The organism is Azospirillum sp. UENF 112521 (genome assembly GCF_058780665.1).
Genome location: NZ_JBSNCI010000007.1, coordinates 225244 through 282251 on the forward strand (window position 1 = coordinate 225244; position 57008 = coordinate 282251).

Annotated in this window: 51 protein-coding genes (2 of these 51 only partly in view); 41 read left to right on the forward strand and 10 right to left on the reverse strand. The window is 69.0% G+C overall.

Going from position 1 to position 57008, the window contains the following annotated elements; all coding sequences use genetic code 11:
- The 3 genes from ACWPN8_RS29790 to ACWPN8_RS29800 all read right to left on the reverse strand — a co-directional run.
- Positions 1–260, reverse strand: the 5' portion of a protein-coding gene (locus ACWPN8_RS29790; protein ID WP_158285335.1) for an IclR family transcriptional regulator. It extends 577 nt beyond the left edge of the window; only the first 260 of its 837 coding nucleotides appear in the window; the start codon lies at positions 258–260; its stop codon lies off the left edge, out of view.
- An 85-nt stretch (positions 261–345) separates the two neighbouring features.
- On the reverse strand, positions 346–1575 hold the full coding sequence (locus tag ACWPN8_RS29795; RefSeq protein ID WP_492243387.1) for a CaiB/BaiF CoA transferase family protein: 1230 nt from the start codon (positions 1573–1575) through the stop codon (positions 346–348).
- Between the two features lie 111 nt (positions 1576–1686).
- Complete coding sequence (locus ACWPN8_RS29800) at positions 1687–2778, reverse strand: mandelate racemase/muconate lactonizing enzyme family protein (protein WP_492243388.1); 1092 nt, start codon at positions 2776–2778, stop codon at positions 1687–1689.
- A 442-nt stretch (positions 2779–3220) separates the two neighbouring features.
- Here ACWPN8_RS29800 and ACWPN8_RS29805 point away from each other — a divergent pair, with 442 nt between their 5' ends.
- The 9 genes from ACWPN8_RS29805 (at position 3221) to ACWPN8_RS29845 (ending at position 12309) form a co-directional block, all read left to right on the forward strand.
- Positions 3221–4429, forward strand: a complete 1209-nt coding sequence (locus ACWPN8_RS29805) for an ABC transporter substrate-binding protein (RefSeq protein WP_492243389.1) — start codon at positions 3221–3223, stop codon at positions 4427–4429.
- Positions 4430–4572: 143 nt separating this feature from the next.
- Entirely contained in the window at positions 4573–5433 is an 861-nt protein-coding gene (locus ACWPN8_RS29810) for a branched-chain amino acid ABC transporter permease (RefSeq protein WP_098735126.1), read from the forward strand.
- Positions 5430–6464, forward strand: coding sequence for a branched-chain amino acid ABC transporter permease (locus ACWPN8_RS29815; protein ID WP_492243390.1), 1035 nt, complete (start codon positions 5430–5432; stop codon positions 6462–6464). Before ACWPN8_RS29810 ends, ACWPN8_RS29815 begins: the two co-directional genes overlap by 4 nt.
- The gene (locus ACWPN8_RS29820) at positions 6461–7216 is read left to right on the forward strand and encodes an ABC transporter ATP-binding protein (protein ID WP_109095565.1); all 756 of its coding nucleotides are present in this window, start codon (positions 6461–6463) and stop codon (positions 7214–7216) included. Before ACWPN8_RS29815 ends, ACWPN8_RS29820 begins: the two co-directional genes overlap by 4 nt.
- A 1-nt stretch (position 7217) precedes the next feature.
- The gene (locus ACWPN8_RS29825; RefSeq protein WP_492243391.1) at positions 7218–7961 is read left to right on the forward strand and encodes an ABC transporter ATP-binding protein; all 744 of its coding nucleotides are present in this window, start codon (positions 7218–7220) and stop codon (positions 7959–7961) included.
- An 88-nt stretch (positions 7962–8049) separates the two neighbouring features.
- The gene (locus tag ACWPN8_RS29830; RefSeq protein ID WP_492243392.1) at positions 8050–9150 is read left to right on the forward strand and encodes a mandelate racemase/muconate lactonizing enzyme family protein; all 1101 of its coding nucleotides are present in this window, start codon (positions 8050–8052) and stop codon (positions 9148–9150) included.
- Between the two features lie 50 nt (positions 9151–9200).
- Positions 9201–10286: an acyl-CoA dehydrogenase family protein gene (locus tag ACWPN8_RS29835; protein WP_492243393.1), complete on the forward strand. Its 1086-nt coding sequence runs from the start codon at positions 9201–9203 to the stop codon at positions 10284–10286.
- A 28-nt stretch (positions 10287–10314) separates the two neighbouring features.
- Complete coding sequence (locus tag ACWPN8_RS29840; protein ID WP_492243394.1) at positions 10315–11457, forward strand: acyl-CoA dehydrogenase family protein; 1143 nt, start codon at positions 10315–10317, stop codon at positions 11455–11457.
- 51 nt (positions 11458–11508) lie between these two features.
- Positions 11509–12309: a crotonase/enoyl-CoA hydratase family protein gene (locus ACWPN8_RS29845; RefSeq protein ID WP_492243395.1), complete on the forward strand. Its 801-nt coding sequence runs from the start codon at positions 11509–11511 to the stop codon at positions 12307–12309.
- Positions 12310–12423: 114 nt separating this feature from the next.
- Here the strand turns inward: ACWPN8_RS29845 and prpR are convergent, their stop codons facing one another.
- Complete coding sequence (prpR, locus tag ACWPN8_RS29850; RefSeq protein ID WP_492243396.1) at positions 12424–14418, reverse strand: propionate catabolism operon regulatory protein PrpR; 1995 nt, start codon at positions 14416–14418, stop codon at positions 12424–12426.
- 265 nt (positions 14419–14683) lie between these two features.
- Between prpR and ACWPN8_RS29855 the strand changes: the two genes are divergently transcribed.
- From ACWPN8_RS29855 to ACWPN8_RS29915, 13 genes are all read left to right on the forward strand, one after another.
- The gene (locus tag ACWPN8_RS29855) at positions 14684–15898 is read left to right on the forward strand and encodes a CaiB/BaiF CoA transferase family protein (protein WP_492243397.1); all 1215 of its coding nucleotides are present in this window, start codon (positions 14684–14686) and stop codon (positions 15896–15898) included.
- A 3-nt stretch (positions 15899–15901) separates the two neighbouring features.
- Positions 15902–16819: a hydroxymethylglutaryl-CoA lyase gene (locus ACWPN8_RS29860; RefSeq protein ID WP_492243398.1), complete on the forward strand. Its 918-nt coding sequence runs from the start codon at positions 15902–15904 to the stop codon at positions 16817–16819.
- Between the two features lie 103 nt (positions 16820–16922).
- Positions 16923–18512, forward strand: a complete 1590-nt coding sequence (locus ACWPN8_RS29865; RefSeq protein WP_492243399.1) for a class I adenylate-forming enzyme family protein — start codon at positions 16923–16925, stop codon at positions 18510–18512.
- The gene (locus ACWPN8_RS29870; RefSeq protein ID WP_492243400.1) at positions 18509–19690 is read left to right on the forward strand and encodes an acyl-CoA dehydrogenase family protein; all 1182 of its coding nucleotides are present in this window, start codon (positions 18509–18511) and stop codon (positions 19688–19690) included. The genes ACWPN8_RS29865 and ACWPN8_RS29870 overlap by 4 nt, the downstream gene beginning before the upstream one ends.
- A gap of 12 nt (positions 19691–19702) precedes the next feature.
- Complete coding sequence (locus ACWPN8_RS29875; RefSeq protein ID WP_492243401.1) at positions 19703–20584, forward strand: branched-chain amino acid ABC transporter permease; 882 nt, start codon at positions 19703–19705, stop codon at positions 20582–20584.
- Entirely contained in the window at positions 20581–21549 is a 969-nt protein-coding gene (locus ACWPN8_RS29880; protein ID WP_492243402.1) for a branched-chain amino acid ABC transporter permease, read from the forward strand. Before ACWPN8_RS29875 ends, ACWPN8_RS29880 begins: the two co-directional genes overlap by 4 nt.
- A complete protein-coding gene (locus tag ACWPN8_RS29885; RefSeq protein ID WP_492243403.1) occupies positions 21542–22339 on the forward strand; it encodes an ABC transporter ATP-binding protein in 798 nt (265 codons plus the stop codon). Before ACWPN8_RS29880 ends, ACWPN8_RS29885 begins: the two co-directional genes overlap by 8 nt.
- A complete protein-coding gene (locus ACWPN8_RS29890; protein WP_492243404.1) occupies positions 22336–23058 on the forward strand; it encodes an ABC transporter ATP-binding protein in 723 nt (240 codons plus the stop codon). Before ACWPN8_RS29885 ends, ACWPN8_RS29890 begins: the two co-directional genes overlap by 4 nt.
- A gap of 24 nt (positions 23059–23082) precedes the next feature.
- Positions 23083–24246, forward strand: a complete 1164-nt coding sequence (locus ACWPN8_RS29895) for a thiolase family protein (RefSeq protein ID WP_492243405.1) — start codon at positions 23083–23085, stop codon at positions 24244–24246.
- Positions 24246–24698, forward strand: a complete 453-nt coding sequence (locus ACWPN8_RS29900) for a Zn-ribbon domain-containing OB-fold protein (protein WP_492243406.1) — start codon at positions 24246–24248, stop codon at positions 24696–24698. The genes ACWPN8_RS29895 and ACWPN8_RS29900 overlap by 1 nt, the downstream gene beginning before the upstream one ends.
- A 16-nt stretch (positions 24699–24714) precedes the next feature.
- Positions 24715–25914: an amino acid ABC transporter substrate-binding protein gene (locus ACWPN8_RS29905; protein WP_158285336.1), complete on the forward strand. Its 1200-nt coding sequence runs from the start codon at positions 24715–24717 to the stop codon at positions 25912–25914.
- Between the two features lies 1 nt (position 25915).
- A complete protein-coding gene (locus ACWPN8_RS29910) occupies positions 25916–26686 on the forward strand; it encodes an enoyl-CoA hydratase/isomerase family protein (RefSeq protein ID WP_492243407.1) in 771 nt (256 codons plus the stop codon).
- On the forward strand, positions 26679–27506 hold the full coding sequence (locus ACWPN8_RS29915; protein ID WP_492243408.1) for an amidohydrolase family protein: 828 nt from the start codon (positions 26679–26681) through the stop codon (positions 27504–27506). Before ACWPN8_RS29910 ends, ACWPN8_RS29915 begins: the two co-directional genes overlap by 8 nt.
- Positions 27507–27567: 61 nt before the next feature.
- On the opposite strand, the gene ACWPN8_RS29920 is transcribed toward ACWPN8_RS29915, so the two are convergent.
- Together ACWPN8_RS29920 and ACWPN8_RS29925 are read right to left on the reverse strand one after the other, a co-directional pair.
- Positions 27568–28518 carry a response regulator transcription factor gene (locus ACWPN8_RS29920; RefSeq protein WP_109095583.1) on the reverse strand — a complete coding sequence of 317 codons (951 nt, stop codon included), beginning with the start codon at positions 28516–28518 and terminating at the stop codon, positions 27568–27570.
- Complete coding sequence (locus ACWPN8_RS29925) at positions 28487–31957, reverse strand: hybrid sensor histidine kinase/response regulator (protein WP_492243409.1); 3471 nt, start codon at positions 31955–31957, stop codon at positions 28487–28489. Before ACWPN8_RS29925 ends, ACWPN8_RS29920 begins: the two co-directional genes overlap by 32 nt.
- A 410-nt stretch (positions 31958–32367) precedes the next feature.
- On the opposite strand from ACWPN8_RS29925, the gene urtA (ACWPN8_RS29930) reads away from it, so the two are divergent.
- The 10 genes from urtA (ACWPN8_RS29930) to ACWPN8_RS29975 all read left to right on the forward strand — a co-directional run bounded on the left by urtA (ACWPN8_RS29930) (position 32368) and on the right by ACWPN8_RS29975 (position 42251).
- Positions 32368–33642 (forward strand): urea ABC transporter substrate-binding protein, encoded by a 1275-nt coding sequence (gene urtA, locus ACWPN8_RS29930; protein WP_109095585.1) that lies wholly within the window; start codon positions 32368–32370, stop codon positions 33640–33642.
- Positions 33643–33735: 93 nt separating this feature from the next.
- Complete coding sequence (gene urtB / locus ACWPN8_RS29935) at positions 33736–34662, forward strand: urea ABC transporter permease subunit UrtB (RefSeq protein ID WP_109050810.1); 927 nt, start codon at positions 33736–33738, stop codon at positions 34660–34662.
- A gap of 12 nt (positions 34663–34674) precedes the next feature.
- Entirely contained in the window at positions 34675–35823 is a 1149-nt protein-coding gene (gene urtC, locus ACWPN8_RS29940) for an urea ABC transporter permease subunit UrtC (RefSeq protein ID WP_109095586.1), read from the forward strand.
- 15 nt (positions 35824–35838) lie between these two features.
- On the forward strand, positions 35839–36585 hold the full coding sequence (urtD, locus tag ACWPN8_RS29945) for an urea ABC transporter ATP-binding protein UrtD (protein ID WP_492243410.1): 747 nt from the start codon (positions 35839–35841) through the stop codon (positions 36583–36585).
- A 47-nt stretch (positions 36586–36632) separates the two neighbouring features.
- Positions 36633–37322, forward strand: coding sequence for an urea ABC transporter ATP-binding subunit UrtE (gene urtE / locus ACWPN8_RS29950; protein ID WP_492243411.1), 690 nt, complete (start codon positions 36633–36635; stop codon positions 37320–37322).
- Positions 37323–37392: 70 nt separating this feature from the next.
- Positions 37393–39822, forward strand: a complete 2430-nt coding sequence (urtA, locus tag ACWPN8_RS29955; RefSeq protein WP_492243412.1) for an urea ABC transporter substrate-binding protein — start codon at positions 37393–37395, stop codon at positions 39820–39822.
- 63 nt (positions 39823–39885) lie between these two features.
- On the forward strand, positions 39886–41118 hold the full coding sequence (gene fmdA / locus ACWPN8_RS29960) for a formamidase (RefSeq protein ID WP_042700894.1): 1233 nt from the start codon (positions 39886–39888) through the stop codon (positions 41116–41118).
- A 21-nt stretch (positions 41119–41139) separates the two neighbouring features.
- Complete coding sequence (locus ACWPN8_RS29965; protein WP_109095590.1) at positions 41140–41484, forward strand: FmdB family zinc ribbon protein; 345 nt, start codon at positions 41140–41142, stop codon at positions 41482–41484.
- Positions 41485–41907: 423 nt separating this feature from the next.
- Complete coding sequence (locus ACWPN8_RS29970) at positions 41908–42036, forward strand: hypothetical protein (RefSeq protein WP_282188092.1); 129 nt, start codon at positions 41908–41910, stop codon at positions 42034–42036.
- A 59-nt stretch (positions 42037–42095) separates the two neighbouring features.
- Positions 42096–42251 (forward strand): hypothetical protein, encoded by a 156-nt coding sequence (locus ACWPN8_RS29975; protein ID WP_492243413.1) that lies wholly within the window; start codon positions 42096–42098, stop codon positions 42249–42251.
- Between the two features lie 58 nt (positions 42252–42309).
- On the opposite strand, the gene cysE is transcribed toward ACWPN8_RS29975, so the two are convergent.
- Genes cysE through ACWPN8_RS29990 form a run of 3 tightly spaced genes read right to left on the reverse strand, consistent with a single transcriptional unit; the run spans position 42310 to position 45911 of the window.
- Positions 42310–43179, reverse strand: coding sequence for a serine O-acetyltransferase (gene cysE / locus ACWPN8_RS29980; RefSeq protein ID WP_492243414.1), 870 nt, complete (start codon positions 43177–43179; stop codon positions 42310–42312).
- Positions 43180–43204: 25 nt separating this feature from the next.
- Positions 43205–45010 (reverse strand): family 2A encapsulin nanocompartment cargo protein cysteine desulfurase, encoded by a 1806-nt coding sequence (locus tag ACWPN8_RS29985; RefSeq protein ID WP_492243415.1) that lies wholly within the window; start codon positions 45008–45010, stop codon positions 43205–43207.
- On the reverse strand, positions 44982–45911 hold the full coding sequence (locus ACWPN8_RS29990) for a family 2A encapsulin nanocompartment shell protein (RefSeq protein WP_109095593.1): 930 nt from the start codon (positions 45909–45911) through the stop codon (positions 44982–44984). The genes ACWPN8_RS29985 and ACWPN8_RS29990 overlap by 29 nt, the downstream gene beginning before the upstream one ends.
- A 616-nt stretch (positions 45912–46527) precedes the next feature.
- Between ACWPN8_RS29990 and ACWPN8_RS29995 the strand changes: the two genes are divergently transcribed.
- From ACWPN8_RS29995 to ACWPN8_RS30035, 9 genes are all read left to right on the forward strand, one after another.
- Positions 46528–48264: an EAL domain-containing protein gene (locus tag ACWPN8_RS29995; protein ID WP_492243416.1), complete on the forward strand. Its 1737-nt coding sequence runs from the start codon at positions 46528–46530 to the stop codon at positions 48262–48264.
- A gap of 124 nt (positions 48265–48388) precedes the next feature.
- Positions 48389–48991, forward strand: a complete 603-nt coding sequence (locus tag ACWPN8_RS30000; RefSeq protein WP_492243417.1) for a helix-turn-helix domain-containing protein — start codon at positions 48389–48391, stop codon at positions 48989–48991.
- A 240-nt stretch (positions 48992–49231) separates the two neighbouring features.
- Positions 49232–50848 carry an ABC transporter substrate-binding protein gene (locus ACWPN8_RS30005; RefSeq protein ID WP_492243418.1) on the forward strand — a complete coding sequence of 539 codons (1617 nt, stop codon included), beginning with the start codon at positions 49232–49234 and terminating at the stop codon, positions 50846–50848.
- 17 nt (positions 50849–50865) lie between these two features.
- Positions 50866–51864: an ABC transporter permease gene (locus ACWPN8_RS30010; protein ID WP_492243419.1), complete on the forward strand. Its 999-nt coding sequence runs from the start codon at positions 50866–50868 to the stop codon at positions 51862–51864.
- Entirely contained in the window at positions 51861–52742 is an 882-nt protein-coding gene (locus ACWPN8_RS30015; protein WP_492243420.1) for an ABC transporter permease, read from the forward strand. Before ACWPN8_RS30010 ends, ACWPN8_RS30015 begins: the two co-directional genes overlap by 4 nt.
- Positions 52739–53776, forward strand: a complete 1038-nt coding sequence (locus ACWPN8_RS30020) for an ABC transporter ATP-binding protein (RefSeq protein WP_492243421.1) — start codon at positions 52739–52741, stop codon at positions 53774–53776. The genes ACWPN8_RS30015 and ACWPN8_RS30020 overlap by 4 nt, the downstream gene beginning before the upstream one ends.
- Positions 53760–54776: an ABC transporter ATP-binding protein gene (locus tag ACWPN8_RS30025; protein WP_492243496.1), complete on the forward strand. Its 1017-nt coding sequence runs from the start codon at positions 53760–53762 to the stop codon at positions 54774–54776. Before ACWPN8_RS30020 ends, ACWPN8_RS30025 begins: the two co-directional genes overlap by 17 nt.
- Positions 54777–54798: 22 nt before the next feature.
- On the forward strand, positions 54799–55347 hold the full coding sequence (locus tag ACWPN8_RS30030; RefSeq protein ID WP_109095599.1) for a carboxymuconolactone decarboxylase family protein: 549 nt from the start codon (positions 54799–54801) through the stop codon (positions 55345–55347).
- 133 nt (positions 55348–55480) lie between these two features.
- Positions 55481–56515: an aldo/keto reductase gene (locus ACWPN8_RS30035; RefSeq protein ID WP_492243422.1), complete on the forward strand. Its 1035-nt coding sequence runs from the start codon at positions 55481–55483 to the stop codon at positions 56513–56515.
- A gap of 55 nt (positions 56516–56570) precedes the next feature.
- Here the strand turns inward: ACWPN8_RS30035 and ACWPN8_RS30040 are convergent, their stop codons facing one another.
- Positions 56571–57008: the end of a ketopantoate reductase family protein gene (locus ACWPN8_RS30040; RefSeq protein WP_492243423.1), read on the reverse strand. 564 nt of this gene lie beyond the right edge of the window; 438 of the gene's 1002 nt are visible here — the last part of the coding sequence; its start codon lies off the right edge, out of view; it ends in the stop codon at positions 56571–56573.

Here is a 57008-nt window from a genome sequence, read left to right on the forward strand (position 1 = left end):
AGGCCCTTGGGCGACGGCGCATAGCGTTTGGAATCGGCCAGGCGGACGACGTAGCCGCTGTCCTCCAGCGTGCGCAGCAGGCGCAGCGTCGTGCTCTGGTCCAGGCGGGTCAGCGCCGCGACCTCGCCGAGCATCAGCGGCTGCGGTGCATCGACGATGGCGTCGAGGATCGCCAGCCCGCGGGCGAGCGTGCCGGCCGGTCCTTCGCGCTCGCCGTCGTTGCCGGCCTTGGTCCGTTCCTCGTCCGCGCTTTTCACCATGGCTGTGCCCTGTGTCGTTGTCCTGCCGTGAGACTGGGCGGCAGGCCGGCCCAGCCGTCGGACCTGTGCTCTCCCGGAAGATGTGTCAAGGTTTTTGCGTGTCATGGGGTCGGACCGGCTCCCGGCCGGGGCTCCAGCCACTGCTTTGCGATCTCCCCGCCGCCTTCACCCTGGGCGGGGGACGGCCGGGCGGCGGCAGGCCATCCTCGAACTTCACCGGATAGCCGACGACGCGAATTGGCCCGCCGCCCGCGGTCTCGAAGCTGTGGAGCAGGTTGCGCCCCGCGACCTGATCGGAGGCGAGCGCCTGGACGACGGAGCGCACCGCGCCGGCGGGCAGGCTGCGGGCGGCGAGCCGCTCCATCCAGTGGGCGCGGGGCCGCTCGCGGAACCGGGCGGCGAGCCGCCGGCTGAGCAGGACGCGGTTGGCGACGCGGTCGGCGTTGGTGCGGAAGGCCGGATCGTCGCGCATCGCGATGTCCTCGAGCACGGATTCGCACAGCGTGCGGAACTGCCGGTCGTTGCCGATGGCGAGCACGAACGGCCCGTCGGACGTCTCGAACACCTCGTAGGGCACGACGTTGGGATGGGCATTGCCGTAGCGCCGTGACTCCGCCCCGGTGGCGAGGGCTCCGGCGGCGACATTGGCCATCGCCGCCAGCTGGCAGTCGAACAGTGCCACGTCGAGGAACTGTCCGCGCCCCGTCCGCTGGCGGCCGAGCAGGGCGGCCAGGATCGCCTGCGAGGCATAGAGGCCCGAGAAGAGATCGGAGACGGCGACGCCGACCTTGGTCGGCGGCCCGTCGGGAAATCCGGTCACCGACATCAGGCCGGTCTCGCCCTGGATGACGAAGTCATAGCCGGCGCGGGCCGCTTCCGGCCCCGTCCGGCCATAGCCGGAGACCGAGCAATAGATCAGGGCCGGGTTGACCGGCTTCAGGTCGTCATAGCCGAGCCCGAAGCGGTCGAGGGTGCCGAGCTTGAAGTTTTCGATCAGGACATCGGCCTCGGCGGCCAGATCGCGGATAAGGCGCTGGCCCTCGGCGCTCTTGAGGTCGACGGTCAGGCTGTGCTTCGACCGGTTGGCGCAGGTGTAGTAGGCGGCCAGATCGCCCATGTAGGGCGGACCCCAGCTCCGGGTCTCGTCCCCGTCGCCGGGGCTCTCGATCTTCAGGACCTGCGCGCCCAGGTCGGCCAGGCACTGGGTGCACCAGGGACCGGCCAGGACACGGGAAAGGTCGAGGACGCGGATGCCGTGGAGGGGTCCCAGGGAGCGGGCCGCATCCGGCGCCGCGCCGCCATCGAACACTGTCATTTCTTCGATCCATACTCGTCTGTGGCCGTGGCCCGATGCGGCCCGTTTGCGCTGCGCCATGGCTACTGCCCCTGTGGCCGCTGCCCTGTGGCCGCTGCCCCGTGGCCGCTGTCAGAGCGCGGCGCGCATCGGGTCCAGGCGGTCCCAATCGAAGGTGAAGCCGACGCCGGGGCGATCCGGCACCAGGATGGTGCCGTCCGTCTCGACGGCCATCGCCTCGCGGAACAGCGGCCCGAACCACGGCATGTGTTCGGCATGGATGGCGCCGGCCGACGACGCCACCAGATGCAGGCTGTGTTCGGTGAAGATGTGGGGCGAGAAGGGCACGTCGTGCGCCGCCATCAGCCCGATTGCCTTGCGGAACTCGGTGTAGCCGCCCATGCGTTGCAGGTCGGGCATCAGGATGTCGGCGGCGCGGGCCTGGATCTGCCGTTTCAGGCCGTAGCGCGTGTATTCGGTCTCGCCGCTGGCGATCGGGGTGTCGAGCGCCGCCGCCAGGGCGGCGCTTCCCTCGTCGTTCCAGGTCGGGACGGGTTCCTCGAACCACACCAGCTCGAACGCCTCCAGCGCGCGGCCGAGCCGCAGGGCATGGGCCGGGGCGAGTCCCTGGTTGGCGTCCACCATCAGGCCGATGTCCGGCCCGATGGCGTCGCGCACCGCCTCGATGCGGGCGATGTCGTCCTGCCAGCGCGGCGAGCCGAGGCGCAGCTTCATCGCCTTGAAGCCCTGGTCGACGAAGGCCCGCGCCTCCTGCCGCAGTTCGTCCAGGCCGGAGGACAGCCACAGCCCGCCGCTGGCATAGACCGGCACGCGGTCGCGGTGGGCGCCGAACAGCCGGTAGAGCGGCTGGTTCGCCACCTTGCCGATGATGTCCCAGCAGGCGACGTCGATGGGCGTCATGGCATGCAGGGCCAGCCCCGCCTGCCCGCAGAAATTCAGATGGCGGAACAGGTCGGACCACAGGGCTTCGACCTGGAAGGGATCGCGGCCGATCAGCTTCGGCTTCAGGCTGGCCGCCAGCTGGGCGATGGAGCGCAGGCGGTCGATGCCGAAGCAGAAGCCATACCCTTCGCCCGACACCCCTTCGTCGGTCCTGACGGTCAACAGCAGGCAAGACACCGTGCTGATCTCGTGGATCGCGGTGCGCAGCGGCCGGTCCAGTTGCAGGTCGACCGCGGCCAGTTCGATGTCGGAGATGCGCAAAGCCCTGCCTCCCGCCTGCCGCGGCCCCCGTCTCATGAGACGGGGGCGGACAGTTCACAATGGTGATTGTTCTTGGGGCGCATCGTCGCGCCTGATGGCGTAAGTTGCAACAGTTTTTTCATTCAGTGCATAGTTCATATCAAAATACGCCGCTCATCCAGATCGCTCCGGTGTGCCGATCACTGGGAACCGTTCCCCAACCGGTGAGGATCGGCCCTTTGCATCGACTTCGCCAGAGCTGGGACCGGCGAAACTTCGCACGAATTTCCCATCAACCGGCAAAAAAGCGGTGTTTGGAACCCAACCACAACCGGGAATGGGTTCTTCTGCCCCTACGACATCTTCCGACAAAAAAATGGCGCGGAATGAAAAATGTCTTGCGAAATAATGTTGGGCTCGGAGATGATCAGTCTAAAGCACGATACATAAGAAGGGAGGAACCATGACCACCGACCGGATTCCCGCCAGGATGCACCTCGGCCCCGCAACCGTGAGCGCCGCGGGCCTCGCCCTGGCGGTCGGCCTGTTCGCCGGTACCGCCGGGGCCGACACGACGCCGGTGAAGATCGGCTGGCTGTCCTCGCTGACCGGCCCGCTGTCGTCGGCGGCCGTCGCCGAGAACCAGGGCGTCAAGTTCGCCGTCGACGAGATCAACAAGGCCGGCGGCATCGACGGGCGGAAGATCGAGCTGATCACCCGCGACACCGCCGGCGATCCGACCAAGGCGGTCAATTTCGCGCAGCAGCTCGTGCTCAGCGAGAAGGTGGACTTCGTCATCGGCCCGGTGAATTCCGGCGAATCGCTCGCCACCGTTCCCATCCTCGCCCGTGCCGGCGTGCCGAACATCATCATCGGCACGGTGGACGAGCTGACCGATCCGCAGAAATACCCGCGCGCCTTCCGGGCCATCGCCACCAACGAGCAGTGGATCGGCAGCGCCAACGACTATGCCATCAAGACGCTGAAGCGCAGCAAGGTGGCGATCATCGGCGACACCACCGGCTACGGCACCTCCAGCGCCAAGAAGGCCGAGGCGCTGCTGGCCGATGCCGGGATCAAGCCGGTCTACAGCGTGCTGATCGACGCCAACAAGACCGACCTGACCGACGAGATGACCAAGGCGCGGGCCGCCGGGGCCGACGTCGTCATGCCATGGTCGGCCGCCACCGGCCTGCTCGCCCGCGTGCTGAACGCGCGGGGCAACATGCAGTGGGACGTGCCGGTCGTCGGCCATCCGGCCATCATGGGCCTCCCGATCAAGGATCTGCTGAACAAGCCGGAATACTGGGAGCAGACCTATGCCGCCGGCTACAGCAGCACGACCTACGGTGTGGACGGCAAGCTTCCCGGCCCGACCACCGCGCTGATGGACAAGATGCGGCCGGAGTTCGGCGGCACCATCAACTTCACCTTCTGGTGGGTCACGCTGGGCTACGACACCGTCAAGATCATCGAGCATGCGGTGAAGACGGCGGGATCGACCGACAAGGCCGCCGTCCAGAAGGCGCTGGAAAACACCCAGAACCTCAAGGGCACCTATGCCGATTACAGCTGGGGCCCGAAGCAGCGCAACGGCTTCCCGGACTCCGGCATCGTGATCAACAAGGCCAACACCTTCAAGGACGGCAGCTTCGAGGCCGCCCCGCACTGACCCGGCCGAGCCGGCCACGCCGGCTAGGACTTGAGGCTTCACGGCCCCGGCGCGGGCCGGCGACCGGCGGCCCGCATCGGGCCGCAAGGTCTGCATTCGCGCCGTCTTGCAATTCCGCAGCAATTCACAAACGGATGGGCAGCATGCTTACCGTTCTGGTGTCGGGGCTGGCGATCGGCGCGCTCTACGCGGCGACGGGCCTCGCCTACAACATCATGTTCTCGACCTCCAAGGTCCTGAGCGTGACGACCGGCCACATCTGCATGCTTGGCGGTGTCTTCGGCGCCTACTTCATGCTCGATCTCGGGCTTCCGGCGCCGGTGGCGCTGGTCGGGGCGGTGCTGGTCGGGGCGGCCTTCGGCCTGCTGACCGAAGTCATCGCCATCCGCCGCGTCCTTGCCCGCTCCGACGAGCATCTCTGGCTGCTCAGCACGCTGGCGCTGGCGACGATGGTGCAGCAGGCGGTCGGCCTGTGGTGGGGCACCGAGCCCCGCCCGTTCCCGCGGCTGGCCGACCAGGATTTCACGGCCGGCGTGCTGGACCAGAAATACTGGCTGCCGATCGCGGCGGTGGTCGCCATGGCGCTCGGGCTCGAATTCTTCTACCGGCGGACGATGTACGGCAAGGTGTTCCAGGCCGTGTCGGAGGACGCCTTCGCCGCCCGCGCCCGCGGCATCGCCACCGACCGCACCCGCGCCCTGTCCTTCGCCATCGCCGGCGCGCTCGGCGGGCTGGCCGGCTTCGCGGCGGGGCAGCTGACCTTCGCCTTCTTCGCGCTCGGCCTCACCCTCACACTCTACGGCTTCATCGCGCTGGCGGTCGGCGGGCTGGGCAGCAATGTCGGCGCGCTCGTCGGCGGCGTCGCGCTGGGCCTGTTCCAGACGCTCGCGACCTATTTGTTCGGCGGCGAATACCAGCAGACGATCGCGGTCGGCCTGCTGATGGTCGTGCTCCTGGTCAAACCCGAAGGTCTCTTCGGCTCCAAGAAGGTCCGCCCGGTATGACGACATCCTCCCTTCCGCGCCTCGGGACGCTCGCCGTCGGCGGCCTCCTGGCGGTGACCCTGCCATTCTGGGTCGGCGACTTCTACCAGCTCCACCTCGCGGCGCTGATCGGCGTCTACTGGGTGCTGATCTCCGGACTCAATCTGGTGGTCGGCTACACCGGCCAGCTGTCCATCGGCCATGTCGGGCTGCTGTCCATCGGCTCCTACGCCTTCGCCATCGTCGTCGGGCGCTACGGCGTCGACCCGCTGCTGACGCTGGCGCTGGCCGGCGGCTTGGGCGGGCTCTGCGGCTTCCTGCTGGGCCTGCCGTCGCTGCGCCTTCCCGGCTTCTATTTCGCCATGGCGACGATGGCCTTCGCCCTGATCATGGCGGAGCTGTCGCTGGCCCAGGGCGACCTGACCGGCGGCGGCGCCGGGCTTCCGGTGCCGGGCTTCGCCGCACCCTTCGACACGCCGACCGGCTTCTACTGGCTGGTGCTGCTGGTCGCGGCGCTGATCACCTGGATGACGTGGAACGTCGCCCGGCTGATGTGGGGCAGGGGGCTGATCGCGTTGCGCGACAGCGAGGTGGCCGCCGCCGCGGTGGGGGTGCCGATCTTCCGGCTGAAGCTCACCGTCTTCACCTTCAGCGGGGTCACCGCCGGGATCGGCGGCGCGCTGTTCGCCTCGCTGCAGAGCTACATCACGCCGGAGACCTTCGTCTTCGAGCTGGGGCTGTTCTTCTTCGTCTGCATCATCATCGGCGGCCGCGGCAGCATTCTCGGCCCCTTCGTCGGCACGGTGGTCCTGACCGCCCTGCCCGAGATGGTGGCGCCGCTCGCCAAGCTCGGCAACTTCTTCTACGGGCTGCTGCTGCTGGCGGTGGTGCTGGTGGTGCCGGAGGGCATCGGCCACGTCATCAAGTCGGTCATGGCCCGTCTGCAGAAGAAAGGTCCGGAACCGAAGGGCCTCCAGCCCGACATCGGCCGCCTGGCCGCCGCCGTCCGGCGGGGCATGCGACAGGACATCCAACGGGGGCACGCATCATGAGCACGCTGGTTGCCGACACAGTGAGCAAGCGCTTCGGCGGCGTGACGGCGCTCAGCAACGTGTCGCTCGAATTGCGGGAAGGCGAAATCCACGGCCTGATCGGCCCGAACGGCAGCGGCAAGACGACCCTGCTCAACCTGCTGACCGGCTATTACCAGGTCGACGAGGGCGACATCCGGCTGGACGGGGAGTCGCTGGCGCGCTCGCCGGTGCAGCAGCGCCCGCGCGTCGGCGTCGCCCGCACCTTCCAGAAGCCCCGCCTGCTCGGCAGCCTCAGCGTGCTCGACAACGCGATGCTGGGCGGCTGGTGCGAGACCCGCGCCGGCTTCCTGGAGACCGCCCTGGCGCTGCCGCGCGCCCGCCGGGAGGAGCGCGCGCTGCGCGACCGGGCGGAGGAGCTGCTGCACGGCGTCGGGCTCGGCTATGCCATCCATCGCCGGGCGAGCCTGCTCGACCATGCCGAGCAGCGTTTCCTGGAGATCGCCCGCGGGCTGGTCATGCGCGCCCGCTTCATCCTGCTCGACGAGCCGGCCGGCGGCCTGACGGAAGGGGAGATCGAGCATCTCGCCAGCATCGTCACGGCACTCCGCGACGCCGGGATCGGCGTCCTGCTGGTCGAGCACCACACCGACTTCGTGTTCAGCGTGTGCGACCGCGTCACCACGCTGAATCTGGGGCGCATGATCAAGCACGCCACGCCGGCCGAGGTGCGCAGCGATCCCGAAGTCATCCGCGTCTATCTGGGAGCGTGAGATGCACATGGGCACAGTCAATCGACCCAATCAGATCCTGCTCGACGTGGCGGACCTGCATGTCGCCTACGGCAAGGCCGAGGTGGTGCACGGCGCCTCCTTCCGGGTGCATGGCGGCGAGTTCGTCGTCCTGCTCGGGCGCAACGGCGCCGGCAAGAGCACGATGCTGCACGCCATCTCCGGCCTGATCCCGAAGAAGGCCGGGCGCGTCACCATGGGGGGGGCGGAGATCGGTGCGGCGACGCCGCGCGACATCGTGCGCTCCGGCGTCGTCCAGGTGCTGGAGGGACACCGGGTGTTCGGCGGCCTGTCGGTCGAGGACAACCTGCTCCTCGGCACCTATGCGCGGGCGTCGCGCGGCGACCGCTCCAAGCTCGACCGTATCTACAGCCTGTTCCCGGAACTGGCGGAACGCCGGACCCAGCAGGCGTCGCGCCTCAGCGGCGGCCAGCAGCAGATCCTGGCGGTCGGGCAGGGGGTGATCGGCGATCCCAAGCTGCTGATCCTCGACGAGCCGTCGGGCGGGCTGGCGCCCATCGTCATCGACCGCATCCTCGACGTCGCCAGCGACCTCTGCAAGGGCGGCATGGCGATCCTGCTGGTCGAACAGCTGGTGGAGAAGGCGCTGCGCCACGCCGACTATTGCTACCTCACGGAAACCGGGCGGATCGTCGGGGCGGGCACGCCGTCCGAAATCCAGAGCAGCGACCTGTTGCAGCGCGTCTATCTCGGCGGCGCGCACTGATCCGGGGAGCGCGGGTCGGGCCGATGCCCCACGGCAACCGCCGCCCTCCGTCCCTGAGATGCCGCCCCCTTGCCAGCGAGAGACCCTCATGAAGATCACCGCCATCGAGGCGATTCCGATCGCCATCCCCTACCGGCACAACGGCCCGGTCACCGGCTTCGGCGGCGCGCTGTGGACCACCGCCAACTACCTGATCCTGCGCGTCGAGACCGACGAGGGGCTGACCGGCTACGGCGAGGCCTTCGGCTACAACGTCATCCCGGTGACCAAGACCTTCATCGAACGGACCCTGGCGCCGCTCGCCATCGGCCGCGACGTGACGGACATCGCCGGGCTGATGGAGGATCTGAAGAAGACGCTCCACATCTTCGGACGCGGCGGCGTCACCCAATATGCGCTGAGCGGTCTCGACATCGCGCTGTGGGATCTCGCCGGCAAGCGGGCCGGGCAGCCGGTCTGGAAACTGGCCGGCGGCCATGCGCGGGGACAGGTGCCGGTCTATGCCAGCCTGATGCGGCTGACCGAGCCGGACATCGTCGCCGCCTCCTGCACCCAGGCGCTGGAGCGCGGCTATCGCGAGATCAAGCTGCACGAGAAGACGGTCGAGGCGGTCGCCGCCGCCCGCCGCACCGTCGGCGACGGCATCGAGCTGATGCTGGACGTCAACTGCGCCTGGGATGTCGGGACGGCGGTCGAGATGGCGCAGGGGCTGGCCCCCCACCGGCTGAAATGGCTGGAGGAGCCGGTCTGGCCGCCCGAGGATCTGGACGGGCTGGTCAGGACACGCCGCGCCGCGCCGGTCCCGATCGCCACCGGCGAGAACACGCCGAACGCCTGGGCGTTCAAGCCGCTCGCCGCCTGCGAGGGGATCGACTATCTCCAGCCCAGCGTCACCAAGGTCGGCGGCATCAGCGAGTTCCTGCGCGTCGGCATGCTTGCCGAGCTGAACGGCCGGACGCTCGCCCCGCACTCGCCCTATTCCGGTCCCGGCTTCCTGGCGACCCTGCACATGACCGCGGTCTTCGGCGGGATCGGGGCCATCGAGCGGCTCTACATCGATCTGGACGCCCCGGTGTTCGGCGAGGTCGGCCTCCCGCGTCCCGACGGCACCATCGCCATTCCCGACGGTCCCGGCCTGGGCGCCGACCCGGACCCGGACATCCTCCGCCGCTACCGGCTCGACCTCTGACCTCCGCAACGTCCGCAGGCGGACATCGGAAGCCGGCAACAGGGAGACACATGGTGAGCGACACCAGCCAGATCCTGGTCGATACGGCGACCAGGCTTTTTGAAGAACAGTTCACGGCCAAGCAGCGTGTGGCGGCCGAATCCGGCCAGTGGCTCGACGCGCAGTGGCAGGCGGTCGAGGATATGGGGCTTCCGCTCGCCCTGGTGCCGGAGGAGGCCGGCGGCTTCGGTCTGCCGCTGGTGGAGGCGCTGGATCTGATCCGCCTTGCCGGAGCCTTCGCGGTGCCGCTGCCGCTGGCGGAAACCATGTTGGCGAACCGCATCCTGGCGAATGCCGGGCTGGAGCTTCCGGGCGGGCCGCTGACCCTGGCGCCGGTGCGCCCGGACGACCGGCTGACCCTGTCGCGGCGGGACGGCGGCTGGCTTTTGTCGGGAACGGCGCACCGGGTGCCCTGGGGCCGCGTCGCCGCCACCGTCGTGCTGGCCCGCTGCGAAGATCCCGGCGACGATGCCGGCCAGGACGGGCAGAGCTTCGTGGCGCTGGTGCCCGCCGGTCAGGCCGGCACCGCGCCGGACGTCAATCTGGCGAACGAGCCGCGCGACAGCCTGCACTTCGAGACGCTGCTGCCGACGGAGAGCGTCGCCCCTTCGCCGGGCATCGCGCCGGCGGAGCTGCATGCGCTGGGCGCCGCGGTCCGCAGCATCGCGATGGCCGGGGCGCTGGGCCGCATCCTGGCGATGACCACCGCCTATGCCAACGAGCGCAGCCAGTTTGGCCGGCCGATCGGCAAGTTCCAGGCCATCCAGCAGCACCTCGCCGTGCTGGCCGGACAGGCCGCCGCTGCCCGTGCCGCCGGCGACATCGCCGCCGAGGCCGTGGCGCAGGGCGGCGCCCTGCTGCCGATTGCGGCGGCCAAACTCCGCTGCGGCGAGGCGGCCGGCGTCGCGGCGGCCATCGCCCATCAGGTGCATGGCGCCATGGGCTTCACCCATGAGCACAGCCTGCATTTCTTCACCAAGCGCCTGTGGTCCTGGCGCGACGAGTTCGGCGGGGAAGGGGAGTGGGGCCGCCTGATCGGGCGGGAGGTGGGGCGCGCCGGAGCGGACGGGCTCTGGCCGCTCGTCACCGCCGCCTGATCCCACCGGTGCCATCGAGGAATTGACCATGGATCTGATCGCCTTTCCGCCCCCTCCCGACACGGATGTCGAGGAGCTGCGCGCCGAGGTCCGCGCCTTCCTGGCGGAGGAGCTGGCCACCCGCCGCCCACAGGACCGCTCGCGCTCCTGGAGCGGTTTCGACGCCGAATTCAGCCGCAAGGTCGGGCAGCGCGGCTGGATCGGCATGACATGGCCGAAGCGCTATGGCGGGCATGAGCGCAGCGCGCTGGAACGCTATGTCGTGTTGGAGGAGATGCTGGCCGCCGGGGCGCCGGTGGCGGCCCACTGGTTCGCCGACCGCCAGAGCGGACCGCTGCTTCTGAAGGTCGGCACCGAGGAGCAGCGCCGGTCGATCCTGCCGCGCATCACCGCCGGCGAGTGCTTCTTCTGCATCGGCATGAGCGAGCCGGATTCCGGCTCCGACCTCGCCGCGGTGCGGACGCGCGCCGTGCCGGTGGACGGAGGCTTCGTCGTCAACGGCACCAAGCTGTGGACGACCTACGCCCACCATGCCGACTACATGATCCTGTTCTGCCGGACCGGCAGTTCCGACGAGCGGCATGGCGGCACCAGCCAGTTCCTGGTCGATCTGAAGACGCCGGGCATCACCATCCGCCCCATCGCCGACCTGGCCGGCGAGCATCATTTCAACGAGGTGGTGTTCGAGGACGTCTTCCTGCCGGCGACATCCCTTCTCGGCCAGCTCGGAGACGGCTGGAACCAGGTGGTCGGGGAACTGGCGTTCGAGCGTAGCGGGCCGGAGCGCTTCCTGTCCTCCTTCACGCTGCTGGTCGAACTGGTGCGCGCGCTCGGCCCCAGCCCGTCGGACCATGCGGCGGCGGCGGTCGGCCGCCTGACCGCCCATCTCCTGGTGCTGCGGCGCCTGTCGCGCTCGGTCGCCGGCATGTTGCAGATGGGGGAGAATCCGGCATTGCAGGCGTCCCTGGTCAAGGATCTGGGCGCGATCTTCGAACAGGAGATCCCGGACATCGCCCGCCAGCTGGTCGATGCGGAGCCGTCGCAGCAATCCACGCGGGATTTCTCCGCGGTGCTGGCCCACACGATCCTCAACGTGCCGTCCTTCTCCCTGCGCGGGGGAACCCGCGAGATCCTGCGGGGCATCATCGCCCGCGGCCTCGGCCTCCGCTGACCGGCGGCCGGACCCCGCTCATCGACATCGAGAAAACGAAAGGAAGGCGCGATGACCAATCTCGTGCTGGTGGACAACGACGACGGCATCGTCACGCTCACCCTGAACCTGCCGGAGCAGCGCAACCCGATCTCCGATCCGGAGATGATCGAGGCGCTGGTGGAGACGCTGAGCGGTCTCGACGCGGACATGGGAACCCGGGTGATCATCGTAACGGGGGCCGGCGGCGCTTTTTCGTCCGGCGGGAACGTGAAGAAGATGGGGGAAAGCGGCGGCCTCAACGACAAGGTCGCCGCCCAGACGCGCCGGAACTACAAGCTGGGCATCCAGCGCATCCCGCTGCTGTTGGAGGCGATGGAGGTTCCGGTGATCGCGGCGGTGAACGGTCCGGCCATCGGTGCCGGCTGCGACCTCGCCTGCATGTGCGACATCCGCATCGCCGGCGAGAGCGCACGCTTCGCCGAGAGCTTCGTCAAGGTCGGGATCGTCCCCGGCGACGGCGGCGCCTGGCTGCTGCCGCGGGTCGTCGGCTTTTCCAAGGCCTGCGAGATGGCGCTGACCGGCGACGTCATCGATGCGGCGGAGGCGCTCGCCTGCGGTCTGGTGTCGCGCGTCGTTCCCGATGCGGATCTGCTGCCCCAGGCGCGAGCGATGGCCGCGCGGATCGCCGTCAATCCGCCCCATGTGGTGCGCATGACCAGGCGCCTGCTGCGCGAAGGCTGGACGGTCAAGCTCGACACGCTGCTGGAGATGTCCGCCGCCATGCAGGCGCTGGCGCATGCGACCGCCGACCACAAGGAAGCCATCGCCGCGCTGCTGGGCAAGCGTCCGCCGAACTTCACCGGCGCTTAAGGCGGGCGGCCCGCAAGCGTGGCCGGCCATGGAGTCCGTTCGATGCTTTGCCGAAGCGCCCGACGGACTCCAGGGCTTTTCGATTTTCCGACTGTGTCCCGTCATCCGTGCCGGCTAGTCCCGCGCGGCGTCATCGCCGTCGGTGGAGGCACCGAGCCCGAGCTGGCGCATGCGTCGCCACAGTGTCGCGCGGCTGATGCCCAGTTGGCGCGCCGCGTCCGCCCGATTGCCGTGGGTGCGGGACAGGGCGCTTTCGATGACATCCCGTGCGTCGTTCCCGTCCCCGCCGGCTGACCCGTGCCTGTCCCGACCGGTCGGCCTGTCCTGTGCAAGCGGTTCGAGAAACAGCTCCGGGCAGTCATGGCGCAGGATCCCGGCGGGAATGTCCTCGACGGTGCCGAATTGCAGCACGAGCATGGTCAGGCGCTCGCAGATGTTCTCCAACTCGCGCACGTTGCCCGGCCACCGGTAGGTGGCGAGCCGGAATTTCAAAGGCTCGACGACGACCGAAGGCGCCAGCCGGAGCCCGGTGCGCTCCAGGCAGGCGGCGACGAAGCCCTCGGCCAGCACCGGCACATCCTCCACCCGGTCGCACAGCGGAGGCAGGCGCAGGCGCAGCGTGTTCAGCCGGTACAGCAGGTCGGCCCGGAACGCGCGCTGCGGCACCAGCTCCTCCAGCGGCTGATGGGTGGCCGCGATCACCCTGAGGTCGACCGGCACCGGCACGACGCTGCCCAGACGCACGATCTCGCGCTCCTGGAGCACGCGCAGCAGCCGGGTCTGCAGGGCCAGCGGCATGTCGCCGATCTCGTCGAGGAACAGCGTGCCGGTGTGCGCCGCCTCGAACAAGCCGACCTTGCCGCCCTTGCGCGCCCCGGTGAAGGCGCCTTCCTCGTGGCCGAACAGCTCCGATTCCAGCAGGGATTCGGGGAAGGCCGAGCAGTTGATCGCCACGAAGGGGCGTCCGGCACGCGGGCCGAGATTGTGGATGGCCTGGGCGAACAGCTCCTTCCCCGTCCCGCTGTCGCCGGAAATCAGCACCGTCAGGTCGCTCGCCGCGAAGCGCCGCGCGGTGGCGCGCGCCTGCTCGATGGACGGGCTGTCGCCGCGGATGTCGTCGAGCGTGTAGCGGGTCGTCCGGTTGGAGCGGCGCCGGGTCTGGGACCGCAGGCTGACATCCGCCTCGCTGATCGCCCGGGCGTCGTAGACGGTGATCATGGCGCCGGTGACCTGCCCATGCTCGCGGATCGGGATGCGGTTGGCGATCCAGTCGCGGCGGCGGAAGGTCAGGACGCTGCCCTTTTCCGCCTCGCCGCTGCCCAGCACCCCGCGCAGGGACAGCTCCGGCGCCACCTCCGCCGCGACCCGGCCCAGGATGGCGTTCGGGGGAAAGCCCAGCAGGGCCTCCATCGCCGGATTGACCGCCGTCACCCGGTCGGCCGGATCGACGGCCAGCACCGCCTCCTGGACATTCCGGAGGACGCCGTTCAGCTGGCTGTAGCGGGCGTTTTCCAGCCGGGCGATGCGGGCCATTTCCAGCGCGTCGTCCAGCCCCTGGCGCACGCCCGCCACCGAATAGGCCAGGATGCCCTCCATCCCCAGCCGTTCGGTCGCCTCGACCACCACGCTCGACCCGATGATGACGGGAAAGCCGCGCTCCGCCATGCCCTTGACGCAGGCGACGGCCTCGTCCGGGGTCTCGTAGCAGCCCTGCTCCACCTCGGTCCGCAGCAGCCCCTTGATGGCGTCCAGTTCCGGGATGATGCGGCGGTGCATGACGATGCCGACCCGGTTCGACCGCTCCCGCGCCTTCAGCAGCGCCAGCAGGATGTCGTAGCCGCCGACCTTGATGGTGGCGACCGGCGATTTCACGGTGCTGCGCAGGTAGCTGGCATTGGCGCCGGCGCTGACGAAGGCATCCACCGCGCCCGACGCCTCGCGCTCCCGCGCCACCGCCAACGCCGCCTCATAGGCCTGGTCGATCACCTCGATCTCGGCACGCTGGGCGTATTCGTCCAGCACCGCACGCGCCAGCCGGGTGAGGTGGCGGTAGCTGAGGAAGCACAGCCGCAACCGCCCGGTGTTCGGATAGCCCAGCGCCATCGGCATGGTTCCTTCCTCCCGGCCATCGCCCCTCAAGGGGGCCGGCGGCATAGCGCCGGGGCCGCCGCGTTTCATCCGCGTTGCAAACAAACGTTTCATGACACGTTTCATTGCAACGGTCCATCCGTTTCATGAAACGTCCGGCCCGACCTCGAAAATCATCAACATCTTGATATTCAACAATAACGGCATTGGACCCCGGACTGGCACAGCGTTTGCTGTTTGATAAGCGAACAAACATTCCGCAAACGAAGCATCTGGGGCGACGGGCATGGCACCACTGAACGGCATCCGGCTGATCGACCTGACGCACATGTTGTCCGGTCCCTACGGCACCATGCTGCTGACCGATCTGGGGGCCGAGACGATCAAGGTCGAACCGCCGGGCCGGGGCGAAGGAACGCGGCAGCTGCTGGCCGGCGATCCCGATTATTCCCGCCACGGCATGGGGGCCTATTTCCTCACGCTCAACCGGGGCAAGCGCAGCGTCTGCATCGACCTGAAAAGCGAGGAGGGGCGCGCGGTCTTCCTCGATCTGGTCCGCAAGAGCGACGTGGTCTTCGACAATTTCAGCGCCGGGGTGACGGAACGGCTGGGCATCGACTTCGCGTCGCTGTCGGCGGTCAATCCGCGCATCGTCACCTGTTCGGTCACCGGCTTCGGCGGCGACGGTCCCGATCCGAACCGGCCGGCCTTCGATCAGGTGGTGCAGGCGATGGGCGGCGGCATGAGCATCACCGGCCTGCCCGACGGGCCGCCGTTGCGCTCCGGCATCCCCATCGGCGACTTGGGCGGCGGGCTGTTCGGCGCGCTGGGCGTGCTCGCCGCGTTGCAGGAGCGGGAGCGGACCGGCGTCGGCCGCCATGTCGACGTGTCGATGCTGGACGTGCAGATCTCGCTGCTCAACTACATGGGCACGATGCACCTGATGTCCGGGCATGTCCCGGAACGGCTGGGCAACGGCCATTTCGTCCATGTCCCCTACAACACCTTCAGGACGGCCGACGGCCACATCATCATCGCCTGCATCGGCGACGCCTTCTTCGAGCGGCTGCTGCCGGTCATCGGGCGGCCGGAACTGGAGGCGCCGGACTACCGCCTGCAACCCGGCCGCTACGCCGACAAGGAACGGATCGAGCGGATCGTCGGGGAGGAACTGGTCAAGGACAGCTCCGCCAATTGGCTCGCCCGGCTGCGCGAGGCGCGGGTGCCCTGTGGCCCGGTCAACGATTTCGCCCAGGCGATGTCCGATCCCCAGGTGGTCGCCCGCGACATGGTTGTCGAGGTGCCGCTGTCGCAGGGCGGCACGGTGCGGATGCCGGGCAACCCGATCAAGCTGTCCGGGGGCAAGCTGTCAGGAAACAAGCCCGACCGCTTCACCGCCCCGCCGGAGCTGGGCCACGACACCGACGCCGTTCTTGAAACGCTGCTGGGCTACGGGCCCGAGCGCATCGGCGAGCTGCGCCGTGCCGGACGGGTGGGGTGAGCCATGGACCGCCTGCTGTTGACCGAGGTCGCCCCGCGCGACGGATTGCAGAACCAGCCGACCTTCGTTCCCACCGCCGGCAAGCTTGAGCTGATCCGGCGGCTGGCCGAGGCCGGGCTGACGCGGATCGAAGCCGCCAGCTTCGCCTCGCCCAAGGCGGTGCCGCAGATGGCCGATGCCGAGGAGATCGTCGCCGGAACCCGCTCCCTGCCGGGCGTCGAGGTCTCCGCCCTTGCCATGAACGGCCGCGGACTGGACCGGGCGCTGGCCTGCGGAACGCCGCAGATCGCCACGGTGGTGGCGGCGACGGAGGAGATGAACCGGCGCAACATCAACATGACGCTGGACCGGGCGACCGCCGCCGCCGAGGAGGTGATCGGCCGCGCCCTGGAGGCGGGTATCGGGGTGCGGGCCTATGTCGCCGTCGCCTTCGAGTGCCCGTTCGAAGGGCCGGTCGATCCGGCCGCCGTCGTCCGGCTGGCGGAGCGCTTCGCCGCCATCGGCGCCGGCGAGGTGGTGATCGCCGACACCATCGGTGCCGCCGCTCCCGGCCAAGTGTCCGCCCTGCTGCGGGCGCTGCTTCCCAGCCTGCCGGCGGATCGGATCGGCATGCATTTCCACGACACGCGCGGCTTTGGCATTGCCAACGCCCATGCCGCCATCGAGGCGGGCATCCGCCGGCTCGACGCCAGTGCCGGCGGGATCGGCGGCTGCCCCTTCGCCCCCGGCGCCGCCGGCAACCTCGCCACCGAGGATGTCGTGCTGCTGGCCGAGAAATCCGGCCTCGCCACCGGCGTCGATCTGCCCGCCCTGATCGACGCGGTCGATGTCGCCGGACGCCTGCTGGGCCGGCCGCTCGGCGGGCGGGCCATGCCCTGGCTGAGACGCAGCCACGCGCAGGCTCCCGGAGTTCCCCGTTGAGTGCATACCGGAATATTCGACATCATTCGGACTGCCGATAATTAAGACATAAAAGGGAATAAAGTCCTCAACAGTCCGATGAAATACAGGGAGGAGCTTGGTCATGAGTTTGACAACCGGCATGGACCGACCGGCCGCCGCACTGGTGGCACGGGCCGCCGCCTCCACCGTGGGAAGCCTGTTCCTTTCCACCGCGCGGCTTTATCCGCAGCGCATCGCCATCGAGGATGACGGCCAGGACGAGGTCCGCATCCTGACCTTCGCCCAGCTGGCCGAACGGGTGAACCGCAGCGCCTCGGCGCTGGCGGCGCTGGGGGTGACGCGCGGCGCCCGTGTCGCCGTGCTGTCCGAGAACCGGCTCGAATACATCGAGACGCAGCTCGCCTGCGCCCTGCTGGGAGCGATCACCGCCTGCCAGAACTGGCGCCTCAGCCCGCGCGAGCTGGAGCACTGCATTGGCCTCGTCGCGCCGACGGCGATCCTGGTCTCGCCCCGGCATGCGGGCATCCTGTCGGACACCGCCACCTCCGGGATCCCGGTGATCCGGTTCGGCGCGGAGTGGGAGCGCCGCCTTGCCGCCGCCTCCGCCGACACGCCGCCGGACGTCGCCGAGCCGGAGGATCCCCTGCTGATCCTCTACACCAGCGGCACCACCGGCCTGCCCAAGGGGGCGGTGCTGACCCATCGCAGCCAGCTGGCCCGCATGACGGCGGCGCCGTTCGACCTGGGGGTGCGGCCGGGCAACACCAACCTGTGCTGGCCGCCGCTCTACCACATGGGCGGCACCGAGCCGGCGCACTATGCCCTGCTGACCGGCGGGCGGGTGATCGTGCTCGATGCCTTCGATCCCGACCGGATCGCCGACAAGATCGAGACCGAGCGGTTCGAATGGGTGTCGATCATGCCGGGCACGCTGGGCCGGATGATCGAGGTGCTGGAACGGCGCGACGTCAGGCCGCTCGGCCTGCGCACCTGCGGCGTGATGGCCGACCTGTCGCCGCCCGCCGAGGTGGCGCGGCTGAGCGAGCTGCTGGGTGCGGATTTCCTCAACTGTTTCGGATCGACCGAGACCGGCACCCCGCCGCTGTCCGGCCGCCAGCTTCCCCGCGGCGCCACCGGCGATCTCGGCAAGGCGCCGAGCGTCGGGGCGGAAATCCGGCTGGTCGACCCGGACGACACCGACGTTCCCGACGGCGGCATCGGCGAACTCGCCATGCGCGGCCCGACGCTGTTCAGCGGCTATTGGAACAACGAGGCGGCGACCCGGCAGGACTTCCGCAACGGCTGGTTCCACATGGGCGACCTGCTCCGCCGCCGGCCGGACGGGCTCTATGATTTCGTCGACCGTGCCAAGTACCTGATCAAGTCGGGCGGCGAGAACATCTACCCGGCGGAGATCGAGCGCGTGCTGGTCGGCCATCCCGACGTGCGCGACGCCGTGGTCGTGCGCCGGAAGGACGACCGCTGGGGCGAAATCCCGGTGGCGGTGGTGGTGTCCGCCAACCCCCGCCTGGAGGCCGCCGAGCTGTCCGCCCTGTGCCGGCGGGAGCTGGCCGGATTCAAGCAACCCAAGGCCATCCACTTCGTGCCGCCCGAGCGCATCGTCCGCTCCACCACCGGCAAGGTGCAGCGCGGCGCCATCGAAAGCTGGGTCGAGAGTTGGGCCGATAGCCAGACGGTGGAGCCATCATGAGCGACAGCCTGTCCACCTATGCCGCCGCCGCCACCGGCGACGATGCCGCCGAACTCGACGCGCTGGTCCGCACCGTGAGCGGCTTCGTCCAGACCGCCCTGCGGCCGCATGAGGAAGCGGTGGACCGCGCCGACGACGTCGATCCCGGCCTGATGCGCGACCTGCGCCGGTCGGCCGCCGACCTCGGCATCTACGGCTACAACATGCCGGAGGAGATCGGCGGGCCGGGGTTGAGCCGGGTCGCCATCTCGGCCATCGACGAGGCGACCGGCCACACCAGCATGCCGCTGGCCGAGGCCTGCGGCCATCTGCCGGGGTCGCTGCTGTTCGCCGACGCCGCCCAGCGCGACTGGTTCGTCGGGCCGCTGATGCGCGGCGAGCGCACCGTCGCCTACGCCCTGACCGAGCCGGACGCCGGGTCCGACCTGAACGCGCTCAGGACACGGGCGCGGCGGACCGACGGCGGCTGGCTGCTGTCGGGCGCCAAGACCTTCATCTCGCATGCGGAGACCGCCGACCACACCATCGTGCTGGCGGTGACCGACCGCGACGCGCCGCTGAAGGGGCGGCTGACCACTTTCATCGTGCCGCGCGGGGCGCAGGGCTTCATCGTCGAGCGCCGGTTCCGCAAGCTGGGCTGGCACGGCTACCACCTGTCGGCGCTCGCCTTCGACGACTGCTTCGTGCCGGACGACCATGTGCTGGGCGCGCCCGGCGCCGGCTTCGGCGTGATGATGGCGACCATCAACAACGACCGGCTGTTCGTGTCCTGCCGCTGCGTCGGCATGGCCCAGCGGCTGATCGATCTGGCAGTGCCGTACGCCCGCGACCGCACCACCTTCGGCAAGAGGCTGGCCGACCATCAGGCCATCGCCTTCATGCTGGCGGACTGCGACGTGGAGATCGACGCCGGCCGGCTGCTCTGCGCCAAGGCGGCGCGCCTGTCGGACCAAGGGCACCCCGACGCCCGCATCGCCGCCTCGCGCGCCAAGCTCTACTGCACCGAGATGGTCGGGCGGGTGGCCGACCGGGTCCTCCAGATCTTCGGCGGGGCCGGCTTCATGGCCGACCTGCCGGTGGAGCGAATCTATCGCGACGCGCGCGGCTTCCGCATCGGCGAGGGCACCTCGGAGATGCAGCGGCTCCAGATCGCGCGCAGCCTGATCGACCGGATGTGAGGACAATCGCGGATGGAAACTACGCTTCTGGCCCAATCCCTGCTGCTGGCCCTGACCACCGCCGGGCTCTACGCCGCCATCGCCTCAGGCCTCACCCTGGAATTCGGCGTCACCGGCATCATCAACTTCGCCCATGGCGAGTTCGTCATGCTGGGCGCCTTCCTGACCTATTTCCTGTACGAGACGGCGGGCGTGCCGCCGCTGGCCGGCATGCTGCTCGCCGGTCTGGCGATGACGGCGCTGTCCTGGCTGGTCTTCGACGGGTTCCTGTCGAGGGTGCTGAAACAGGACGAGCACAACCAGATCCTCGCCACCATCGGGCTGTCGATCCTGCTGATCAATCTGGCGATGATCGCCTGGACGCCGGACGCCCGCGTGATGCACGCCCCGCCGCTGCTGCCGGCGTTGCATCTCGGCGACGTCATCGTTCCCGGCAACAATCTGGTCGTGCTGCTGGTCGGCATCGCGCTCTATGCCGGGATGATCTGGTTCATGCGGCACACCCGCCAGGGGCTGCTGCTGCGTCTGGCCGCCGACGACCCGCAGCTGGCGGTCCTGGCCGGGGTGGACGTGACGCGGATGTTCCGCCTGTCCTTCCTGATCGGCGGTCTGACGGCCGGCGCCAGCGGCGGGCTGGTGGCGCTGATCCTCTATGTCCAGCCGCTGGTCGGCGTCGATCTGGTGATGCGCGCCTTCGCCATCGTGGCGCTGGGCGGGCTCGGCAGCATCGGCGGCGCGCTGATCGGCGCCGTGCTGCTGTCGGCGGCGGAAAACCTGACCGCCACTTTCGTGCCGGGCGGGGGAAGCTGGGGCTACGGCGTCGCCTTCGTCATCATCGTCCTGGTGCTGGTCGTGCGGCCCACCGGCCTGTTCGGATCGGAGCGGCGCGCATGAAGACCGGACTGACGCGGCTCCTCCCCTACGCCCTCATCCTGCTGGTCACGCTGGCGCTGGTCTGGATCGACAAGCCCTTCTGGATCCAGCTCGCCATCGGCGTCGCCATCACCGCGATCACCGCGCTTGCCTGGGACATCCTGTCGCGCACCGGCCAGGTGTCGCTGGGATCGGCGGCCTTCTTCGGCGTCGGGTCCTACACGCTGGCGATCTTCGAGCCGCTGATCGGGCTGACGCTGGCCTGGATCGCGGTCGTGGTGGTCTGCGCGCTGGCGGCGACGCTGCTCGGCCTGCTGACCCTGCGGCTGCGCCGGATGTATTTCGCCATCGCCACACTGGGCTTCGCCCTGTCGATGCAGGTGCTGGTCGTGGTCTTCCCCGACTGGACCGGCGGCTCGGGCGGCATCGCCCCGCCGGTGCTGGCGGACGGCGACCCGCGCTGGCAGCTCGCGCTGATCGGATTGCTGCTGCTGGCGGCGGTGGCGCTGTCGGACGCGCTGCTCGGCCTGCGCTTCCGCCCGGCCTTCTTCATGATCCGCACCAAGCCGGAACTGGCCGCGGCCAGCGGCGTGCCGGTGGTGCGCATGAAGATCTTCGCCTTCATCGTCTCGGGCGTGCTGATCGGTCTGGCCGGCGCCTGCTACGGCGGGCTCTACGGCTATGTCGTGCCGACTGATGTCTTCACCACCAACTGGAGCGTGCTGCCGCTGGCCATCGCCACGCTGGGCGGCATGGACACCACCATCGGCCCGCTGCTGGGCGCCATCGCATTGAAGGCGCTGGAGGAGGTGGCCCGCTCCGTCATCGGCGGCACCGGCTATCAGGTGGTCTACGGCGCGGTGATCATCCTGTTCGTCATCGGCATGCCGCAGGGGATCGTCGGCCTGCTGCGCAAGGCCGGAACGCTGGCCGGGCGCCGCACCGCGGCCGGCGAGAAGAAGAAGGAGCGGGAACGCCATGCCTGACACAGCCTCTCCCCACACCGCCCGGCCCGATCCCGACCGGCGGTCTGCACAGCCATCCGGCGGCGCGATCCTGGCGGTCGAGGATCTGACCGTGGCCTTCGGCGGCCTGAAGGCGCTCGACGGGGTGTCGCTGTCCATCGCGGCGGGCGAGATCACCGGCCTGATCGGCCCCAACGGCTCGGGCAAGAGCACGCTGGTCAACACCGTGTCGGGCCAGCTTCCCGTGCGCGGCGGACGCATCCGCCTGCATGGCGGCGACGTGACCGGGCGGCGTCCCGACCGGATCGTCCGCGCCGGGATGGCCCGCACCTACCAGATCCCGCGCGTTCCCCCGACCCTGACCGTCGAGGAGGTGCTGTCGGTTCCGCTGCTCTATGCCGGACGCGACCGCCACCGGCTGCCGGGGCTGGGCGACGCCGCCGCCATCGCCGCCTTCTGCGGGCTGGGGCCGCTGTTCCGCCGTTACTGCGGCGACCTGTCGGTGACCGACCTCCGGCGGCTGGAGATCGCCCGCGCGCTCGCCTGCGCGCCGGACCTGCTGCTGCTGGACGAGGCGATGGCCGGCCTGTCGCACGAGGATTCGGTGGAGGTGATGGGCCTGATCCGCAACGTCCACGAACAGGGGATCAGCATCGTGATCATCGAGCATCTGATGCGCGTCATCACCAGCCTGTGCCACCGCGTCGTGGTGCTGAACAACGGCCGCCTGCTGGCCGAAGGGGCGCCGGCCACGGTGCTGGCCGACCAAGCGGTGCGGGAGGCCTATCTGGGCAAGGGGTTCGCCGCATGAGCCGCTTCGTCGGACGGATCGGCGGCGCCTCCTACGACCGCCTGCGCGTCCTCCACCAGCTCGACATCGCGGTGGAGAGCGGGCACATGCTCGTCATCCTCGGCTCCAACGGCGCCGGCAAGACCACGGCGCTGCGGGCGCTCGCCGGCACCGTCGCCACCAGCGGCCGCCATCTGGCGCTCGACGGGCAGGATCTCAGCGGCTGCGCGCCCTGGCAGCTTCCGGCCCATGGCGTGGTGCTGGTCCCGGACGGGGCGCGCTGCTTCCCGAACCTGAGCGTCGAGGACAATCTGCTGGGCGCCCATGGCGCCGCGGCGGGACGGCGGCGGCAGGCGCCCTACGGGCAGCTGCGCGACATGGTGTGCGGCTATTTCCCGATCCTGCGCGACCGCAGCCGCCAGATCGCCGGCACCATGAGCGGCGGCCAGCGCCAGATGCTGGCGATCGGCCGCGCCCTGATGGCCGAGCCGTCGGCCCTGATCCTGGACGAGCCCTCGGCCGGGCTGGCCCCGATCATCGTCGAGGAGCTGTTCGTGACGCTTGCCAAGATCAAGCGCGAGACCGGCTGCGCCATCGTCATGGCCGAACAGAATGTCGGCTACGCCACCCACATCGCCGACCATTGCGTCGTGCTGGAGGAGGGGCGGACCGCCCTCTCCGGACCGATGGCCGAGGTCGTCACCCACGAAAAGCTGCGCAGCGCCTATCTGGGCGTCTGACGCAGCGGAAACGGAGCACACCCCATGCCGGCAGTCGGTTCCGACGTCGTCATCGCGGGCATCGGCGAAACCCCCGTCGGTCGCCTGCCCGGTTGGTCGCCGGTCGAAATCCAGGCGGCGGCGGTTCTCGCGGCGCTGCGCGACGCGGGCTTCGCCCTGTCCGATCTCGACGGGCTGATCAACCTCGATCCCTACGCCACCCCCAACAGCATGTTCTCGTCCACGCTGGCCGAGCATCTGGGCGTGGCGCCCCGCTTCGCCTGCACGGTCGATGTCGGCGGCACCGTCACCGGCATGACCATGCTGCAGCAGGCGGTCTGGGCCATCAAGAGCGGCTATTGCGAGGTGGCCGCCTGCGTCTATGGCGAGAACGCCCTGACCGGCCGCCCCGTCGGCGCCCAGGGCCTGCACATGCACAATCTGCTGGGCGGGGAGGAGTGGGAGGAGCCGTTCGGCCTGCACGGCATGGTCATCCCCTACGCCCTGCTCGCCCAGCGCTATCTCGACCTCTACGGCGCCACCGACGCGGATCTGGCGGCGGTCGCCCTGGTCACGCGCCGCCACGCCCTGCTGAACGACAACGCGCAGATGCGCAAGCCGATGACGTTGGAGGATTACCGGGCCAGCCGCCTCATCAGCAGCCCGCTGCGCCTGCTCGACTGTTCGCTGGTGTCGGACGGCGGCGGTGCGCTGGTCCTGACGCGGGCGGGACGGGCGCCGCAGGGCCGCGGCCGCGGCGTCGCCATCCGCGCCATCGGCATGAAGACCACCCACAACTCGGTGGCCCTGATGCCGGACATTCCCGGACTGGGGATGGCGGCCGCCGGTGCCGACGCCTTCGAGGCTGCCGGGATGGGGCCGGAGGACATCCAGATCGCCAACCTGCACGACGCCTTCACCATCTCGGTCCTGGTGACGCTTGAGGCGCTGGGATTCGCCCGGCCGGGGGAGGGCGGGGCGCTGGTGCGCTCGGGCGCCATGGATCTCGGCGGCCGCTGGCCGCTGAACCCGCATGGCGGCCTGCTGTCCCAGGCCCACATCGGCGGGATGCTCCACATCACCGAGGCGGTGCGCCAGCTGCGCGGCGAGGCCGGGCGGCGGCAGGCGGAGGGCGCGCGCCGGGCGCTGGTCAGCGGCAACGGCGGCATCTTCTCGGTCTGCGGCGCCATGATTCTGGAGAAACCCTGATGCTGGATCTGCTCGCCACCCCGCCGAACCCGACGGGGGCCAGCGCCCCCTTCTGGGATGCCTGCGACCGGGGAGAGCTGCTTTTCCCCAAATGCGGACGCTGCGGCCATCTCTTCTACTACCCGCGCCGGCATTGCCCGCTCTGCGGCGACACCGCGCTCGGCTGGCAGCGGATGTCGGGCCGGGGCACCGTCTTCTCGCACAGCCATGTCCATGTCGCCTTCCAGGGCGGGGCGTGGGACAGCCAGCTTCCCTACACGGTGGTGCTGGTCGATCTGGCCGAAGGCCCGCGGATGGTCAGCCGGCTGATCGGCGGCGATGCCGCGGCGGTGCGGAGCGGCGATGCCGTGTCCGTCGTCTTCCCCGGATCGGCGAGCGCCGATACCCCTTCTTTGAACGCGCCGCCGCCGGCTGAACCGGCGGTGGAACCCACCCGCGGACAACGACCATAAAAAACAGGAGGAAACCATGCGCTTCGTGAAACGGCTGGCGGCCGGCGCCGCAGCATTGGGCATCGCAGCACTGGCGATGACCGGCCCGACCCCGGCCGCAGCCCAGACGGCGGAGCCGATCCGGATCGGCGTGCCGCTGCCGCTGACCGGCGTGCTGGCGGTGGGCGGCCAGACCATCCTGGCCGGCGTGCAGTTCGCGGCGGACGAGATCAACGCCGCCGGCGGCCTGCTGGGCCGTCCGGTCTCCCTGCTGATCGAGGACACCAAGAGCGAGCCCAACACCGCCGCCACCATCGCCTCCAAGATGGTGACCGAGGACAAGGTCTACGCCTTCGTCGGCGGTTACGGCAGCACGGCGGACTTCGCGCTGCTCTCCAGCGTCAAGCGCTACAAGCCGCTGTTCATCCACACCGGTTCCTCGTCCGTCCGGCTGGAAAAGACCTTCGGTACCGAGGACTGGTACCATCACGTCTACATCTGGGATTATCACCGCCAGAAGGCGGCTTCGAGCTTCCTCGCCTCCATCGATCCCAAGGTCAAGACGGTGGCTCTGGCCTATGAGGACGGGCTCTACGGCGCCGACGCCGCCAAATATGCCGAGGAATATCTGACCAAGGCCGGGATCAAGCTGGTGATGAAGGAGCCGTTCAAATCCGGCTCGCCCGACTTCTCGCCGGTTCTGACCCGCGTCAAGTCGCTGAACCCTGACGCCTTCTTCTCCGTCGGCTATTCGGGCGACAACCTCCAGCTCGTCCGCCAGATGAAGAGCCTGGGGATCAAGCCGAAGCTGACCATGGTGGTGTCGGCCGGCGACCGTCGAGCCGACTATGGCGACATGAGCGAGGGGCTGACCATGATCACCGAATGGTCCACCGCCGACCGCACCCCGGCCGCCGCCGAGCTGATCCGCAAGGTGGAGGCCAAGGGCCAGACCATCGCCCCCGTCTTCCCCCAGGGCTATGTCGGCATGATGACCTTGGCCAAGTCCATCGAAAGCGCCGGCACGCTGGACCAGGACAAGGTGCGCCAAGCACTCTCCACCGCCACCTTCGACACCCCCTACGGCAAGATCGGCTACCGGCCGTCGGAAGGCGGCGGCCTGCACCAGCTTCTGTCCGACGAGACGATGGTCATCGTCCAGCACCGCAAGGAGGGCGAGGAGATCGTCTATCCGGCGGCCAAGGCGAGCGGCAAGCTCGTCTATCCGGCACCGTGAGATGACGGTCCGCTTTGAACGGCGCGGAACGGTCGGGCTGATCACCCTGGCGAAGCCCGACCGCCACAACGCGCTGGCCGCCGATCTGGTGGCCGACCTGCTCGCCACGCTCGACCGGCCCGAGGCGCGTCAGGCCGCCGCGCTGGTCATCGCCGGCGACGGCCCGTCCTTCTGCGCCGGGGCCGACATCGGCGACCTGCTCGACGCCGGCTGGATGACGCCGACACCCGGCGGGCCGACGCCGATGGACCTGTTCGAGCGGCTTGACGGCCATCCCCGCCCGACCGTCGCCGCCGTCCATGGCCGGGCGCTCGGCGGCGGGTTCGAGATGACCCTGTGCTGCGATCTGGTGGTCGCGGCGGCGGATGCCGTCTTTGCGCTGCCCGAACTGGGGCTGGGTGTGGTGCCCAACACCGGGCTGGCGCGGCTGGCGCAGATCGCCGGCCCGCGCCACGCCCTGGACCTGATCCTGACCCGCCGCCGCATCGGGGCGGAGGAGGCGGCGGCGCTGGGGCTGGTCTCCCGCGTCGTTCCGCCCGGAAGTGCGGTGGACGCCGCGGTGGAGCTGGCGCGCGCCATCACCGACGGGGCGCCGCCGGGGGCCATCGCCACGGTCAAGCGCGCGGTGCGCCGCGCGGCCCCCCTCGACTGGATGGCGGTGCGCACGATGCTGGCCGAGCTGCCCGCCGGCGAATGGGCGGAGGGGCTGGGCGCCTTCCGCGACCGGCGGCGGCCCGACTACAGCGAATTCTGGAGGACATCGGATGCGTGACGCCAAATCCTTCCAGGTCTTCGACCTGCATCACCATGTCGGCTCGCTCGACATTGTCGGCGGCCCAAAAGGCAGCGGCGCCTTGGGCGGCATGACGGCCGATGCCGAACAGCGGATCGCCTTCATGGACCGCCATGGCATCGCCCAGGCCCTGCTGATGCCGTCGAACGGATATCAGGCGCCGAACGGCATCGCCGACACCCGCCGCGTCAACGATGCCGTCGCCGAGTATCGCGACCGCTGGATCGACCGTTTCCCGGCGGCGCTCGCCACCGTGTCGCCGCTGGAAGGGGATGCGGCGCTGGACGAGATCGACCGCTGCATCGAGGTGCTCGGGATGAAGGGCATCGTCTGGCACCACCGGTTCCAGGGCTGCGCCATCGACCATCCGCGCATGGATACGCTGCTGGAGCGCGTGCGCCATCACGGTGTGCCGGCCTTCATCCACATCATCGGCGATTCCAAGCTGGAATCGCCGTGGAAGCTGGAGGTGCTGGCCGAACGCTTCCGCGACGTTCAGTTCGTCGCACTGGACGCCTTCTCCTCACCCGATTTCGCGCACTGGATGCCGCACATCGCGCGGCGTCATCCGAACATCCTGTTCGACACCGGGGTGATGGTTCCGGTTTCCCACATGATCGAGCGTTTCGTGCGCGAGGCCGGAGCGCACCGGCTGCTGCTGGGCACGGATTTCTACTCCTCGCCCAAGCTGTTCAGCGTTCCTTTCCCCCTGCTGGAGATCCTGGCCTCCGACCTGACCGACACGGACTGCGCGGAGATCCTCGGCGGCAACGCCCGCCGCCTGCTGGGGCTTGCCTGAGAAGCCGGCCCGGGCGCCGGCTTCCACTTGGGATCTGGACCCGTATTCGCAAACCGTCCATCTACCGCCCGTTCAGCGCCCGCACCGCCATGGCGGCGGCGGCGGCCCGGTTCTCGACGCCGAGCTTCGCATAGATCTGCTCCAGATGCTTGTCGACCGTGCGCGGGCTGAGACCGAGGATTTCGGCGATGTCGCGGTTCGGCTTGCCGTTGGCGACCCACATCAGCACCTCCGCCTCGCGCGGGGTCAGCGACAGCTTGTCCTTCAGCAGCCCGCCCTCGCCGGCGCCGCTTTCCTCGGCCAGTTGCAGCAGGATCTCGTCGGGGCCGGTCTGGCCGACCGGGCTGAGGCGCAGGCGGCGGCCGTCGGCAAGGGTGGCGATCACCACGCTGTCCGGCTTGCGCCCGGCGCCGCCGGCCTGACGGTCGGCCAGCCAGCGGCGCGCCTCCTCCGGCAGCGAGACGCCGGTGGCGTGGCCGTCGGCGGCGGCGGGGCCGAAGGCGGCCTCCAGCATGCGGGTGGTCTGCGGCGTGCACCACAACACCTCGCCCCGGTGGTTGGCGGCGAGCAGGGTGCGGCCGGTGACGTCCAGCGCCGCCCGCGTGCTCTGGGCGACACGGGCGTTGGCGAGGTGGGCGTACATGCGGGCGATCAGCGTTTCGGCGACGATCGGCTTGGTGACGTAATCGACCCCGCCGGCGGCGAAGCCCTTCAGGATGTGCTCCGTCTCGGTCAGGCCGGTCATGAAGATGACGGGGACATGGGCGACCTGGCTGCTGCGCTTCAGCTGGCGGCAGGTCTCGAAGCCGTCCAGCCCCGGCATGATGGCGTCCATCAGGATGACGTCGGGGGTTACCTGCTCCAGCAGGGCCAGCGCCTTGCGGCCGTCCAGCGCCACCAGCACGGTCACCCCGGCCTCCTCCAGCGCGTCGGTCAGGAAGCTGAGGGCTTCGGGCGAATCGTCGACGACGAGGACGACGTCACGCGGTCTGGTTACGGATTTCATCGTCATGGCTGGCATCGTCATGGCTGTCATCGCGGTACACCGCCTCCAGCGCGGCCATATACTGGTTCAGGTCGTAGTTGCTGACGAGAGTCCGCATGCGGCCGACGAAGCGCTCCAGCTCCGGATGGGCGGCGGCGATCTCGGCCAGCTTGGCCTGCATGCCGCGGACATAGCCGATGCGGCCCAGATGGATCAGCTCGGCGATGTGGTGCTGCGGCGGCAGTTCGGACGCGGCGAAATCCGCCGGGCCGTCGTCCGCGCCGGCCGGCGTCTCGTATTCCCAGTCGATGCCGCGCAGCCGGCCGATGCAGGCGAGCAGCTTCGGGATGGAGACCGGCTTGGCGACAAAGCCGTCATGCGGCTGGCCCCCATCGGCGCGGGCGTCGGCACCGGTCCCGGCTCCCAGCCCGGCGGCGGGCCGGTCCTCCCGCGTGTCGGCCGACACCAGGACGATGGTGGTGTCGTCATGGCCGGAGGCGCGCAGGCGCCTCGCCACCTCCAGACCGTTCATGCCGGGCATCGAGATGTCGAGCAGCAGGATGTCCGGCCGGTGCAGCTCCGCCAGGGCGAGGCAGGTCGGGCCGTCGGTCGCCTTGAAGACGGTGAAGCCAAGCTCGGCCAGCAGGTCGGCCAGCAGGTTGCGGTGGGCGAGGTCGTCGTCGGTGACCAGCACGGTCAGGCGCGGCCCGCGATAGCCGCGGATCGGAAGATCGGGCTGGGACGAGGCGGTCGACAGCATCGCCGCCGACATCATCAGCCGCACCCGGAACAGGCTGCCGGCGCCGGGCGTGCTGGTCACGGTGATCTCGCCGCCCATCACCTGGGTCAGAAGCTTGGTGATGGTCAGGCCGAGCCCCATGCCGGGCACCATCGGGTTGGCGGCAGAGCCGCGCTCGAAAGGCTGGAAGATGCGCTCCAGATCGGCCGCGGCGATGCCGGGGCCGGTGTCCTCGACCTCGAACTCGGCGATCTGGCTGCGGTGGCGCACCCGCAGGCAGACGGCACCGCTGTCGGTGAACTTGATGGCGTTGGACAGCAGGTTGATCAGGATCTGGCGGATGCGCCCCTCGTCGGTGAAGACCACCGGCGGCAGATCCTCCGGCGCCTCGAAACGGAAGGCGATGCCCTTGGCTTCCGCCTGGAGGTGGAACATGCCGACGAGCTGGTCGAGCAGGTCGCCGAAGCGCACCTCCGCCCGGTTCAGCTGCAACCGGCCGCTCTCGATCTTCGACACGTCGAGCAGCCCGTCGAGCAATCCTGACAGATGCTCGGCGCTGCGGCGGATGACGCGCACCGCATCCACCCGGTGCGGCGGCATGGCCGGATCGCGCTCCAGCATCTGCGAATAGCCGAAGATGGCGCTCAAGGGCGTGCGGAACTCGTGGCCAATGCCGACCAGATAGCGGCTTTTGGCGAGGTTCGCCGCCTCCGCCGCCTCCTTCGCCTTCTGAAGCTGGGCGTCGGTGCGCTCGTGCGCCTCGATCTCCCGCATCAGCAGGTCGGTCTGCCGGTGCGTCTCCTCCTGCGCCACCTTGCGGCTTTCCCGCGCCAGCACGAACAGCCAGGTGGCGACGCCGGCGACGATCATCAGGATGAAGAAGACCTTCCACAGCGTGCTGCGGATCAGCGCCTGCGCCTCGGCATTGACCGACGCGACCTCGACATAGACCAGCGACAGCACGGCGCCGATGGCGAGCGCCAGCATCAGCAGGACGCCGAGATAATGGCCGAGCCGGGCCTTCAGCGCTGTCGCCGCCCGCGGCGGCAGGATGGCGTCGAGCGCGTGGCGCAGTTGCACCCCCAGCCGTGCGTCCTTCTTGCAGCCGTCGCCGCAGCGGGCGTCCAGCGAGCAGCAGAGCGAGCAGATCGCCCCGGCATAGACCGGGCAGAAGGCCATGTCGTCGGGCTCGAAGGCATGCTGGCAGATGCGGCAACGGATCGCCTCCTCGCCGTTCCAGTCCTCGAAGGGGCGGCGGGCGATGTAGTAGCGGCCGCGGGTCGCCCAGGCGATGACGGGGGCGGCGAGGAAGGCGGCGGCGAAAGCGAGGAAGGGGGCGCAGACCTTCAGGGTCGTCCCCAGCCCGCCCAGGAAGGCCAGCATCGACAGCACCGTCGCCAGCAGCATGGCGCCGACGCCGACCGGGTTGATGTCGTAGAGATGGGCGCGCTTGAACTCGACATGGCGCGGGCTGAGGCCGAGCGGCTTGTTCACCACCAGATCGGCGACCAGCGCGCCGATCCAGGAGGCGGCGACGCTGGAATAGAGCCCGAGCACCGGTTCCAGCGTCTTGTAGATCCCCAGCTCCATCAGCATCAGGCCGATGACGACGTTGAACACCACCCACACCACCCGGCCGGGATGGCTGTGGGTCAGGCGCGAGAAGAAGTTCGACCAGGCGATGGAGCCGGCATAGGTGTTGGTGACGTTGATCTTCAGCTGCGACAGCACGACGAACAGGCCGGTGAGGCCCAGCGCCAGCTGCGGCGACGGCGTCACATACTGGAAGGCGACGAGATACATCCGCGTCGGCTCCGCCGCCAGCTCCACCGGCACGGCGTTCTGCAACGCCAGCACCACCAGGAAGGATCCGAGCAGAAGCTTGATCGTGCCGATGACGATCCAGCCCGGCCCGGCCGCCACCAGCGCCGCCCACCAGCCGAGCCTCTTGCGGCCTTTCGCGTCGGGGTCGTAGGGCAGGAAGCGGATGAAATCGACCTGCTCGCCGATCTGCGCCAGCAGCGAGAACACCACCGACGCCGCGGCGCCGAACAGCATCGGGTCGAAGCCGCCAGCCGCATCCGGCGCCCGGCCGGGGAAGCGGGTCCAGGCGGCGAAGGCCTCACCGTCCTGGACGGCGATGAACAGGAAGGGGAGGGCGTGCAGCGCCAGCCACAGCGGCTGGGTCCACAGCTGGAGGCGGCTGATGACGGTGAAGCCGTAGGCGACCAGCGGGATCACCAGCAGCGAGCTGACGACGTAACCGGCGGCCAGCGGCAGGCCGAAGACCATCTCCAGCGCCGTCGCCATGATCGCCGCCTCGATGGCGAAGAAGATGAAGGTGAAGGACGCGTAGATCAGCGAGGTGATGGTGGAGCCGATATAGCCGAAGCCGGCGCCGCGCGTCAGCAGATCCATATCCACGCCATAACGGCTGGCGTAATAGCTGATGGGCAGCGCGCTGGCGAAGATCAGGGCGGCGGCGGTCAGGATGGCGAGCAGCGCGTTGGTGAAGCCGTAATTCAGCGTGACCGCCCCGCCGATGGCCTCCAGCGCCAGGAAGGAGATCGAGCCGAGTGCCGTGTTGGCGACGCGCAGCGGAGACCAGCGCCGCGCCTTCCGCGCGGTGAAGCGCAGCGCGTAATCCTCCAGCGTCTGGTTGGCGACCCACCTGTTGTAGGTCCGCCGGACCGCGATCACCCTCTGGCGCCCCGCCGTCGGCCCCATTCGCCCTCCCTGAAATCAGTTCGCGATACAGATTGTTTAAGATTTTCCCTTATTCGCCGGTCTCATAGTAAAGTCGGCTCTTCCGCCAGTCTGTCAGAAATAAAGGCACCGAACAACAAGGCCTGAGGACCGCTATAGTCTGCGAGAGGACACGGAGCCGTCACTCGCTTTTGGGTGGTTGCGAGCGCCGGATCGAATTCGGACTGCCGCGATTTTATAACGATTTGCCGCCCGCCACCCCTATACGCAAATCCACGTATTGCTGCACCGCACCGTTCGGCCAACCATCGGGGCGTCCTGTCGCGGATGGTTCCGCCAACTCCCCCCGAAAAAAAGCGCCTTTCAAAACAGCCGCCCCCCGGTTGCGGGCGGTCTTTGCAGGGCGACAACGGCCAACATCAGGAGGCTTCATGTCCTCGGACAAGATCAATGCGGACAAGCTCACCGGCGGCGCTCACTCGCCGCTCCGCCGCAAGCTCCTCCTCGGCATGGCGGCGCTGCCGGCCATCGGCCTGCTGCCGCGCGGTGCGCTGGCCCAGGCGCTGCCGACCGACGCCGTCAACACCACCAAGCTGGCCGTCACCGACAGCACGGTGAAGGTCGGCATCCTGCATTCCACGACCGGCACCATGGCGATCTCCGAGACCGGTTCGGTGCAGGCCGAGAAGCTGGCCATCGCCCAGATCAACGAGATGGGCGGCGTGCTGGGCCGCAAGATCGAGGTGATCCAGGAGGACGGCGCCAGCGACTGGCCGACCTTCGCCGAAAAGGCGCGCAAGCTGCTGGTCGAGGACAAGGTGGCGGCGGTGTTCGGCTGCTGGACGTCCGCCTCGCGCAAGGCGGTGCTGCCGGTGTTCGAGCAGTACAACGGCATGCTCTATTACCCGACCTTCTACGAAGGGCTGGAGCAGTCGAAGAACGTCATCTACACCGGGCAGGAAGCCACCCAGCAGATCCTGGCCGGGCTCGACTGGGTGACGAAGGAGAAGGGGGCGAAGACCTTCTTCCTGATCGGCTCCGACTATATCTGGCCGCGCACCTCCAACAAGATCGCCCGCAAGCACATCGAGATGCATGGGCAGAAGGTGGTCGGCGAGGAGTATTTCCCGCTCGGCCACACCCAGTTCAACTCGGTCATCAACAAGATCAAGCTGACCAAGCCGGACGTGATCTACGCTTCGGTCGTCGGCGGGTCGAACGTCGCCTTCTACAAGCAGCTGAAGGCGGCCGGCATCGACCTGAACAAGCAGACGCTGATGACCATCTCCGTCACCGAGGACGAGATGCTGGGCATCGGCGGCGAGAACATCGCCGGCGCCTATGCCTGCATGAAGTATTTCCAGTCGCTGAAGAACCCCAACAACGAGAAGTTCGTCGCCGCCTTCAAGAAGATGTGGGGCGGGGAGAGCGTGATCGGCGACGTCACCCAGGCGGGCTATCTCGGCCCCTGGCTGTGGAAGCTGACGGCGGAGAAGGCCAAGAGCTTCGACATCGACAAGATCGCCGCCGCGTCGGCCGGCATCGAGTTCACCGGCGCGCCGGAAGGCTATGTCCGCGTCCACGAGAACCATCATTTGTGGAGCAAGACGCGCGTCGGCCGCGCCCGCACCGACGGCCAGTTCGACGTCGTCTTCGAGACCGCTGACCTGATCGAGCCGAACCCCTTCCCCAAGGGCTACCAGTAAGCGGCGGCGGGGCTGGTCCTGCCCCCTCTCCGGCCTTTCCCCGTCCAACGGCGGCGGGCCGGAGCGGGGGCCTCTCTGACGGGAGTTCCCATCATGTTCGAGGGCTACAGCCTGGCCGAGCTCGGGTCGATCTTTGCCATGCAGGGATTCGCGGGGCTCATCCTGTTTTCCGTTTTCGTGCTGATGGCGCTGGGCCTCGCCATCATCTTCGGGCAGATGGGCGTCATCAACATGGCGCACGGGGAGTTCATGATCCTCGGCGCCTATGTGACCTATCTCTGCTCCAACTTCATCTCCAGCACCGCGCCGGCACTGTTCCCGGCCTATTTCTTCATCGCCATGGCGCTGGCCTTCCTCGCCAGCGGGGCGCTGGGGATGCTGGTGGAGTGGGCGATGATCCGTTTCCTCTACCGCCGGCCGCTCGACACGCTGCTGGCGACCTGGGGATTGAGCCTGATCCTCCAGCAGATCTTCCGCTCCGTCTTCGGCGCGCGCGAGGTCGGCGTGGTGCTGCCCGACTGGCTGATGGGATCGGTCGCCGTCACCGACACCATCGAGGTGCCGATCAACGGCCTGTTCGTCATGGGTTTGACCATGACCATCACCGTCGTGATCTACGCCGTGATGTTCCGCTCGCGCTGGGGCCAGGGCGTGCGGGCGGTGATGCAGAACCGGGTGATGGCCGGCGCCGTCGGCATCAACACCGAGAAGGTCGACCGCTACACCTTCGGTCTCGGCTGCGGCATCGCCGGGGTGGCGGGCAGCGCCTTCACCATGGTGGGTTCCACCGGGCCGACCTCGGGCCAGCTCTACATCGTCGACACCTTCCTGGTGGTGGTGTTCGGCGGCGCCCAGAGCCTGATCGGCACCATCGCGTCGGCCTTCACCATCAGCCAGGCGCAGTCGACGATGGAGTTCTTCCTCAGCGGCTCGACCGCCAAGGTGCTGACGCTGCTGACCGTCGTCGTGATCCTGATGCTGCGCCCGCAGGGCCTGTTCGTCCTCAAAGTCCGCCGCTGAGGAGCCAATCCCATGACGCGCACCCCAAACAGTCGCTTCTTCGGCCGCCTGGACGGCGACATCGCGGGCATCCTGCTGCTGGCCGCCCTGCTGATCGTCGTCCTGCCGCTGGGGCTCGACATCTTCCGGCTGAACATGGTCGGCAAATACCTGACCTACGCCTTCGTGGCGCTCGGCCTCGTGCTGTGCTGGGGCAGCGCCGGCATCCTTTCGCTGGGGCAGGGCATCTTCTTCGGCATCGGCGGCTATTGCATGGCGATGTTCCTGAAGCTGGAGGCCTCCAGCCCGGAGGCGACCAAGATCCAGTCCACCCCCGGCATCCCCGACTTCATGGACTGGAACCAGCTGAAGGAACTGCCCTGGTTCTGGGAGCCGTTCCACAGCCTGACCTTTGCCACCGTCGCGGTGGTGGCGGTCCCGGCGCTGCTGGCCTTCATCGTCGGGCTGGCGATGTTCAAGCGGCGGGTCGGCGGCGTCTATTTCGCCATCATCACCCAGGCCTTCGCCGCCATCCTGACCATCCTGATCGTCGGCCAGCAGGGCTACACCGGTGGCATCAACGGCATCACCGACCTGCGCACGCTGAAGGGCTGGGACATCCGCACCGACGAGGCGAAGCTGGTGCTGTATTTCGTCAACGCCGCCTTGCTGATCGGCTGCATCCTGCTGTGCCTCTATGTCCGCCGCTCCAAGCTGGGCCGCATCCTGGTGGCGCTGCGCGACAAGGAGGACCGGGTCCGCTTCTCCGGCTACGACGTCGCCAACTTCAAGATCTTCGTCTTCTGCTTCGCGGCGGCGCTGTCGGCGGTGGGGGGTGCCATGTTCACGCTCCAGGTCGGCTTCATGTCGCCGTCCTTCGTCGGCATCGTGCCGTCGATCGAGATGGTCATCTACTGCGCGGTCGGCGGCCGGCTGTCGCTGCTGGGTGCCGTCTACGGCACGCTGCTGGTCAACTGGGCCAAGACGATGCTGTCGGAGAGCTTTCCGGAGCTGTGGCTGTTCGCCATGGGCGCGCTGTTCATCGGCGTGGTGATGGTGTTCCCCAACGGGCTGGCCGGGCTCTACCAGCAGTTTATCGCCCCCAGGCTTGGCCGCCTGCGGCCCCGTTCGGGGTCCGGTGCCGGCGCGCCGATCATCCCGCCGCACACCGCCGCCGACTGAGGAGGGACGGATTCCATGGCGAATTCCACCGATTACCTGCTGGCGGTCGAAGGGCTGACCGTTTCCTTCGACGGGTTCAAGGCGGTCAACGACCTGTCCTTCTACGTCGACAGCAACGAGATCCACGTCATCATCGGCCCGAACGGCGCCGGCAAGACCACGGTGCTCGACCTGATCTGCGGACGGACCAAAGCATCCGGCGGCTCCATCAAGTTCCGCAACCGGGAATTGACGGCGATGAAGGAGCACCAGATCGTCACCGCCGGGGTCGGGCGCAAGTTCCAGAACCCGTCGATCTACGACGACCTGACGGTGTTCGAGAATTTGGAGATCTCCTACCCCCGCGGTCGCAGCGTGTTCGGCGCGCTGGCCTTCAAGCGCGACGCCGCGGTGCGCGAGCGGGTGGCGGAGATCGCCGAGATGATCTTCCTGGCCGACCATCTCGACCAGCGCGCCGAATATCTCAGCCACGGCCAGAAGCAGTGGCTGGAGATCGGCATGCTGCTGATCCAGGACCCCGAACTGCTGATGCTGGACGAGCCGGTCGCCGGCATGAGCGTCAACGAGCGCAAGAAGACCGCCGAGCTGCTGAACCGCATCATCCAGAACCGGTCGGTGCTGGTGATCGAGCACGACATGAAGTTCGTCGAGGACATCGCCCACCGCGTCACCGTGCTGCACCAGGGGAAGATCCTGTCGGAAGGCAGCATGGAGCGGGTGAAGAACGACCCAAAGGTCGTCGAAGTCTATCTCGGCCATTGATTTATCTGGGCCAGGGTCATCTGGGCCATTGAGCGGGGGATCAACAGATGCTGTCCGTCAACCAACTCCGCGTGTCCTACGGCGAGAGCGAGGTCCTGCACGGCCTGGACTTCACTGTGGCGCCGGGCGAGATCGTCGCCGTCATGGGCCGCAACGGCATGGGCAAGACGACGCTGATGAAGTCGCTGATGGGGATCGTGCCGGCCCGCTCCGGCGCCGTCCGCATCGGCGGGACCGAGATCACCGGTCTCAAGAGCTACGAGCGGGTGGCGAAGGGCGTCGCCTATGTCCCGCAGGGCCGCATGATCTTCCCTGCCATGACCGTGCAGGAGAACATCGAGACCGGCCTGACCGTGCATGGCGGGCGCAGCGTGCCGGGCGATCTCTACGAGCTGTTCCCGGTGCTGCTGGAGATGAAGGGCCGCCGCGGCGGCAACCTGTCGGGCGGCCAGCAGCAGCAGCTCGCCATCGCCCGTGCCCTGGCGACCAAGCCGAAAATCCTGCTGCTGGACGAGCCGACCGAAGGCATCCAGCCCTCGATCATCCGCGAGATGGCCCGCACGCTCCGCCGCATCCGCGACGAGAAGGGGTTGAGCATCGTCGTGTCGGAGCAGGTGCTGAGCTTCGCGCTCGACATCGCCGACCGGGTGCTGGTGATCGAGAACGGCGAGATCGTCCACGAGGACAGCCGCGACCGCATCGACGAGGCGAAGGTTGCGCGGCTGCTGTCGGTCTGACCCCCGGCAGGACACTGCCGCCTTCGCCCCTTTCCCGCATCCCGCCTCTCCACCGCAGAAGGGAAGCGCCATGACTCCCGCGAAGTCCGCATCCACCGCCTGTGCCGTGGTCGCCCTGCTGTCCGCCATGGCGGTGCCGCTGACCGGTTCGACCGGTGTGGCGACCGCCGGCCTCGCCGTTTCCGCAGCGCTGGCCGCCGCCGCCGCCGTCTTCGCCCACCGCCGGGACGTGGCACTCGGTCCGCTCGGCACCCGCGCCGCGGCGCTGTCCGGTTCGGGCGGTGGCACGGGCGGTGGCACGGGCGGCGACCCGGTGCGCGAGCTTGCCGATGCCCTCGACCGCATCGCCGCCGCCACAGAGCTGCGCGACGCACGGGACGCGGAGCGTGAGGCAGAACGCAAGGCGACCGAGGAGCGCGCCGCCCGGCTGGAGGCGCTGACCCGTGCCTTCGAGAGCAAGGTCGGCCGGCTGGTGCAGACCGTCTCGTCGGCTGCCGCCGAGATGACCGGCACCGCCACGGCGATGAGCGAGACCGCCGGGCGCAGCAACCGGCTGTCGGCGGCGATGTCGCAGTCGTCGGCCCAGGCGTCGATGAACGTCCAGACCGTGGCGACGGCGACGGAGGAGCTGTCGGCCTCGATCCAGGAGATCGGCCGGCAGGTCGCCTCCTCGGCCGCCATCGCCGGCAAGGCGGTCGCCGACACCCGCCGCACCGACACGGTGGTGCAGAGCCTGGCCGACAGCGCCGGGCGCATCGGCCAGGTGATCGGGCTGATCCAGGGAATCGCCGGCCAGACCAACCTGCTGGCGCTGAACGCCACCATCGAAGCCGCGCGTGCGGGGGAGGCCGGCAAGGGCTTCGCCGTCGTCGCCAGCGAGGTCAAGACGCTGGCCAACCAGACCGCCCGGGCGACGGAGGACATCGCCACCCAGGTCGGCGCCATCCAGTCGGCGACGGCCGAGGCGGTGTCCGCCATCCGCTCCATCGCCGGCACCATCGCCGAGATCAACGAGATCGCCGCCGCCATCGCCGCCGCCGTCGAGCAGCAGGGGGCGGCCACCGGCGAGATCGCCCGCAACGTGCAGGAGGCGGCGCGCGGCACCGAAAGCGTGGCGTCCAACATCGCCGGCGTCTCGGACGCGGCCTCCGACACCGGCACGGCGGCCGGGCAGGTGCTGGGCGTCGCCTCCCAGGTCGCCGGCCATGCCGACGAGCTGAGCCGCGAGGTCAACAATTTCCTGGCGGAGGTCAGCCTGCAGGCGGCGCTGCGCCGCCGCGCCTCGGTCGCGGGGCGGATGGCGGCGGCCACGGTGCGGCGCACCCAGGGTCTGGCGCCCGGTGCGCCGGCCACCGCCGTGGTGAACAAGAGCGGCATCGCCGTCACCGACGAAACGGTGAAAGTCGGCATCCTGCATTCCGTCACCGGCACCATGGCGCTGAGCGAGGGCGGGTCGATCCAGGCGGAGATGCTGGCGATCCAGCAGATCAACGAGATGGGCGGCGTGCTGGGCCGGCGGATCGAGATCGCGCAGGAGGACGGCGCCAGCGACTGGCCGATTTTCGCCGCCCGCGCCGACAAGCTGCTGGCGCAGGACAAGGTGGCGGCGATCTTCGGCTGCTGGACCTCCGCCTCGCGCAAGGAGGTGCTGCCGGTGCTGGAGAAGCGCGACGGCCTGCTCTACTACCCGACCTTCTACGAGGGTCTGGAGCAGTCGAAACACGTCATCTACACCGGGCAGGAGGCGACGCAGCAGATCCTGGCCGGGCTGGACTGGGTGATGCGCGAGAAGGGGGCGAAGAGCTTCTTCCTGGTCGGGTCGGACTATATCTGGCCGCGCGCCTCCAACGCCATCGCCCGCCGCCACATCGAGGCCAAGGGCTGCCGCGTCGTCGGCGAGGAGTATGCCGAACTCGGCGACACCCGCTTCGAGACCATCGTCGCGCGGATCAGGGCGGCCAAGCCCGACGTCATCTACGCCATCGTCGTCGGCGGCTCCAACGTCGCCTTCTACAAGCAGCTGAAGGCGGCCGGGATCGAGCTGGACCGCCAAATCCTGATGACCAACAGCGTCACCGAGGACGAGATGATGGGCATCGGCGGCGAGAACATCGCCGGGGCCTTCACCTGCGCCAAATATTTCCAGAGCCTGGAGCTGCCGGCCAACCGCGCCTTCGTCGCCGCCTTCAAGGCGATGTGGGGAGCGGACAGCGTCATCGGCGACGTCACCCACAATGCCTATCTAGGCCCCTGGCTGTGGAAGCTGGCGGTGGAGAAGGCCGGCAGCTTCGACGTGGCGCGCGTCGTCGCCGCCTCGCCCGGCATCGAGTTCGCCGGGGCGCCGGCCGGCCCCCTGCGCATCCACGAGAACCATCACCTGTGGACCCGGACCCGCATCGGCCGCGCCCGGCGCGACGGCCAGTTCGACTTGGTCTTCGAGACACGGGACCTGATCGAGCCGAACCCCTTCCCGGACGGCTTCCGGGAACTGGCGGCCTGAGTTCGGCAGACCGCGTCCCCGCCTTTCGCCCCCCATCAGTCCAGCAATAAGGAAGAGCAAACCATGGCTGACACCCTGATCAAGGCCGACCTGTCGCAGTCTCCCTACGAGAACGACATGATCCACAACCGCTGGCACCCGGACATCCCGATGGCGGTGACGGTGAAGCCTGGCGACGACTTCATCCTGGAATGCTACGACTGGACCGGCGGCCAGATCAAAAACGACGACGATGCCGCCGACGTGCGCGACGTCGACCTCAGCCAGGTCCATTTCCTGTCCGGCCCGGTCGGGGTCGAGGGGGCGGAGCCGGGCGACCTGCTGGTGGTCGACCTGCTGGACATCGGCGCCTTCCCGCAGCAGCAGTGGGGCTTCAACGGCTTCTTCTCCAAGCAGAATGGCGGCGGCTTCCTGACCGAACATTTCCCGCTGGCCCAGAAGTCGATCTGGGACTTCGAGGGCATGTTCACCAAGTCGCGCCACATCCCCGGCGTCCGCTTCGCCGGCCTGATCCATCCCGGCCTGATCGGCTGCCTGCCCTCGCACGACCTGCTGGCCAAGTGGAACAAGCGCGAGCAGGCGCTGATCGACACCAACCCGACCCGCGTCCCCGGCCTCGCCAACCCGCCCTACGCGCCGACCGCACATATGGGCCGGCTGAAGGGCGAGGCCCGCGACAAGGCGGCGGCGGAGGGTGCGCGCACCGTGCCGCCGCGCGAGCATGGCGGCAACTGCGACATCAAGGATTTGTCGCGCGGCTCGCGCATCTATTTCCCGGTCTATGTGAAGGGTGCCGGCCTGTCGATGGGCGACCTGCATTTCAGCCAGGGCGACGGCGAGATCACCTTCTGCGGTGCCATCGAGATGGCGGGCTGGGCACACCTGAAGGTGAACCTGATCAAGGACGGCATGGCGAAGTACGGGATCAAGAACCCGATCTTCAAGCCGAGCCCCATCGTCCCGACCTACAACGACTACCTGATCTTCGAGGGCATCTCGGTAGACGAGGCGGGCGAGCAGCATTACCTGGACGTCCATGTCGCCTACCGGCAGGCCTGCCTGAACGCCATCGAATATCTGAAGAAGTTCGGCTATTCCGGCGCCCAGGCCTATTCGATCCTCGGCACCGCCCCGGTGCAGGGCCACATCAGCGGCGTCGTCGACGTGCCCAACGCCTGCGCCACCCTGTTCCTGCCGACGCAGATCTTCGACTTCGACATCAGCCCGAACGCCGACGGCCCGACCAAGTTCATCAGCGGCGATGTCGACATGCCCATCGCGCCGGACCGGGTCTAACCAGCAAGGGGAGGCTGCGCCATGCCGATGTACGATTACGAGTGCCCGACCTGCGGCGACTTCACCGAGATGCGGCCGATGGCGGAAAGCGGCCTGCCGCAGCCCTGCCCCTATTGCGAGGTGCCGTCGCCGCGGGTGATCCGCCGGGCGCCGGCTTTCTCCAGCGTCTCCGCCGCGACGCGGACGGCGCATGCCACCAACGAGCGCAGCGCCGACCGGCCGAGCCTGCTGTCGGAGGTCGGGCCGAAGCACAAGCATGGTCCCGGCTGCGGCTGCGGAAGCGGCGGAAAGGGACGGTCGGTGCTGCGCACCCCCGACGGTGCAAAGGGGTTTCCGACGGCAAGGCCGTGGATGATCAGCCACTGAAGGGGGGGCATCCGGGGAGGGCTTCGGACGGTGGACGGGTGCGGAGCCTGTCCAACGCCCCCGATTCCACAACGCGGCTCCTCCGGAAGAGCCGGCCCGGTTCAGATTGACTTGGATTGCCTGGCCTGTGGCCATGAGCGGCGTCGTGCGTGATTCGGCATCCGGGGGCATTGCCGTGTGAAAAACACCGGCAAGCTCCTTCACGGGGTTGGAGTGGGTCGCCCGGTAGGCGATAATGGAGCGGTGGGTCCGTCGCTGAGACTGCCTGCGCTCGACACCCGTGAAGGAAAACAGAAAGTGATGTTGAACTCAGACTTCGGGGCCCCCCTCGACAAGCTCTGCCCGAAGTGCGAGAGCGCAAATCTCGTCCACAGCGTGGAAACGCAGGCGGTCCGTTTCCCCTATGGACCCGGAGACGTCCTGATGGCGACCGTCGATGTGCAGGTCCCCGTCACCACCTGCGGATCCTGCGGGGACGCCTGGACCGATGCCCGGGCGGAGAGCGTCCGGGAGGAAGCCGTCTTGCAGCGCCTTGCCGAGTTGAAGGCCTGAGCGGTCTGCCGCAGCGCGCCCCGGCCAGGCGGTCGGGACTCAGCAACGGACTGATTTCATTGATCGAAAAGGACCGGGTCAGTCCGTCCGTCTCCTCCCTGGAGAAGATTCTCGACAGCTTTCCAATCGGTCTGGCCGACTTCTTTGCGATGCCGTCCGGCGCCTTCGCGGAGCCGGGCCTTGCCGGCCGCATGGACGAGGGGGCATCGCCCTGAGGGCATGCTCCGGTGGCGGCGTGGGGCTCTCCCACGCCGGTCTCCATGACGGCAGGGGTCAGATCGTGTAATCCGGCTCCGGCAGGCTCATGTCCATCTCTTCCGCCGGGGCCTGCGGCGAGGTGGTCCAGCCGACGATCCTGGCCGGCACCCCGGCCACGGTGGCGCCGGGCGGCACCGGCTTCAGCACCACGCTGCCGGCGCCGACCTTGGCATGCCGGCCGATCTCGATGTTGCCGAGAACCTTGGCGCCTGCGGCCAGCAGGACGCCGTCGCGCACCTTGGGATGGCGGTCGCCATGCTCCTTGCCGGTGCCGCCCAGGGTGACGCCCTGGAGGATCGACACGTCGTCGCCGACCTCCGCCGTCTCGCCGATGACGACGCCGGTGCCATGGTCGATCAGCACGCCGCAGCCGAACGGCACCGCGGGATGGATGTCGACGGCGAAGGCTTCCGACACCCGGCTTTGCAGGAAATGCGCGAGTTCGGTGCGCCCATGCCGCCACAGCCAATGGGCGACGCGGTGCCATTGCAGGGCATGGAAGCCCTTGAAGTAGAGGAAGGGCGTCAGGCAGCCGTCGGCCGCCGGATCGCGGGCGACGATGGCGCCGAGGTCGGCGACCGCCGCCGCGACGATGGCCGGCTCCTCCGCATAGGCGGTCTCGGCGAGATCGGCGAGCCGCTCCGCCGAGATGTACCAGTCGCCCAGCTTGCGGGCGAGATGACCGCCCAGCGCCGATCCGAAGCCTTCATGCGACAGCACGGCGATGTGGATGAAGCTGCGCAGCAGCGGATCGCGGCCGGCAGCATCCTCGGCATCCGCGCGCAGCCTGGCCCACAGTGCGGCTTCGGCCCGGTCGCCCGCCGCCGCCCGTTCGGGAGTCCGCGACGCGGCGGCGAAGCAGGCCGGGGCGACGATGCGGCCCATGGGCGTCTTCCTCACGACCGCCGTCTCACGACCGCTGCCCGCGCCGGACCAGTTCGGCCCGGATGCGGTGGAGGGCGGCGGTCAGCGCGTCGATGTCCTCGCAGCTGTTGTAGAAGGCGAGCGAGGAGCGCACCGTGCTTTCCACCCCGAAGCGGCGCAGGATCGGCTGGGCGCAGTGATGGCCGGAGCGCACGGCGATGCCCTCGCGGTCGAGCGCGCGGCCGATATCCTCCGTCCTGCAGCCGTCCAGCACGAAGGACAGCACGCCGGCCTTCTCCCGCGCGGTGCCGATCAGCCGCAGGCCGGGCACGGTCAGCAGGCCGGCGGTGGCGTATTCGAGCAGATGATGCTCGTAGGCGGCGATGGCCGGCATGCCGATCCGCTCGAGGTAGGCGATGGCCGCCCCCAGCCCCACCGCGTCGGCGATGTTGCCGGTGCCCGCCTCGAACCGCATCGGCGCCGGCTGGTAGACCGTCTTCTCGAAGGTGACGTCGGCGATCATGTTGCCGCCGCCCTGCCAGGGCTGCATGCCCTCCAGAACGTCGAGACGGCCGTAAAGCACGCCGATGCCGGTGGGGGCGAACATCTTGTGGCCCGACAGCACGAAGAAGTCGCAGCCGAGAGACTGGACGTTCACCGGCATGTGCGACACCGCCTGCGCCCCGTCCACCAAGGTGCGGATGCCGGCGGCGCGTGCCATCGCCACCATCTCCGCCGCCGGGGTTACGGTGCCGAGCGCGTTCGACACCAGGGTCAGCGACACCAGCTTCGTGCGCGGCCCCAGCATGCGGGCATACTCGTCCATCCGGATCTGGCCGTCGTCGTCGACCGGCACCACCCGCAGCCGGGCCCCGGTTTCGGCACAGAGCTGCTGCCAGGGCACGATGTTGGCGTGATGCTCCAGCCAGGTGACGACGATCTCGTCGCCTTCGCGGACGGAATGGCGGCCCCAGGCCTTGGCGACCAGATTGATCGCCTCGGTGGCGCCGCGGACGAAGACGATCTCGCGGGTGTCGGCGGCGCCGACGAAGCGGCGGACCTTCTCGCGCGCATCCTCATAGGCGTCGGTGGCGCGGGCCGCCAGCGCATGGGCGGCGCGGTGGATGTTGGAGTTCTCCTCCGCGTAGAAGCGGGCGAGCCGGTCGATCACCGCCTGCGGCTTCTGCGTGGTGGCGGCGTTGTCCAGCCAGATCAGCGGTTTGCCATGCACCGTCTGGTTCAGGATCGGAAAGTCGCGCCGGGCGGCACGCGGGTCGAAGGCAGGAGCCGCCGCCAGGGGCAGGTCGGGGATCTGATCGGCGCGCAGCTGGACCGACAGCGCACCGACATCGACCAGATGGCCGGGAGCGGCTGGAACCGTCGCTGCGGAGCCGCCCGGTGCAGCGGCGGGACTGCGTCCGAGGAAATATGGCTGTCCCGCCGGCAGGGCCGGACCGGTGGCCGGACTGGCGGCCGGCAGGGGAGATGTCTGGGGAGATGCCGGGGGAGATACCGGCGGCGGCACCAGCGACAGCGCGCCGCCCAGCGAATGCAGGATGGAACCGAGCCCGCCGTCGCCGGCCGGGGGTGCGGCGGCCGGAGCGACCGGAACGGCCGGAACCGGTCCCGGCGCATGGACGGCGGAAACCGCAGCCGGTGGCGGGGCCGCGCGGACGGCGGCCGGCTGGCCGTTGGGCAGCGCCTGAAAGAACTGGTTGGCGAGCCGGGCGATCAGGCCGGCATCGGGCGAGCCCGCGAAGCCGGCATCCCCTGCCGCCGCTGACGGCGGCAGGGTGAGCGCGTCGGCGGGAAGGCCGGCGGGATCAGGCATAGTCGTAATAATGGCCGACATTGACATCCTCCAGCACGCCGATGGCATCCTCGGTCAGGATCGCGGCCGAGCAGTAGAGCGAGATCAGGTAAGACGCGATGGCCTTGCGGTTGATGCCCATGAAGCGGACCGACAGGCTCGGCGCCACCTCGCCCGGAACGCCGGGCTGGAACAGGCCGATGACGCCCTGCTTCGCCTCGCCGGTGCGCAGCAGCAGGATGTTGGTGCGGCCGTCCGGCGTGACGTGCAGCTTGTCGCTGGGGATCAGCGGCAGGCCGCGCCAGGTCAGGAAGGGCGAGCCGTGCAGGGTGACGGTGGGCGGCGGCACGCCGCGGCGGGTGCATTCGCGGCCGAAGGCGGCGATGGCGCGCGGATGGGCCAGGAAGAAGGCGGGCTCCTTCCACACCTTGGCGATCAGCTCGTCCAGGTCGTCGGGGGTGGGCTGGCCCTTGCGGGTCTTGACGCGCTGGCCGGGGGCGGCGTTGGTCAGCAGGCCGTATTCGGCGTTGTTGATCAGCTCGCTTTCCTGGCGCTCCTTCACCTTCTCGATCAGCAGCCGCAGCTGTTCCTGGATCTGGTCGATGGGGTGGCTGTAGAGGTCGGAGACGCGGGTCTGGACGTCCAGAACCGTCGTAACCGCGTTCAGCGAATATTCGCGCGGGCTTTCATCGTAGGGGACGAAGGTTTCGGGCAGGTCGGCGTCGTTGCGCGGGCTGCATTCCACCTCGGTCCGCACCTGGCCCTGCGGGTCGATGACGCGGTTCAGGCGGTAGATGCCGGCCTCGACCGGCGTCCAGGGCAGAAAGGACACCAGCCAGCGCGGCGTGATGCCCGACCATTGCGCCCGCGTCTTGGTGGCGTTGGCGAGTTGGCGGGCCGCCTGCTCGTTCAATGTTCGGCGCAGCTCGGTGTCTTCGGACATGGGAATCGGCTCCTTGCGAGGGGCGATGGCAGTGAATGGCGCTCCGGCGGCGCGTGTGACGGCGATGGCCGCCGCGGCGGCTGCGTGGAGGTGTCGGTGCGGGGAGTGGGTCGGGCTGACCGGCGGAAGGGGAAGCCCTCGCCTCGGGTCGCGGTCCGCCGGCGGCGGCCGCATCCCCGGCATCGGGGCAAGGCCGACCATGCACAGCTTCCGGCTGCCTCTCAAGCACCGGTAAAACAGCGCAGGTCGATTGATCCGCTATAACGGACAGACCTCCGTTCAATTGGGCCAAACCCTGATACCGGAGTATTCTCTGTTTAGAATCAGGAATTACCGCGGTCTTTTTCCTGTTCAAGAATAGGGAAATGCATGGACGGCTTTTGCGAAGCCGGTCGTGCTCTGTGGGGACGCCTGTGAAAGACCGGTGAAAACTTGGCGGTCGATTTTTATCGATGCGGGGGAACACGCGGTAAAAACATATAAAATATGTACTATTATAACAATGCACACTGTGGATAATAATTCTCTCTTATGTGACATGGAAATGGTGACTCCCATGCCGCACTCGTCTCTTCGCCGGGCGGTTCCCTCGGCTGTGCAACCTGAGGAGGCCGGCGTGGCGCCGATCCTCCGTCTCGTCCTCGACAATATGGCGGAGGGGGTGTGCGTCGCCGGCTGCGACGGCCGCATCATAACCGCCAACCCGGCGGCGGAGGCGGTCTTCGGTCCGCTGGGCGGCGTCGCCTTCGATGCGCAGTTCGGAGAGCGGCTGCGGCTGGAGGACGGGGTCAGCCCGTGCCCGGACGCCCTGTGGCCGATGGGCCGGGCGATCCGGGGCGAGACGATGGACCGCGAGAGCCTGTATCTCGCCGCGGCCGTTCCCGGCGGAGCGGGCGTCTGGCTGCGGGTGAACGCCCGCCCGCTGGTTCAGGACGGCCGGTCGGTCGGCGGCGTGCTGGTGTTCCGCGACATCACCCAGGTCAAGGCGGTGGAGGACCGGATCGCCTGGCTGGCCCATTTCGATCCTTTGACCGGCCTTCCCAACCGCGTCGAGTTCCGCCGGCGCCTGGAGGCGGCGATTGCGGTGGCGCGGCGGGACGGCACCCGGCTGGCGGTGATGCTGCTCGATTTCGATGGCTTCAAGGAGATCAACGACCAGTTCGGCCATGCGGTGGGCGACGAGCTTCTCGTCGCGGTGGCCCGCCGGCTGCGCGACGCGCTGGAGGCCGGGGCGACGGTCGCGCGGCTGGGCGGCGACGAATTCACCGTCATCGTCGAGGAGGGCGGCGGCCGGACGGCCGATGCGGCCTCGCAGTCCCTGATCCGGGCGATGGCCGAACCGTTTCCGCTTGCCGGCGGCCGGCACCGGCTGACCGTCAGCATCGGCGTGGTCGGCCATCCCGCGCAGGGCGACAGTGCCGACGACCTGCTGCGCAAGGCGGACATGGCCATGTACCGGGCCAAGGAGCGCGGCGGCAGCACGGTCTGCCGGTATGACCCGGCGATGACGGACGCGGCGGCCGAGCGGACCCGGCTGCGCGGGCTGCTGGCCGGCGCGCTGGAGCGCGGCGAGTTCCACCTCGCCTACCAGCCGCTGGTCGAGGCGGCCGGCGGCCGTCCCGTCGGGGTCGAGGCGCTGCTGCGCTGGCAGCCGCCGGGCGACGCCGCACCCGTTCCGCCGTCGGTGTTCATCCCCCTGTGCGAGGCGAGCGGGCTGATCCTTCCCATCGGCCGCTGGGTGCTGGAAACCGCCTGCCGGCAGATCCGGAGCTGGGCGGACGGGGGCGGGCCGCCTTTGGAGGTCGCGGTCAACGTATCGCCGCGCCAGCTTCGCGACCCCGCCCTGCTGGAGGATGTGCGGACGGGGCTGGAGACGACCGGCATCGATCCCGCCCTGCTGGTGCTGGAGGTGACCGAGGGGTTGCTGATCGAGGATATGGAGTACAGCCGCCATGTGCTGACCGGGCTGAAGCGGCTGGGGGTGCGGCTGGCGCTGGACGATTTCGGCACCGGCTATTCCAGCCTCAGCTATCTCAACAGCCTGCCGTTCGACGTGCTGAAGATGGACGGGTCCTTCACCCGCAATCTGGGAGCGGCGGACCTGGACAATGCCGGCGGGCAGGCGGTCGCCCGCGCCATCATCGGGCTGGCGCGCAGCCTGTCGATGACGCTGGTCGCCGAGGGGGTGGAGACGCCGGCCCAGCATGCCTGGCTGGCGGCGAACGGTTGCCGCCTGATCCAGGGCTATCTCATCGGACGGCCGGAACCGGCGCCGTCCGCCGCCGCCCTGATCCGCCGGCTGTCCGCCGAGCATGAGCGCAGGCAGAATGAACGATTCGATTTTGTGATTTGAACCTGAAGGAACAGGCTGCGACGTTAAATCTACTTGCTGTATAGGCTAAAGGAGATATTCTCTTCTCATCCAATGGGAAATGCGGCCGGTGCACGCAGGCCCGTTCAAGCGGAGAGGACGATCTGTGAGCGTGGCGAACGACGACTATGCTCCCTCCGGCGAGGATGCGATCCCCGCGATACTCGGGCGTCACCTGCGGCGTCTGCGCACCCGCCAGGGCCTGTCGCTGGAGCGGCTGGCGCGGCTGTCCGGGGTCAGCCGGGCGATGCTCGGGCAGATCGAGCTTGGACGCAGCGCGCCGACCATCACCGTGCTGTGGAAGATCGCCCGTGCGCTGGATGTCACGCTGGCGTCGCTGACCCGGTTCACCGAGCAGGGCGGGGTGGTGGTGGTGCGCCAGTCCCAGACCAGGACGCTGGTTTCCCCGGATGGGCTGGCCCAGTCGCGGCTGCTGGCACCGCCGGGGGAGGGGAGGGGGGCCGATGTCTTCGAGATCCGCCTGCATCCCGGCGGCAGCGAGGTCGGCGGCGGCCATCCGCCGGGGACCGGCGCCCATCTGGTCGTCGCGGAGGGAATGGTCGAGCTTCGGGCCGCCGGCGCCCTGCATCGGCTGGCCGCCGGCGACACCATTCTGTTCGACGCCGACGTCCCCTATGCCTGCGTGAATGTCGGCGACGGTGAGTCCCTGCTGTTTCTCGTGCTGTCGCACACCGAAATCCTGCCTTGAGGCTTCCTCTCGGCGCCCGCCGTCACCCAGCCGTGGAACGGCGCGCAGAGCTGCGGTCGCATACGCGAAGATGCGCCTTGACAGCCAAAAATACCTACCATCATACTAGTGAAATAAAATAAAACACAAAAAGAAATGGTGTTTTATTCGCCTCCCGTCCTCCGGGCCATCCTGTTCCGGGCCATCGTGCAAACCCTCACCGGCCCTCGACCCGGTGGGACAGATCAGCAAGGTCATGCCATGACGTCCATTGTTTCCCGTTTCGTCCTGCTGCGCGCCACGGTGCTGGCCGCCGGTGTGGCGTCCCTGTTTGGCGGCGCGGCATTCGCCGGGACGCCGCAGGACGGCGGCACGCTGACCGCCATCGTCCAGCCCGAGCCGGTCACCCTGACCTCGGCGATCAACACGGCGGCGCCGACCGGCTTCATCAGCGGCAACGTCTTCGACGGCCTGATCGATTACGACCTCGACCTCAACCCCAAGCCGGCCCTGGCCGAGCGATGGGAGGTGGCGCCCGACAGCCTGTCTATCACCTTCTTCCTGCGCAAGGACGTGACCTGGCACGACGGGCATCCCTTCACTGCCGCCGACGTGAAATGGACGCTGGAGAATGTCTGGAAGACGATCCACCCGCGCAACCAGGCGACCTTCGGGCGGGTGACGCGTGTCGACACGCCGGACGACCACACGGTCATCCTGCGCCTCAGCGAGCCGTCGCTGGCCATCCTCAGTTCGGTCAATTCCAACGGCGCGCAGGTGCTGCCCAAGCATCTGTACGAAGGGACCGACATCCTCAACAATCCCTACAACCTGAAGCCGGTCGGCACCGGTGCCTTCGTCTTCAAGGAATGGAGCAAGGGCAACCATCTGATCCTGGAGCGCAACCCGAACTACTGGGACAAGGGCAAGCCCCATCTCGACCGGGTCGTCTTCAAGGTGATCCCCGACGCCGCCGCCCGCGCCGCGGCGCTTGAGAAGGGGGACGTGCAGTATGCGGTCTTCAGCCCGGTGCCGCTGAAGGACGCCGAGCGGCTGGGCAAGCTGCCGAGCCTGAAGATCGAGACGCGCGGCTACGAGTGGATCTCGCCCTGGCTGTTCTTCGACCTGAACGTCGACAACAAATATCTGAAGGACGTGCGGGTCCGCCGCGCCATCGCCCACGCCATCGACCGCAAGGCGATCTCCAACATCGTCTGGTACGGCTTCGCCAAGCCGGCGATCAGCCCGGTGCCCTCGACGCTTCCCGCCTTCCACGACGCCACCGTTCCGCAATACGAGTTCGACGTCAAAAAGGCCGAGGCGCTGCTGGACGAGGCCGGCTACAAGCGCGGCCCGGACGGGGTGCGCTTCGCGCTGACCCATGACTTCATCCCCTATGGCGACGACTACAAGCGCACCGGCGAGTATCTGAAGCAGGCGCTGAAGCGCGTCGGCATCGAGGTGACGATCCGCAGCCAGGACACCGCCGCCTTCACCAAGCGCGTCTACGGCGACCGCGACTTCGACATTTCCAGCGCCTGGTTCGCCGCCTTCTCCGACCCGCAGGTCGGGGTGACGCGCGCCTACTGGTCGGGCTGGGTCGGCAAGAACACGCCCTGGACCAACGGCTCGGGATACCGCAACCCGGAGGTCGACGCCCTGATCGCCCAGGCCCAGGGGCAGGCGCGCCAGGAGGACCGCATCGCCACCTTCAAGAAGATACAGCAGATCGTCCAGACCGACCTGCCGTCGATCCCGCTGGCGGAACTGAAGTTCTTCTCGGTCCACGCCGCGAACCTGAAGGACGTGGTGACCCACGGCGACCAGATCTACGGCTCGCTGAAGGACGCCTGGTTCGACAAGGCGGCATCGAACTGATCATGGCCGGATTCTCGATGCCTGTGGGCAGGGTTGGCCGGCGGCGGCTCCGCTTCTGGGCGGGGAGGCTGGTTCACATGGCGCTGGTCGTGCTCGGCATCGCCGTCGTCAACTTCTTCCTGCTGCACTTGGCCCCCGGCGACGCGGCCCAGGTGCTGGCGGGGGAGGCGGGATCGGCAACGCCGGAATACATGGCGGCCCTGCGCCGCCAGTTCGGGCTGGACCAGCCGCTGCCGGTCCAGTTCGTCCAGTATCTCGGCAACCTGCTGACCTTCAACCTCGGTTTCTCCTTCCGGCATGGCCTGCCGGTGCTGGAGCTGATCGGACAGCGGCTGCCGGCCACCCTGCTGCTGATGACCGCCAGCATCGGGTTCGCCGTGCTGGCTGGGTCGGCGCTCGGCGTGGTCGCCGCGCGCAACGCCGGGCGGCTGGCGGATACGCTGATCTCGACGCTGGCCCTGCTGTTCTATGCCACGCCGGTGTTCTGGATCGGACTGGTGCTGGTGGTGGTCTTCTCGGTCGGGCTGGACTGGCTGCCGGTCGGCGGCATGACCAGCGTCGAGGCCGGCTATGGCGGCTGGGACCATGTCAAGGACGTCGCCCGTCATCTGGTGCTGCCGGCGGCGACCCTCGGGCTGTTCTACCTCGCCATCTACACCCGCCTGATGCGGGCGGCGATGCTGGAGGTGACGACCCAGGACTTCGTCCGCACCGCCGTCGCCAAGGGGTTGAAGCCGCGCCGCATCGCGCTGCGCCACGTGCTGCGCAACGCGCTGCTGCCCGTTGTCACCATGCTCGGGGTGCAGGTCGGCTCGATCCTCGGCGGGGCGGTGCTGGTGGAGACCATCTTCGCCTGGCCGGGGCTGGGCCGCCTCGCCTTCGAGGCGCTGTTCCAACGCGACCTGAACCTGCTGCTCGGCATCCTGCTGTGCAGCTCGGCGGTGGTCGTGGTCGTCAATCTCGCGGTCGATCTCCTCTACACGGTGCTCGATCCGCGCATCGAGCTTGCCAGATGAGCATCGCCCATTCCGTCCTTCCCGCTGCGGAGGAGCGGCCCGTCCGCCGCGGCCTGTTCGCCCGCCTGCTGCGCCGGCCATCGGCGGTCGCCGGGCTGGCGCTGCTCGGCGCCATCCTCGCCATGGCGGCGCTGGCCGACGTCGCTTATCCGGTCGATCCGCTCGACATGGTGGGCACGCCCTTCCTCTGGCCGGGCGCCGATCCCGATTTCCCGCTCGGCACCGACATGATGGGGCGCGACATCGCCGCCGGCATCTTCCACGGCGCGCGGGTGTCGCTGCTGATCGGTGGGGTGGCGACGCTGGTGTCGCTGGTCATCGGCGTCGGCGTCGGCGCCATCGCCGGCTTCTTCCGGGGCCGTGCCGATCACGCACTGATGCATGTGACCGAGCTGTTCCAGACCATCCCGCCCTTCCTGTTCGCCATCGTCATCGTCGCCATCCTGCAACCGACCATGACCACGGTGGTACTCGCCATCGGACTGACCTCCTGGCCCAGCCTGGCCCGGCTGGTGCGGGCGGAGGTGCTGCGCCTGCGCGACGGCGAAATGGTCCAGGCCAGCATCGTGCTCGGCCTGTCGGATGCGCGCATCATCCTGACCCATGTGCTGCCCAACGTGCTGGCGCCGATCGTCGTGTCGGCCTCGATCATGGTGGCGTCGGCGATCCTGACGGAATCGAGCCTCGCCTTCCTGGGCTTGGGCGATCCCAACATCGTCAGCTGGGGCAGCATGGTCGGCGCCGGCCGCGAGGTGCTGCGCACCGACTGGTACGTCGCGACATTGCCGGGCCTCGCCATCGTCGCGGCGGTGCTGGCCCTGAACCTGCTCGGCGACGGGCTGAACGACGCTCTCGATCCCAGGCAGAACCGCCGATGACCCAATTCCCTCAACCCGTTCTGGCCCAGCCCGTTCTGGAGGTGGAGGATTTGTCCATCCGCTTCCAGGAGCGCGGGCGCAGCCTGCTGGCGGTGCGCAACCTGTCCTTCCAGGTGGCGCGCGGCGAGACGCTGGCCATCGTCGGCGAGTCCGGCTGCGGCAAGTCGATCACCGCGCTGGCCCTTCTCGGCCTCGTTCCACCGCCGGGCCGCGCCGAGGGCAAGGCGATCCGGCTGGAGGGACGCAACCTGCTGGGGTTCGGTCAGGAGGCTCTGCGCGATGTCCGCGGCCGCCGCATCGCCATGGTCTTCCAGGAACCGATGACCACGCTCAACCCGGTGCTGACCATCGGCGAACAGATCGTCGAAACCATCCGCGACCATGAACCGGTGAGCCGCCGCGAGGCCCGCGACCGCGCGCTGACGCTGCTGGAGCGCGTCCACATCCCCGACCCGGTCCGCCGCTTCGGCGAGCACCCGCACCGGCTGTCCGGCGGGATGCGCCAGCGGGTGGTGATCGCCATGGCGCTGGCCTGCAACCCGGCGGTTCTGGTCGCCGACGAGCCGACGACGGCGCTCGACGTCACCATCCAGGCGCAGATTCTCGACCTGATCGACGAGCTGAAGCAGGGCGGCATGGGCGTCGTCCTGATCACCCACGATCTTGGCGTCGTCGCCGGCCATGCCGAGCGGGTGCTGGTGATGTATGCCGGCCGCAAGGTCGAGGAGCGCGCCGCCGCCGACCTGTTCGCGACCCCGCTGCACCCCTACACCCGCGGCCTGATCGCCGCCCGCCCCCGCCGCCGCGTCGAGGGCGGGGAGCGTCCCCGGCTGGTCGAGATACCCGGTACCGTGCCGTCGCTGGCGGCGATGCCGCCGGGCTGCGCATTCGCCCCGCGCTGCGCGCTGGCGACGGAAGACTGCACCGCCGCCGAACCGCCCCTGACATCGTTGGAAGATGGGCAGGTCGCCTGCCTACGCGTCGGAGACTTCCTTGCCCCAAGCCATAGCCTTCCCCATGCCCGCCTCGCCTGACCCCGTGCGCCCCGACGCCGGGCAGGGAGACCCGCTTCTGGCGGTCGAGGGTCTCGTCGTCCGCTACGACACGCCGCATGGTGTGGTCCACGCGGTGGATGGGGTGTCGCTGACCGTCGGGCGGGGCGAGACGCTCGGCCTCGTGGGCGAGTCCGGCTGCGGGAAATCGACGCTCGGCCGGGCGATCCTGCGGCTGATCGAGCCGGCTGCCGGCCGCATCCGTCTGGACGGCGACGATCTGTCCGGCAAGAGCCGGGCGGCGCTGCGCCCGATCCGGCGCAAGTTGCAGATGGTGTTCCAGGATCCGTTCGGCTCGCTCGATCCCCGCTGGACCGTCGGGCAGCTGCTGGCCGAACCTCTGCACGTCCACGGCATCGGCCGGCGGTCGGAACGGCGCGACCGCGTTGCCGAGCTGCTCGCCCGCGTCGGCTTGCCCGCGGACGCGGCCTCGCGCCATCCGCACGAGTTTTCCGGCGGCCAGCGCCAGCGCATCGGCATCGCCCGCGCGCTTGCCCTGTCGCCGGCGCTGGTGGTCTGCGACGAGCCGGTGTCGGCGCTCGACGTCTCGGTGCAGGCGCAGATCCTCAATCTGCTGGACGATCTGCAACGCGATCTCGGCGTCGCCTTCCTGTTCATCAGCCACGACCTGTCGGTGGTCGAACACATCGCCGACCGGGTCGGCGTGATGTATCTCGGCCGCATCGTCGAGACCGCCCCGCGCGCGGCGCTGTGGCGGCGTCCGCTGCACCCCTATACCCGGGCGCTGTTCGATGCGGTCCCCGATCTGGACCGGCCGGCGGAGCGGCTGACGCGGGCGGCGCTGACCGGCGACCTGCCCAGCGCCTTCGCGCCGCCGGCCGGCTGCCGTTTCCACACCCGCTGCCCCCTTGCGGTCGAGCGGTGCCGCCATGAGGCGCCATCGCTGCGTGCCGTCGGCGACGCGGACCACCTCGTCGCCTGTCACCTTGCCGAGCCCCCGTCGAAAACCGATCTTGTCTGATCCGACAGAAGGAACCGTTTCCATGGCCCGTGTCCGCAACATCGAAATCGAGGACGTCAGCGGCGAAGCCCGCGCCGTCTACGAGCGCATCCAGCGCGACTACGGCCCCTTCGGCAACATGCTGCGCGTCTTCGCCCACCGCCCGCCGGCCTTGCGGCATGTCTTCGGGCTGCTGCTGGAGTCCGCCTCCGACGCGGTGATCTCCAAACGGCATCTGGAGATCGTGCTGGTAACCGCGTCGAAGGCGGCGGCCTGTGCCTACTGCGTCGCGCACCATGCCCCGCGTCTGGTCGAGCAGGGTCTGCCTGCCGAGACGGTGGAGCGGATCCTGGAGCCGGACGTGCCGGGGCTCGACCCGGTGGACCGTCTGGTCCGGGACTATGCGGCGCAGGTCACCCGCGACCCGGCACGGGTGAGCGACGCCCTGTTCGCCCGTCTGCGCGAGCATTTCAGCGAGGAGCAGGTGGTCGAACTGACGCTGCGCACCGCGCTCTGCGCCTTCTTCAACCGGTTCAACGAGGCGCTGGGGATCGAGATTGAGGACGACGCCCTGACGCTGCCGCTTGCCTGAATGGCGGGACGGCTGTTCCATTGGTCTCGGCGCAGGGATCGGTCGCGCGGAGTGCGCCCAAGGCTGCCGGCCAAGGGGGCCGCCGGCCGGGGATTCGCAGGGTGAGGCTTCGAGCCAAGGGAGATTTGGGGACATGGTCGATTACCGCAATCTTGGCCGAAGCGGACTGAAGGTTCCGCCGCTGGCGCTGGGCACCATGATGTTCGGCGGGCAAGCCGACGAGGCGACCGCCCACCGCATCATCGCGAAGGCGCGGGCGCAGGGATTCACCTTCATCGACACCGCCGACGTCTATCATCAGGGCGCGTCGGAGCGGGTGGTCGGAAGCGCGATCCGCGGTGACCGCGACGCCTGGGTGCTGGCGACCAAGTTCGCCAACCCGATGGGGGAGGGGCCGAACAGCAGGGGCATCTCGCGCAAGTGGATCGTCGAAGCGGTGGAGAACAGCCTGCGCCGCCTCGGCACCGACTACATCGACATCGCCTATATCCACCGGGCGCCGCTCGATGCACCGCTGGACGAGGCGGTGCGGGCGATCGCCGATCTGATTCGGGCCGGCAAGCTGCGCTATTTCGGCCTGTCCAACTTCAGCGGCTGGCGGATCGCCGAGATCGTTCATCTGGCCGACGCCCACGGCATCGACCGGCCGGTGGCGAGCCAGCCGCTCTACAACATCGTCGACCGCAAGGCGGAGGTGGAGCAGCTTCCGGCCGCGGGCCATTACGGGATCGGCGTCGTCTCCTACTCGCCGCTCGCCCGGGGCGTGCTGACCGGCAAATATGTTCCCGGGGCGGCACCGGCGCCGGACACCCGGGCCGGCCGGGCCGACCGCCGCATCCTCGAAACCGAATGGCGCCCGGAATCCCTGGCCATCGCCCAGGAAATCCAGAACCATGCGGCCGCCCGCGGCATCTCCGCCGCCGATTTCGCACTGGCCTGGGTGTTGAACAACCGGCTGGTCACCGCCGCCATCGCCGGCCCCCGCACCGAGGAACAGTGGGACGCCTATGTGCGGGCGCTCGATTACCGCTTCACCGCCGAGGACGAGGCGCTGGTCGACTGTCTGGTGTCGACGGGCAATGCGTCCACCCCCGGCTACAACGACCCCGGCTATCCGGTCGAGGGCCGCGTCCCGCGCATCCAGGCGGCCGGCCCGGTGCCGGACTAACGGGGTGTTTGCCGCCGATGGCGATGCAGGGGTTAAAAAAAGACCTGCGGCGCCGTCACCGGCGCAGGGACCGGTCCAGGCCGCGCAGAATCGGCAGGACGATGTCGATGACCGGCGTCGGAACGGACCGCTCCCTGGCATAGGCCTGCACTTGGCCGAGCAGGCATTCGACCTCGGTGGCGCGGCCGTGCAGGACATCCTGCAGCATGGAAGGCCGGGTTTCCGAGCGCGTGGCTGCCCACCCCATCGTATCGTCGGTATCGGCGTGCTGGGTCAGATCATAGCCGAGCGCCCGAGCGGTGTCGGCCACCTCGCCGGCGATGCGCCGCCCGAGGTCCGCCAGCTCGGGGTCGGCGGCCCGGTCCTTCGCCGACAATCGGGTCAGGGCGGCCAGCGGGTTGCCCGGCGCGTTGACCAGCAGCTTGAGCCAGATGTCGGTCCGGATGTCGGTCGACAGCAGGGCGGGCATGCCGGCGGCGGTGAACAGTTCGAC

Coding starts and splice junctions, on each gene's coding strand:
- ACWPN8_RS29795 (WP_492243387.1), bottom strand. CDS start 1,575: ATGACAGTGTTCGATGGCGGCGCGGCGCCGGATGCGGCCCGCTCCCTG.
- ACWPN8_RS29805 (WP_492243389.1), top strand. CDS start 3,221: ATGACCACCGACCGGATTCCCGCCAGGATGCACCTCGGCCCCGCAACC.
- ACWPN8_RS29810 (WP_098735126.1), top strand. CDS start 4,573: ATGCTTACCGTTCTGGTGTCGGGGCTGGCGATCGGCGCGCTCTACGCG.
- ACWPN8_RS29815 (WP_492243390.1), top strand. CDS start 5,430: ATGACGACATCCTCCCTTCCGCGCCTCGGGACGCTCGCCGTCGGCGGC.
- ACWPN8_RS29820 (WP_109095565.1), top strand. CDS start 6,461: ATGAGCACGCTGGTTGCCGACACAGTGAGCAAGCGCTTCGGCGGCGTG.
- ACWPN8_RS29825 (WP_492243391.1), top strand. CDS start 7,218: ATGCACATGGGCACAGTCAATCGACCCAATCAGATCCTGCTCGACGTG.
- ACWPN8_RS29830 (WP_492243392.1), top strand. CDS start 8,050: ATGAAGATCACCGCCATCGAGGCGATTCCGATCGCCATCCCCTACCGG.
- ACWPN8_RS29835 (WP_492243393.1), top strand. CDS start 9,201: ATGGTGAGCGACACCAGCCAGATCCTGGTCGATACGGCGACCAGGCTT.
- ACWPN8_RS29840 (WP_492243394.1), top strand. CDS start 10,315: ATGGATCTGATCGCCTTTCCGCCCCCTCCCGACACGGATGTCGAGGAG.
- ACWPN8_RS29845 (WP_492243395.1), top strand. CDS start 11,509: ATGACCAATCTCGTGCTGGTGGACAACGACGACGGCATCGTCACGCTC.
- prpR (WP_492243396.1), bottom strand. CDS start 14,418: ATGCCGATGGCGCTGGGCTATCCGAACACCGGGCGGTTGCGGCTGTGC.
- ACWPN8_RS29855 (WP_492243397.1), top strand. CDS start 14,684: ATGGCACCACTGAACGGCATCCGGCTGATCGACCTGACGCACATGTTG.
- ACWPN8_RS29860 (WP_492243398.1), top strand. CDS start 15,902: ATGGACCGCCTGCTGTTGACCGAGGTCGCCCCGCGCGACGGATTGCAG.
- ACWPN8_RS29865 (WP_492243399.1), top strand. CDS start 16,923: ATGAGTTTGACAACCGGCATGGACCGACCGGCCGCCGCACTGGTGGCA.
- ACWPN8_RS29870 (WP_492243400.1), top strand. CDS start 18,509: ATGAGCGACAGCCTGTCCACCTATGCCGCCGCCGCCACCGGCGACGAT.
- ACWPN8_RS29875 (WP_492243401.1), top strand. CDS start 19,703: ATGGAAACTACGCTTCTGGCCCAATCCCTGCTGCTGGCCCTGACCACC.
- ACWPN8_RS29880 (WP_492243402.1), top strand. CDS start 20,581: ATGAAGACCGGACTGACGCGGCTCCTCCCCTACGCCCTCATCCTGCTG.
- ACWPN8_RS29885 (WP_492243403.1), top strand. CDS start 21,542: ATGCCTGACACAGCCTCTCCCCACACCGCCCGGCCCGATCCCGACCGG.
- ACWPN8_RS29890 (WP_492243404.1), top strand. CDS start 22,336: ATGAGCCGCTTCGTCGGACGGATCGGCGGCGCCTCCTACGACCGCCTG.
- ACWPN8_RS29895 (WP_492243405.1), top strand. CDS start 23,083: ATGCCGGCAGTCGGTTCCGACGTCGTCATCGCGGGCATCGGCGAAACC.
- ACWPN8_RS29900 (WP_492243406.1), top strand. CDS start 24,246: ATGCTGGATCTGCTCGCCACCCCGCCGAACCCGACGGGGGCCAGCGCC.
- ACWPN8_RS29905 (WP_158285336.1), top strand. CDS start 24,715: ATGCGCTTCGTGAAACGGCTGGCGGCCGGCGCCGCAGCATTGGGCATC.
- ACWPN8_RS29910 (WP_492243407.1), top strand. CDS start 25,916: ATGACGGTCCGCTTTGAACGGCGCGGAACGGTCGGGCTGATCACCCTG.
- ACWPN8_RS29915 (WP_492243408.1), top strand. CDS start 26,679: ATGCGTGACGCCAAATCCTTCCAGGTCTTCGACCTGCATCACCATGTC.
- ACWPN8_RS29920 (WP_109095583.1), bottom strand. CDS start 28,518: ATGACGATGAAATCCGTAACCAGACCGCGTGACGTCGTCCTCGTCGTC.
- ACWPN8_RS29925 (WP_492243409.1), bottom strand. CDS start 31,957: ATGGGGCCGACGGCGGGGCGCCAGAGGGTGATCGCGGTCCGGCGGACC.
- urtA (WP_109095585.1), top strand. CDS start 32,368: ATGTCCTCGGACAAGATCAATGCGGACAAGCTCACCGGCGGCGCTCAC.
- urtB (WP_109050810.1), top strand. CDS start 33,736: ATGTTCGAGGGCTACAGCCTGGCCGAGCTCGGGTCGATCTTTGCCATG.
- urtC (WP_109095586.1), top strand. CDS start 34,675: ATGACGCGCACCCCAAACAGTCGCTTCTTCGGCCGCCTGGACGGCGAC.
- urtD (WP_492243410.1), top strand. CDS start 35,839: ATGGCGAATTCCACCGATTACCTGCTGGCGGTCGAAGGGCTGACCGTT.
- urtE (WP_492243411.1), top strand. CDS start 36,633: ATGCTGTCCGTCAACCAACTCCGCGTGTCCTACGGCGAGAGCGAGGTC.
- urtA (WP_492243412.1), top strand. CDS start 37,393: ATGACTCCCGCGAAGTCCGCATCCACCGCCTGTGCCGTGGTCGCCCTG.
- fmdA (WP_042700894.1), top strand. CDS start 39,886: ATGGCTGACACCCTGATCAAGGCCGACCTGTCGCAGTCTCCCTACGAG.
- ACWPN8_RS29965 (WP_109095590.1), top strand. CDS start 41,140: ATGCCGATGTACGATTACGAGTGCCCGACCTGCGGCGACTTCACCGAG.
- ACWPN8_RS29970 (WP_282188092.1), top strand. CDS start 41,908: ATGGCGACCGTCGATGTGCAGGTCCCCGTCACCACCTGCGGATCCTGC.
- cysE (WP_492243414.1), bottom strand. CDS start 43,179: ATGGGCCGCATCGTCGCCCCGGCCTGCTTCGCCGCCGCGTCGCGGACT.
- ACWPN8_RS29985 (WP_492243415.1), bottom strand. CDS start 45,010: ATGTCGGCCATTATTACGACTATGCCTGATCCCGCCGGCCTTCCCGCC.
- ACWPN8_RS29990 (WP_109095593.1), bottom strand. CDS start 45,911: ATGTCCGAAGACACCGAGCTGCGCCGAACATTGAACGAGCAGGCGGCC.
- ACWPN8_RS30005 (WP_492243418.1), top strand. CDS start 49,232: ATGACGTCCATTGTTTCCCGTTTCGTCCTGCTGCGCGCCACGGTGCTG.
- ACWPN8_RS30010 (WP_492243419.1), top strand. CDS start 50,866: ATGCCTGTGGGCAGGGTTGGCCGGCGGCGGCTCCGCTTCTGGGCGGGG.
- ACWPN8_RS30015 (WP_492243420.1), top strand. CDS start 51,861: ATGAGCATCGCCCATTCCGTCCTTCCCGCTGCGGAGGAGCGGCCCGTC.
- ACWPN8_RS30020 (WP_492243421.1), top strand. CDS start 52,739: ATGACCCAATTCCCTCAACCCGTTCTGGCCCAGCCCGTTCTGGAGGTG.
- ACWPN8_RS30025 (WP_492243496.1), top strand. CDS start 53,760: ATGCCCGCCTCGCCTGACCCCGTGCGCCCCGACGCCGGGCAGGGAGAC.
- ACWPN8_RS30030 (WP_109095599.1), top strand. CDS start 54,799: ATGGCCCGTGTCCGCAACATCGAAATCGAGGACGTCAGCGGCGAAGCC.
- ACWPN8_RS30035 (WP_492243422.1), top strand. CDS start 55,481: ATGGTCGATTACCGCAATCTTGGCCGAAGCGGACTGAAGGTTCCGCCG.